This window comes from Halococcus thailandensis JCM 13552 (genome assembly GCF_000336715.1).
Lineage (GTDB): Archaea > Halobacteriota > Halobacteria > Halobacteriales > Halococcaceae > Halococcus > Halococcus thailandensis.
In genome coordinates this window covers 1-55,905 of sequence record NZ_AOMF01000162.1, presented here as the reverse complement: position 1 = coordinate 55,905, position 55,905 = coordinate 1, and the positions used below count along the sequence as shown (strand labels likewise).

Genomic DNA, 55,905 nt, shown 5'->3' with positions numbered 1-55,905 from the left:
GTACACAGAGGAGTACTGGGACGAGCGCACGCTCGCACCGTCCGCCTTCCTGCTCTATCTTGGCGTCGAGGGCGACGTCGACCCGCTCGCCCACCACACGCTCGTCCTGCCGACCGACTGGGACGGCCACTTCGCACAGATCTTCGACGAACCGGCGTGGCCCGACGACCCGGCCTACTACCTCTGTGTACCCTCGCAGACCGACGACACCGTCGCGCCGGAGGGCCACTCGAACCTCTTCGCGCTCGTGCCGATCGCGCCGGGGCTCGACGACACACCCGAGATCCGCGAGCGCTACCGCGACTCGATCCTCGACGACATCGCCGCCAACACCGGCGTGGATCTCGCCGATCGGATCGTCCTGGAGAGGACGTTCTCGATCGACGACTTCGCCGAGCGCTACAACAGTCTGCAGGGGACGGCACTCGGACTCGCCCACACGCTCCGCCAGACCGCCCTCTTCCGACCGCCCCACCGCTCCGAGGCCGTTCCCGACCTCTACTTCACGGGCTCGTACACCACACCAGGTATCGGCGTGCCGATGTGTCTCATCAGTGGTGAACACGCCGCGAGCGCCGTCGTCGAAGACCACGGATGAGTCGCGAGCGCGTTCGTCGCGGCGTGAACCGACTGCAGGGAACGATCCCGCCCGAAACGACCACGACGGGCTATCTCCTGCGGCTCTCACGGCCCCGGTTCTGGTTCTACCTCGCCGGGCCGGTCGTCGTCGGCGTGGCCTACGGCGCCGAATCGCCCGCCGACCTGTTCGCGCCGATCGCGCTCGCACTGTTCGCCTACTTCCTGGTACCGGCGAACGTCTTCCTCTACGGCGTGAACGACGTCTTCGACGCCGATATCGACGAAACCAATCCGAAGAAGGACGACCGCGAGGTGCGGTACACGGGCGACAAAGCCACTCTCGCCGCCGTTATCGTGAGCGGGCTGCTCGCGCTTGGCTTCGTCCCGGTGCTCACGCCGGCGGCGCTCGCGGTTCTCGCGCTCTTCGTCTTTCTCGCGGTCGAATACAGCGCGCCACCGCTTCGGTTCAAGACCACGCCGCTGCTCGACTCGATCTCGAACGGACTCTACGTACTGCCTGGCGTGATCGCCTACACCGCCGTCGCGGGCGAGCTGCCCCCGATCGCGGCCGTTCTCGGTGGCTGGCTCTGGACGATGGGGATGCACACCTTCTCGGCCATTCCCGACATCGACCCCGATCGGGCCGCGGGCATCCGGACGACGGCGACGGCGCTCGGCGAGCGACGGACCTACGGCTACTGTGCACTCTGCTGGCTCGCCGCGGCCGTCTCGTTCGCGTTCGTCCACGTCCTCCTCGCCGTGTTGCTGCTCGCCTACCCCGTTCTCGTCTTCGCCATCGCGCGCTCGTCGATCGACGTCGACCGTGCCTATTGGTGGTATCCGGCGGTGAACACGCTCGTCGGGATGGTGTTCACCCTCGGCGGGCTCTGGAGGCTGATCTATGGCGGCTGAGCGCGCGACCCGTCAGCGAATCGAGGCACGCCTCGACGAACTCGTCGCCGAGAACCGCTTCACGATCGCCGTGGTCTTCCCGCTTGTCGGCGCAGCCATGCTGCTCGCGAGCGCCGCTGGCCTCGTCGGCCCGCCGCTCAGATACAACCCGTATCTCATCCTCTTCGGGACGGCGGTGATGCGCCTCCCGCTCGTGGCCGGGCTCGCGCCGCTGTTCGACCGCCGGGCGGCGGTCGCGACCGGACTGCTCGTCGCCTACTCGTTCGGGATCGAGCTCGTTGGCGTCCTGACCGGGTGGCCCTACGGCGATTTCTCCTACACGATCGAGCTCGGCCCGATGTTGTTCGGGGCCGTCCCGCTCGGCTTGCCCGTCTTCTTCCTCCCGCTAGTGTTCAACAGCTACTTGCTCTGCCAGCTCGTGCTCGGCGAGCTCGCCCGGCGGCGCGCGGTACGCCTCGTCGCGGTGATCTGTACGGTGTTGCTCGTCGACGTCGTGCTCGATCCCGGCACGGTCGCGATCGGTTTCTGGAGCTACTCGGGCGGGGCCTTCTACGGCGTTCCCGTCTCGAACTACGTCGGCTGGGTGCTCTCGGCCACCGTGACGGTCTTTCTACTGGACTACGGCTTCGATCGCGCACGATTGCTGAACCGGCTCGAAAACTGCGAGTTCATGCTCGACGATCTGGTGAGCTTCGTCGTGCTCTGGGGCTCGATCAACGCCGTCTTCGGCAACTGGATCCCGGTCGGCGTCGCGCTGGTGCTGGCCGGCGGGCTCGTCAAAACCGATCGGTTCGACGTGGCGGGTCTCGGAAGCGGTGATCCAGGCTCGACCGAGGGCTAGCGCGTCGGCGTCACGCCCTCCGGCTCGTGGACGTACTGCGGACTGTCGGAGATCGTGCTCACCGCCGCGAAGACCGCTTCGGGATCCTTGTTCCAGAGCCAGTGCCAGCGGGTGCGCACGAGCAGCGAGAGTTTTCGCGTCGAGGGGAGCTCGGGTGTCGTCGAGAGGGTGTCGTGGCCGCGATCCCTGATGAGTCGGTGGTGATCGGCGTAGAGCACGGCCGCGAGCAGGACGGGGAGCTGGCAGTCCTCGGGGAGGTATTTGATGCCGGCGACGCCCTCACGATACCGTTTCTCCGTCCGTTCGAGTTCGGATCGCATCAGCACGGCGAAATCGTCGTCCATCTCGAAGCGCTCTATCTGTCGCTCGGTGACGTCGTGCTCGTCCAGGACTTCCTGGGGGAGGTAGATCCGATCGCGCTCGACGACGTCCTCGCGCACGTCGCGCAGGAAGTTGGTGAGCTGGAACGCCTCGCCGAGCGCGCGAGCGTGTGGCCGGGCGATTTCGGGATTTTCGGGCTGCATGACGACGGTCATCATCTCGCCGACGGCGGCCGCCGACCCGCCCATGTATTCGTCGAGCTCGTCGTGAGTCTCGTAGCTGTCCGTGTCGATGTCGGTGACCATCGCGTCGACGAACTCCTCGACGGCGGTGTCGGGAATTCCGTACTGTTCGCGGAGATCGCTGAACGCCGCCACGACCGAATCGTCGGTCGGGCCGCCGAGCGCACCCTCGCGGAGGTCGGCGAGCTGTGCGCGCTGCTCGGCCGGCGGTGGGCCGTTCGGGTCGTCGACGATCTCGTCGGCGACGCGGAAGAACGCGTAGAGAACGTACGTCGCGTGGCGAACGCGCTCCGGGAGCAATCGTGTCGCGACATAAAAGGTGGTCCCCGTTCGCCGATGGATAGCCTTGCTCTCGGCGAGCTGCGTATCGTCGACCATGTCAGTGTGTTCCGTTGGGGCGAGAGCGACTTATGTGTTTGTACGCTGTGAAGTTTAAGAACGAATTATAATAGAACTAACTATTTTATCCCAACCGGCCATTTCGCCGATATCCCGCCGCTTTCCGGGTCGTCATACGGATATCCGATCCGCCGATTCTCGATGATCGATCGGTACTGTGGGTGGCCGAGGCGACGGTCAGTCGAATGCCATTCATGCCGAACCCGTGATCGGCGTGACACCGCTATCGCTTTTGGTCGTGACTGCCATGGATCGAACAGGCACGGGCGTCCCGGCAACGCGCTCGTCCATCCATCCATGACAGACCACATCGTCATCATCGGCGCGTACGGAAGCGCGGGCATCGCCGCCGCCGAGCGTCTCGTCGACGAACCGGACGTCGAACTGACGCTCGTCGACGACGGTCAGCCCGGCGGCGGGCTCTGCCTTCTCCGCGGCTGCATGCCCTCGAAGGAGCTGCTCTCGGCCGGCGCACACCGCTTTCAGGCACGCCACGACGACCGCCTTGCAGGCGCGCCGACCGTCGATCTCGACGACGTCGTCGCCACGAAGGACCGCCACGTCCAGGGGTTCGCCGAACACCGGCGCGAGTCGCTCCACGAACTGACCGAGCGCGAGAACGTCGAGTTCGTTCACCGAACGGCGACGTTCGTCGACGACCACACGATCGCCGTCGGCGAGCGGACGCTCGACGCGGACTACGTCGTCGTCGCCACCGGCTCGACGCAGAACGTCCCACCGATCGACGGCATCGAGGACGTCGATTATCTCACGAGCGACGACGTGCTCGACGCGACCGAGTTCCCCGAATCGGGGGTCGTCCTCGGATTCGGCTACATCGGGATGGAGCTGGTTCCGTATCTCACCGAAGTCGGCGGGATGGAGCTCACCGTGCTCGAACGCAGCGAGCGAGTGCTCGACGAGGGCGATCCGGCGCTCGACGACGCGCTGACGGCGCTCTATCGCGACGAGTTCCCCATCGACCTCCGCACCGAGACGCAGGCCACGAGCGTCGAGGAAACCGAGGACGGCGGCGTCCGTCTCCACACCGAACACGACGGGGATGAGGGTGTCGTCGAGGCCGATCAGCTGTTCCTCTTCACCGGTCGGCGGCCCGCCCTGGATGGGTTGGAACTCAATCGATCGGCGCTCGATCCCGATCCCGATTCCGAGTGGGTCGAAGCCACGATGCAGGCCCGCGACGACGAGCGTGTGTTCGTCGTCGGCGACGCGAACGGCCGCGAGCCGATCCTCCACATCGCCAAGGAACAGGGGATCACGGCCGCCGAGAACGTCCTCGCCCACCGGGATAGCGAGGAGCTCGCGGTCTACGACCCGATCCATCACCACGTCATCTTTGCGGCCCTCGGCGTCTACCCGTTCGTCCGCGTCGGTCACTCCGAGTCCTCAATCCAGGAGACCGATCACGAGTACGTCGCGGTCACGCGTGAAGCACGCGACGACGGCGTGTTCAAGACGAAGGCCGTCCCCGAGGGGCTCGCGACGCTCGTCGTCGACAGCGACGACGGCACCGTGCTCGGCTATCAGGGGTTCCACCACGACGCGGACGTAATGGCGAAGACGATGCAGGTCGTCGTCGAGACCGGGATGGACGTCCGCGACGTGCCCGATCGTGCCTATCACCCGACGACGCCCGAACTGATCGACGGGCTCGTTCGGGAGGCGCGCTCGGCTATCGAGGAGTGAGCATTCCGTTCGCTCGCGTCGAGCCCACGCGTGCGAGCATCCCGCGCGTCGATCGGGGATCGGAAATGCTTATTCTCCACAATACCGTACGTGCGGGCAACGATGTTCGGAACGATCACCGCGCGTGATCTCGCGGCGCGCCTCGATAGCGGTGTCGAGAACTACGTCCTCGTCGACACGCGCCCGGCCGAGAGCTACGACTCGTGGCGCGTGACGGGTGCGGAGAACGTCCCGTTCGGGCCGGCCGAAGAGTTGGACGACGAACAGCGCGACCGGATCACGGAACTGGCAAACGGCGATGAGATACTCACCATCTGTGGGAAGGGCGCGACGTCGACACGGCTCGCCTCGGAACTCGACGCCGACGGGTTCAGCGACGTCTCGGTCGTCACCGGTGGGATGCGCGCCTGGAACGAACTCTACGAGACCGCCACTGTCGAGACCGCATCCGAGAACCTCCTCGTCGAACAGTTTCAGCGCCGCGCGAAGGGCTGTCTCTCCTACCTCGTCGGCTCGGAGCGCGCCGGCGAAGCCATCGTCGTCGATCCGACCCGTCATACCGACCAGTACATCACGACGGCCGCCGAGCACGGCCTGGAGATCACGGGCGTGCTCGACACGCACGTCCACGCTGATCACATCTCTGGCGGTCGCGATCTTGCAAATCGGCTCGGCGTTCCGTACTACCTCGGGGAGAAGGCGACCGAGCGCGATCTCGCCGTCGATTTCGAACCGCTCGCCGACGGCGAGACCCTCTCGATCGGCGACGGCGAGATCGAGACGCTCGCCGCACCCGGCCACACGACCGAGATGGTCGCCTACCGCGTCGACGACGTCGTTCTGACCGGCGACAGCCTCTTCCTGGATTCGGTCGGTCGCACGGAGCTCGAATTCGGCGACGAAGGGGCCGAGACGGGTGCGCGCATGCAGTACGACACCCTCCACGACACGCTGCTCGAACTCCCCGACGAGCTCACCGTTTTGCCGGGACACGTCACGGTGCACGACGACGGCACCTACGCAAACGCTTCTCCGGGCGAGCTCGTGGGTACCACGCTCGGCGACGTGCGCGACCGGCTCGATCTCGTGGATCTCGACGAGGAGACCTTCGTCGAGCGGATGGTCGACAATGTCCCCGCGAAGCCGGACAACTACGAGACGATCATCGCGATCAATCGTGGCGTCGAGAACACGAGAAACGCCACCGAGGCGACGACGCTCGAGACGGGTGCGAACAACTGCGCGGCCTGAATAGTTCGATCAGATCGTGTCGTCGGGCTCGTGTTCGTCGGCCATGCGCTCGACTTCGTTCGCGTAGCGCTCCCGCAGATCGGAGTCGTCGATGCGTTCGAGATCGTCCGTCGAGACGTCTTTCGCGGCGGTCACGGTGTCGACGCCGATGGCCTGGGCGGCGAGTTCCCGGCGGAAGAGCCGCTCGCCATCGGGCGTCGCGTACTTGAGGATGATGAGATCGCGGTTGTTGTATCCGCGCTCGACGAGCCAGACGCGGACGGTGTCGCTTTCGTCGGCCATGCCACGAGAAGGGCGACCATCAGGTTAGGCGGTTCGGTTGTAGGGTGAACGAGATCGCGCTCGTCCGCGTAGTCAGAGAGCATCGATATCGAGCGGCCGACCCGACTAAGACGATGGCCCCCTTCCTACTAGCTCGCCATGTCGCGCTACGAGTGCACCGAGTGCGATTGGACGGGCGAGAAGCTTTTCGACGCACTCGACCACGCCGAAATCCACGAAGTCAGGCGAACCAACCGGGGCTGAGAGCACGGCTATCGCACGTCTTTTCGGGACAACCGACCCGTACTCCCCGTGTGAGGGGCTACTCGGATTTGGACGTCTCGAACTCGTGCTCGCAGTCGAGACACTCGTAGTGTGACTCGTCGGCGTCGGCGGTGGAGTCCGCTATCTGGACGTTGTTGGAGCCACATTCGGGACAGGTCACGTCGCTCGTCGTCGGTGTTTGACTCATGCCACTCCGTAACCCGCACCGGTGCATAATCGCTCTGGTACGCCCATATTTCGTCGCAGCGTCACACATCCTCTACGGGGCACTCTCTCCACCGATTTTCCAGGATGGAGCGAAGCGCACGTCGGATGGACTACCTGCCGGATTAGAAGGCACCTACCCGACAGAACCTCCGGGATATCTCCGAACGTGCTCGACGAGAATGAGATACGGACCGATCGCCGATTGCTGACATCGATGAGTTCGATAGATGATGAGAGGACACGCCGGACTCGATCGCTCGATCGGCCACCCGTCCGATCGAGCGGTCGCTTTCGTTTCAGAATTTTCTCAGCATTTTCGCTTTGGATCGGCAAACGACGATGGGTACCGAGCCGAAGAACGTTGCCCGGAACGGCAAAAAACGAGCGGTTCCTCGGTGAGAGCGCAATGGCAGTGCAACAGATCGGTCTGAGCGACGAGATGGAAGCGTGCGTCGACAACTGTACCGAGGCCGCCGAGGTCTGTGAGTGGTGTGCCGACGAGTGTGCGGGCCACGGCGAGGAGATGGCCGAGTGTATCCGACTCTGCCGGGACGTCGCGGATCTCGCGTCGCTCTGTGCGCGACTGTGCGTCCGCGATTCGGCGTTCAACTCACAGGTCGCTCAGGCGTGCGCCGACGCCTGCGAGGCGTGTGCCGAGGAGTGTGAACAGCACGATCACGATCACTGTCAGGCCTGTGCCGAAATCCTGCCCCAATGTGCCGAGAGCTGTCGGGCCATGGCCTGAACCAGATCACGGTTTTTCATTACACGAGCAGAGCGGTCCCGTCGAGAACGCGCCGGATGGCCCGTTCGGCGAGCAGCATCGTCGACCCGTTCCCACAGGCACAGCCGCTGAGAACCGTCACCGTTCCGGCGGCCGCTGCGCCGACCAGCACGGCGGCCGGAACGCTCCACCAGCGGTCGATCAGACCGACGGTGACGCCGACGAGCGCGACCAGCAGCGATCCGAGCGTGAGATACAGCCGTTCGATCCCGACCCCGAAGTAGCCGACGACGGGAAGTCGGTTCGCGCCGGCGACCTCCAGTGCAACCGACCCGACCGCCGGTTCGGGTGACAGTACTGGTCCCCGAGTTCCGAGCCACACGAACAGCCCGCCGGCGGCGAGCGCGCCGACGATCACCGCCAGCACGGCCAGGCCGAAGGTCGTTCCCGACGGTCGACCGAGCCGCGACCGTACGGATGTCATATCGACGAGAACGGCTTTCGCGCCTTTTTATCTGGCGGCGAATCGGTCGCCGACAAGCGAGGACTATTCGTCGAGCAGCTGCTCGACGAGCATCGGCACGAAGGTACCGATATCGGTGACCATGCCGACCGCCTGTGCACTCCCGCGATCGAGCAGTTGCGTGACGGTCGCGGGATTGATGTCGACGCAGACGACCCGCGTCGAGGAGGGCAGGCAGTTGCCGACCGCGACCGAGTGGAGCAGCGTCGAGAGCATGAGCACCATGTCGGCCTCGTGGGCCTGCTCGCGGATGGCGTTCTGCGCGTCGACCGAGTCCGTGATCGTGTCGGGCAGCGGACCGTCGTCGCGGATCGATCCCGCGAGCACGAACGGGCGATCGTTGTCGACGCACTCGTACATCACGCCGGATTCGACCAGTCCCTCGTCGACCGCCTGCTCGATGGACCCTGCACGGATGATCTCGCTGATCGTGTAGATGTGGTGTTTGTGGCCCTTTCGGGGATGATCGAGCGTCTCGGTGTTCATCCCGAGCGAGGTGCCGTAGAGATCGCGTTCGAGGTCGTGAACCGCGAACCCGTTGCCGGCCGAGAGCATGTCGACGTAGCCCTCGCGGACCAGGCGGGCGAGCGATTCGCGCGCGCCGGAGTGGATGAGCGCCGGGCCACAGACGGCGAGCACCGAGCCGCCCTCGCGTTTGGTCTCGGCGATCGCCTCGGCGACCTTCGCGATCGTCGATTCCGAGGGGCGCTCGGAGGAGACACCGCCCTGCATGAAGCCGAACGCGCCCTCGCGGTTCCGGGGGCGCTCGGGCGGACGGACACGGATCCCCGTCTCACCAGTGACGACCAACTCGCCCTCCTCGATGGCGTTGAGAACCTTCGTGAAGGCGCGTGGTTCGTCATCCTCGTCTTTCTCGACGACCACCGCACAGTCCATCTCGATGCGCTCGACGGGGATCCACTCACCGTCGTGGCGGATCTCGGTGTGGTGGTTCGTCGTCGAGTAGAAACCCGACGGCACGACCTGATCGTCGGGTGCGGGTTCGAGCGTCGCGTCGACGGGATGGGAGGGCGTCGCGCCGTTCTGATGGAGTTCGTGGACGATCGACTGGAGCTCGTCTTCGGTGTCGGCCAGGACGGTGAGGCGGGCGTAGGACTCCTCGACTTCGCTCCGGCCGATGTCGAACTCGTCGACCTCGAAGGAGCCGCCGAGATCCATGATGACGCCGAAACACGACTGCATCATCCCCGAGTCGATGATATGTCCCGAGAGCTCGACTTCGCGCGAGACGGTCATATGGTTGCGTTTTCGTCGGTAGATAAGTCCGTTGTGGCTCTCAGGCGTCGGTGGTCGATTCGACGATCCACTCCCGTTCGCTCCGCGCGGCGAGCCGGCGGTAGAGCGCACGCAGGCCGTCGGGATCGGTTTCCGGCAGCACGTGGAACTCGATGCGGCCGTCGCGGACCGACACCCGGAAGACGTCGCCGGTTTCGGTGTCGTGGACGAGATAGAGCGCCATCGGCAGGTCGAACCAGTCGCCGTAGGTGTACGGGTCGCCGTCGAGCACGTCCCGGAGGAGTTCGTCGAGCGCTTCGTTCTCGTGATCGCCGGGGTCGGCAGCGGGTGACAGCGAGAAGACGGTCGAGCCCTCGTATTCGAGTCCCGCGTGGCGCGAGTAGCGCCGTTCCGGACGACGGGGGATCGCGAACGAGGGCTCCTCGGGCATGGCTATCACGGGCTACGACGTGATATCGTTTATATGTACGGACCACATCGATCGTCAGCCCAACGCGCAGGGTCGATGGCGTTATTCCCGCCCATGCCCTCGTCGAACCATGTGCGGACGTTACACCCTCTTCACCCCGCCAGCGGACATCGAGGAGCGTTTCGACGCGAGTTTCGAGGGCTCGCCACGGCCGCGGTACAACGCTGCGCCGAGCCAGTCGCTGCCGGTGATCACGAACGACGCGCCCGACACCATCGATACGCTCGAATGGGGCCTGATCCCGCACTGGGCCGACGACCGATCGGACGCGAACCGGCCGATCAACGCCCGTGCCGAGACCGTCGCCGAAAAGCGGAGCTTTCGGGACGCCTACCAGAACCGGCGCTGTCTCGTGCTCGCCGACGGGTTCTACGAGTGGCAGGGGACTGGTGGGGACAAACAGCCCTACCGGGTGACGCTCGATAGCGGGGAGCCGTTCGCGATGGCCGGGCTCTGGGAGCGCTGGCAGCCGCCGCAGAAACAGACCGGACTGGGCGAGTTCGGCGATGGTCGGCCCGCCGGCGACGCCGATCCCGTCGAGACGTTCACGATCGTCACGACCGAGCCGAACGAGGTCGTCAGCGAGCTGCATCATCGGATGGCGGTCGTTCTGCAGGAGGGCGACGAACGGCGCTGGCTCGACGACGGCGACGGCGAGCTACTGCGACCATACCCCGACGAGATGACGGCCTACCCGGTCTCGACGGCCGTCAACGATCCCTCGAACGACTCGCCGGAACTCGTCGAGGAGGTCGATGCGGCCGCCTGAGGTCGATTCGCAGGGAACTCTATGAGATGGCTCAGGGATGACCGGTTGCGGTGCGGTCCTCGGTGGATGAAGGGCGAGGGCGCGAGTGGAACGAGCGCCCGAGGGCTTCGGCGGTGCTGTGCAGTGCGGTTTGTGGAGGGTGGTAGCGTCCGCGCGAACGCAGCGAGGTTCGACCGAAGAGAGAACCTCGGAAGCGAACGGTGAACGGAATGAACCGTGAGCAGCGAGCGCGGTTCGCCGTGAACGAGCGCCGTAGGCGCAAGTGAGCGGGAGTTTTTAGCGTAGCTTTTTGCAAGCCGAGCGGGACCGAAGGTCCCGCTGGCCGTGCAAACGGGCGGCTTCGCCGCCCGCGAGCAGAGAGTGGTGGCCGACCGCGAGGAGGCCACCCGACGCGGTAAAAAGGTCCTACTCGAAGAGGTCGTCGTGGCGCGCGGCGAGATCGGTGTAAGATCCCGAGGAGTGGGCGTCGAAGACGGTTGCCGGGTCGAGCGTCGTCTCGGCCAGCGGCGTGACGGTTGCGGGGACGCCACGGACGAACGACTCCGGCGGGATGTCGTACCCTTCCGGCACCGTGGTGCCGCTCGCGACGACGCTGCCGGCTCCGACCGTGACGTCGGAGTTGATCGTCGCGTTGAACCCCACGAGCGCGCCGTCGTCGACGGTGGCATCGTTGAGTATCGCACCGTGGCCGACCATCACGCGGTCGCCAGTCTGTGAGGCGTGGAGAACGGCGTTGTCGCCGACGTGTGACTGCGCGCCGATCGTGACCGGTGCGACGTCGCCGCGGAGCACGGCACCCGGCCAGACACTGGCGTTCGCTCCGACGCTGACGTCGCCGACGAGCGTCGCATCGCGGCTCACCGCGGCCTCGGCGTCGATCTCGGGTTCGACTCCCTCGAAGGCGTACTGGTTGCTCGCCATACATGACGAACGCAACCCATCGACAAATCTCTATGGGACGAATGGGGTAGGCGAACGGAAGCGATATGCCCGCGCCGTGTCGCGGATGGATATGCAACTGGCGCGCATCCGCACACCCGATGGGATCGTCACCGGCGAGCACCGCGACGGGGTCGTCCACACCGATCACGAGACGTACCGCCTCGACGACGGTGACGTCGAACTGCTCGCACCCTGTGCGCCGTCGGCGCTCTACTGTGTGGGGCGAAACTTCGCGACGACGCTCGACCAGATGGACTACGAGCGCCCGGAGCGCCCGGACTTCTTCATCAAACCGCCCGTCTCCGTGCTCGCACCCGAGCACGAGATCGCGTATCCGGGCTTCACCGAGGAGTTTACGTACGCCGGCGAACTCGCGGCTGTCATCGACGAGCCCTGTAGCGATCTCGCGCCCGCGGAGGTGCCCGACGTGGTGCGCGGCTACACGATTCTGAACGATCTCGACGCGCTCGATCAGGACGGTCGCACGGCACGGAAGGCGTTCGACGGTTCCGCGCCGCTCGGCCCCTGGATCGAGACCGACGTCGATCCCGGCAGCATCGACATGGAGACGCGCATCAACGACGAGGTCCGTCAGGAGGCCAACACCGAACGGATGCTGTTCGACCCACACGAGGTGGTCGCCTTCCTCTCCGAACGGTTCAGCTTCGGCGCGGGCGACGTGATCTCCTTCGGCAGTCCGGCGAACCCCGGGCTACTCGAACCCGGCGACGACATCGTCATCACCTACGAGGGCGTCGGAACGCTCCGGAACACCGTCGCAACCGGTGAATGAGGATCGGCTCGGTCACGCGCCGGCAGCAATCCATAACTGGATGGCACCGTATCGGTCGATATGTCGCATGGACACGTGTTGTAACGCGCAGACGGGAATGGAACGCTGAATGGCCGATACTTGCTATCTGATCAGCGATCTCCACATCGGGGGCGACGAACAGCTCACACAGGTCGACTTCCTCGACGAACTGCTCGGCTTTCTCCGTGAGCTCGAAGCGAGCGACGAGGACGCCGAACTCATTATTAATGGCGACGCGTTCGGCCTCTGGGAGTTCACGGAGATCGAGGGGCCGGCGAAGTTCGACGCGCTGCTCGATCGCTACCCCGAACTGTTCGAACAGCTCCGGGCGACGGGGGAGGAGGTGCCGATCACGCTCATCCCGGGCAACCACGATTACGAGCTCGCGGCACACGACGAATACGTCGATCGACTGGCGGCGTACAACGTCACTCTCGAACAGGAGATCGCCATCACCCGTGAGATCGGCGATCACACGATCCACATCGAACACGGCATGCAGGAGGACCCGAGCAACCGAATTCCGGACTTCGGAAATCCGTACGCGAACCCACCCGGCTACTTCGTGAACCGTCATATCACGAGTCGGGCCGGCCGTCTCTCGGGCCGAGGGAAGTACAACTGGCTCAAGGACATCCAGGCCGTGACGCCGATGACGCGCATTCCCGACTGGTTGCTCTCGAACTACTTCTACCGCGAGATGAGCGGCTGGCTCAGATACGCCTCGGTTCCCTTCTTCCTCCTGTTCAATCTGAGCGTGCTCTATCTCGGTGTCTACGCGTTGGACGCCGTCGGCGTCTGGTCGCGCCCGATGAGCATCGTGGAGAGTGTTCTGGACGTGTTCGGGCCGGTCGGGACGCTGATCGACGTCGTCCTCGTCGCCAACGTCGTGTTCATCGTGCTGCTGCTCCTCATCTCGATCCCGTTGTACGTCCTCGCGAGGGACGTCCGCAAGACGCTTCGACGATTCGGACTCGCACAGGGCGACGATGACGACCGCGATCCCACGGCGAAATACAACGATCGAGCACGGGAGGTCTTCGCCGAGACCCCCGATACCGCCGTGTTTCTCTACGGCCACACCCATCGAGCCTCGGTCACGGAGATCGAGGATCGGCTCGTGATCAACACGGGGACGTGGCTGAAACGCCTCCGACGGGTCGAGCCGGTTCTCGGCATCCTCCCGCCGGTGTTCTACGCGTCCTATCGGCTCAACTACGTTCGACTGACGGGGGCGGACGACGGGAGCGTCGTCGTGGACTGCGACGTCGTCGACAAGCCGGATCCGGGCGAAGAGACGTTGCTCCAACGGCTGCTCACTCCCGCACCGAACCCGCGCGAGGAGTTTCCGGTTCACAGACGCGTCGATCCGAGTGACGGTACCGATACCGAATCGAGTGCTCGGTCCGCGAACGGTCGCCGAGAGCAATAACGGCTGGTTCCGTCGTGAGTTCGCTCGGCATACCGATCGAGTGTAATCGATCGCTTTCCCCATCGTGCGGACGTTCTTTATGTCGGCCACCCGAACAGCGAAACGGATGAGCGACGCACACGTTCGTTCGATTCAGGTCGGGACGCCCGAACCGCACGGCACGGCCGACGCCACCGATCCGATGGAGCAGCCGTGGTGGACGTCGTTCTACAAGCATCCCGTCGACGGAGAGCTATATCTCGACGAAACGAACCTCGCTGGCGACGAACAGGCGGATCTGAAACATCACGGCGGGCCGGAGAAGGCCGTCTGTGTCTATCCGGCCGAACACTACTCCCACTGGGACGACGAACTCGATCTCGAACTCGGCCCGGCGGCGTTCGGCGAGAACTTCACGATCACCGGGCTCACCGAGCGCGAGGCCTGTATCGGCGATAGCTACGATATCGGGGCGGCAACGGTACAGATCACGCAGCCACGGTCGCCGTGTTGGAAGCTCGCTCGTCGCTGGCGGACGAAAGACCTCGCCACACAGTTCGAGGAAACCGGCTATACCGGCTGGTATCTCCGCGTGCTGGAGACGGGGACGGTCGCTCCCGACCAGTCGATGACGCTGGTCGATCGGCCGAACCCCGACTGGTCGGTCGCCCGGGCGACGAAGGTGCGCTATCGAATGCCGGACGATCGCGAGCTGGCCGGCGAGCTCGCCGCCATCGACGCGCTCGGGGAGAGCTGGACGGACAAGCTCAGCCACCGGGCCGAAACGGGCGAACAGGTGTACTCGACGGCACGCGTCATCGGGCCGAATGCGGATGCCGATGCCGACGCGGATTCCTCGAACGAGTGAAACAGGTGGCTCGTCAGCAGCTGCGGTACGGATCGGTCACACGTGGGAACAACGGATTCATCGGATCGACTTTGTCGATACCGTTGTCACCGTTGGCATCCGCCCGCGCGTGTTTCGTCGATCCGATCGTGCATTCGATCGGCCGTTTCCGTGGACAGGATACCGGCGACGTCATCGGGATGTGGGCCGCCAACGAGCCGACGAAGCGTCTCCTCCATCGTCTCGTCGTCCGCCCTGTGGGCCGTGATGAACTCGTGAAACTCCTCGGAGATACGGACTGATTTGCTCATCCGCGTCTGTATACTCCAATAAACACGAATGTCGACGTTCGGGTCGATCAGCAAAGCCCACCGATGACAGTACCGTCGTGCAAGCATGGCCTCGGAACTCATAGGGATCGTCATCGCCGGGTGCCGAGTCCGGCTCCGGACGATGGCTCGTCATCGGCCATCGGTCCTTACCCATCCAGTCGAAAAAGCATACCCTTAGCCGATGGTGAACTCGTTGCCACACTCGCTGCAGGTGAACACGAAGGCTCCCTGATCGGTGAGGTCGGTGTCGTGGGCGGTCTCCTCGTCACATTCGCGGCAGTGGACGACCGATTCCATCTCGTCGAAATCGTGGCGGGCCTTCGGCGCGCCGAGGGCGAACCCTACCACGCGCTCGTCGGAGTCGTTCTTGCCCATCTGGAACTCGCCGGGCGCAAAGCGGATGAGCTCGCCCGCGGCCACCTCGTGTTCCTCGCGGTCGCGACCCACCTCGAAGGTCGCCGTCCCCTCCTGGACGTGGAACACCTCCTCCTGGTCGTGGTGGGTGTGGAGCCCGCCCGAGAAGGACTCGCCGGGTTCGAGCTCGAAATAGTTCATCGCGAACGAGTCGGTACCGAGATCGCGCGAGACGGGCTTGCGGACCGAGTGCACGCCGAGCGGGTTGTTGACGATATCTACATCCTCGATGCTGACCTTCTCCATAGCGGACCCACCGCGGCGACCGGCAAAAAAGTTCGTCCACCCACCTTTTGCTGCACTCCGACCTTTTTCCGCCTCGGGTGCGCTCGCTTCGCTCGCGCACCGCTCGGCGCAAAAACGTCGATGAAAAATCCCGAGCCTCACTGGCGTTCGGCTCGGTGAACCGCTCGCTCCCTACGGTCGCTCGCGGACACTACTCCTCGACGGCCTCCTCCACGATCTCGATTTCTTCGTCGGTCAGCCCGTACAGTTCGTACACGATTTCGTCGATCAACGCATCCGTCTTTTCGATTTTCTCATCGAGCTCCGCGGCGCGCTCTCTGGCATCCGTGTAGCGCTCGATGCCACCCGCCACGTCGTCGAGTTTCGGCAGGGTCAGCCCCTCCAGCCGATCGAGCGGCGAGATCGTCGCGGTGGCGTTGTCCCGATAGCCCGCGAAGCCGTCGGCCTCGTCGACCGCGTGGGGCACGAACGCCGCGACGAGATCGGCCTCGGGCTCGCTCAACCCGACGAACTCCATCGCCGGCACGGGATCGAGCGTGGCGTAGCCGTGACTGTTCGTCTCGTACTCGTCGGGATTTGCGGGCTTCACGTAGGGCACCGCCAGCACCCGCAGGCGGTCGTCATCGCGCTCGACCTGCGCGCCCGTCACCCGCAATTTCTCGAACTCGCTGTCGGCTTCGGTGTCGGTCAGCACCGACTCGGCCAGCCCGCTCGCCGGCTGGTAACGCTCCCCGAGGGTCGGGCCATCCTCGTAGTTTCCGAGGTAGTCGAGAAGATCGAGATTGATCTTGTTTTGATTCTCGATATAGTTGGTAATATCTTTAGCCTTCTTTTCCAAAGTAGAATCGGTCAAATCGGGAATAGGAAACCCAGAGAGATGGGTGGTTCGATATTCTAGATATCCTCCTCGGACGGTCGATAGGCGCTTCCGAGCCCAAAATTCGCCTATCTTTGAATTCAATACTGCTAGTAGTGGATAGTCCTCTTCAGGTAGCATGAAGCATTTGTTGTTTATATACCGTGAGTCTTTATCTAGACTAAACTGAGGCCCATCAGAGATTTCTGGATAGACAATTTTGGTGCTCTCAAATTTGTCGTAGTAATCGCAAGGTCTGAGTTCCCACCAGCATTCACCTTGATCATATCTCGACGAAGCATCCTCAGAATATCTCTGTAGATAATCAGACAATTTTGGATATCTCGAACAAAACCATTCCCAAGCTTCCTTTTCGGTTTTAGCATCACAGTGCGAAATAGTCCAGCCAGAAGGTATTCTAATAAGGTAGTTATCTGAAAAATAAGGGGCATAGCGTTTGGCATCATTTCCACGCATCAATTCAAAAATAAATTGATCTGAGCCAGAATCAGCGCTAATGATGTCTTCTTTCGTACTTCTGTCTACGATGAATGCTTCATTCAATCCAGTTTTCACTCCCCAGTATATATCATCCTCTTTGTAATCTTCTAGTGTATCATTCTCAGTCTCAATCTTATTGCACAACTTGGTTGAATGTGGGTCAGACATTGACCATGCTGAATTTTTCAGATATTTTTGTTCAATCGGTGTGCCATTGCTGCTGATTGTCTTTTGTAAGTCGGAGAACTCTAGGGAATCCATCTCCGAAAGCACAACTGAATCTCCGTCATCTGGGAATGTTTTTTGAGCAATCAAAATCATTGGATACGCTGATACAGTTGGTCCGAAGACAGGAAGATCACGAAAATCACACAACAGTTTGAGTTGCGTCTCCTCCGATAAAAAATTTCTCAGCGGCTCACCATATTCTGCTTTCGTGAATTTGTTCGATACAATATGACCGATATTAGATTCATCTGAAAGGAGGTTATAACCTTGCTCTATGAAATATGTGTAGAGGTCCGAAGCCGGAGAATATACATCGTACTCTTTCGAAATGTAGTCGATTAGCTGTCTGATCTGTTCCTGTCGCACATATGGAGGATTCCCCACAACGGCATCGAAACCCGCACTCGCCAGTCGTTCGCCGTCCATGTCGAAGAAGACCGCGGGGAATTCGAGTTCCCAGTGGAAGAAGCCCTCCTCGTCGGCCATCGCCTGCGCCGCGCGGAACCAGTCGGTGTCTTCGAGGGCGGCCCACTCGCTCTCGTCCTCGATGGCGCGGGCCATGCGCTCGATGGCGTCCTCGGGCACGTCGAGTCCGAACTCGCCGGCCGTGTGGACCGTCGCCATCGCCTGGAGATGCTCGTACAGCGGGTCCTCGCGGATCTCGTCGTAGAGGGCCTCCATCGAGTGCACGTCGTCCAGGGTCTCGTTGTCGATGACGAGCAGCTCGCTCATGTGGTCCATCACCTTTCCGAGCGCGCGCCGGCGGGTCTGTGCGAAGTCGTACGCCAGCGTCACTTGCCCCGGCTCCTCGCTCTCGTCGGCGAGCACCGCCGAGATGTCCGACCCCACTAAGGAATTCCCGGATTTGAGGTGGTGGTCCAAAAATGCGAGCGGCTGGTCGGCGGCGAGCGTTTCGAGCCACATCGAGAGCTTCGCCAGCTCGACGGCCATCCCGTTGACGTCCACACCATAGATGCACTCCCGGGAGATCGTCCGCCGGACCAGCTCCTCGTCGAACAGCGATCCCGATTCGAGCTCCCGCACGCGCTCCATCATCGCGTCGGCGAGATAGCCCGTCGCCTTCGTGAGGAAGTGCCCGCTGCCCATCGCCGGATCGAGGATTTTGAGATCGGTCACGCGCTCCCAGAACGCGATCACGTACTCCTGGGTGCCCGGTTCCGCCTCCAGTTCGGCAAGTTCGTCCTCGATCTCCTCCAGGAGCGGTCCGACGGTCTCCTCGACGATGTACGTCACCACGTAGTCGGGCGTGTAGTACGCCCCCGTGGCCTTGCGCTCACCGTCGTCGTTCACCACGTAGAGCTCGCCCTGTTCGACCGTTTCGACCGCCTCGGCCACGCTCACCTCGTCGGCTGGCTTCCAGACCTGTCCGCCGTCGCCGGAAACGGCGGCCTGCGCTTCGGGCGCGACGGCGAACTCGTGTTCGAGCAGCCCCTCGTAGATCGTTCCCAGATGCCGCGTATCGAGATCGGCGTAGTCCGCGGCGACGTGGCCCTCGTCGGTCTCGGTGGTCGACAGCCGATAGATCACCTCCGCGAGATGGCGGTCCGACACCTCGTTTTCCGCGAGAAACTCGTGACTTCCCTCGTCGAACAGCCCACCGTTGTACGCGGGGATTCCCAGGTCGTCGTTGCCCGAATCGACGAGCGCGAAGAGGTCCTCCAGCCGGCTCCATAGCCCGGTCGAGTGGGAGGAAAACTCCCGCTCGAAGTCTGTCTCGTCGGCGCGCTCGCCCACCTCGTCGATGACCTCGTACCGGAGTTCGTCGAGACTGAAGTTCTCCTCGTACTCCGACGCTGCATGCGGATCGTCGGGATCGATCAGGCCGCGCGATTCCGCGTAGAGCACGAACATCAGCCGATAGAGCAACACCAGCGACTGTTCCTTCAGGTCCGCGAGGCGCTCTTCGTTCGCGGGATCGATATCCAGTGTGTTGGTCTCGACGAACCCCTCGCCGAGCACCCGCAGCGCCGTGAACACGTTGTCCTGGAGATCCTCGCCGAGTTCCTGCGCGGCGGTCTCGCTCTCGGACCACACCCTGTCGAGAAACGTCGTCCCACCCGATTCCCGGAACGCGGCCGGCCGGAAGAAGACGTAGAAATACTTGAACACCTCGACGCTGCCGGTTTCGAGCAGATCGACCAGATCGACCTCGTAGTAGGTCTCGGTCTCGTAGTCCTTCGTCCCGTAGAGCCGCCACTTCTTCCCGTTCGTCAGGATCCCCCACGAGACCGATTCCGGCGTGTGTTCGAGGTAGTATTTGATCTGATGGGAGGCGTCCCGATAGGAGCGCTGCTCGCTGAAGCGCGTGGTGAAATCGGCGTCCCACTGCTTGGCTTCGAGTACCGACAGCGATTGCCCGTAGATTCCGGCGTACTCTCCGTCGGCTTTCATCGCCGCGGCGGCACGCCGATCGTCAGCGGAATCGTATAGCGCCCGGTCGATCGACCCGCGTGCGTCGAGGATCGGCGTCTCGGGGAGCGACTCGTAGCCCAGAACCGAGAGCACCTCGTCGATCCAGTGTCGCCGGAGCGGGTCCTCGTCGTAGCTTTCGAGCGTCCCCCGTTCGGCCTCGTAGAGCGCCTGCAGCTCCTCGAAGGCCTGTTCGGCCGCCTCGTCGCAGTCCCACTCGTCCAGCCCGAAGACGCGCTCGTCGAGGTAGTAGCCCGAAAAGAGGTTCGAGTTCCGATACCGACCCGGAAGCGTCGCCTGACTCATTATCCCTCCATCCAGCATCGGCATGCATGAAACCAGGTGATCCGCGCCGGCCCGATCGCCGGACGGTATATACCCCTCCGCGACGAACGCTAACTATGCCCGTCCCAGGCTACGACCCGGAGGACCTCGACGCCCAGCTCGAAGCGAGCGCCGGCAAGGATGAGCTTCGCGCACGGATGACCGACGAGGAGTTCCGGCGATACGAGGAGGGCGAACATCTGATCGACCTGCTCGACGAGGACGAGATCGACGAACTCCTGCAATCGTAGCCGACCCATCCGAACGGTTTTGTCGCCGACCGTCCATCAAACTCCGTGGACTACACGACACTCGGCGCGACCGGCCTCACGGTCTCGGAACTCTGCTTCGGCACGTGGCGCTTCGGCAAGCGCACCGGCGACGTGCTCGAAACCGACGAGGAACAGGCCCACGAGCTGCTCGATCGCGCGGCCGATCACGGCATCAACTTCATCGACACCGCGAACGTCTACGGCGATCCCTCGGGCACCGCCGAGGAGTACATCGGCAACTGGCTCGACGACCGCGATCGCAACGACTACGTGCTCGCCTCGAAGGTCTACTTCGACTACGGCGACGGTCCGAACGAGAGCGGGCTCGGTCGCAAACACATCCGCACGCAGATCGAGGGCACCCTTGACAGGCTCGGCACCGACTACCTCGATCTCTACTACATCCACCGCTTCGACGAGGACACACCGATCCGCGAGACGCTCAGAACCCTGAACGACCTCGTGCGCAAGGGGAAGGTCAACTACCTCGGAGCCTCGACGATGGCCGGCTGGCAGCTCACGAAGGCGCTCTGGCAGTCCGACGTCGAGAACCTCGAACGGTTCGACGTCACCCAGCCGCTCTTTCACGCCGCCTACTACGAGGACGTCGAGGAGTACCTGGACGTCTGCGCCGACCAGGACCTCGCCGTCTGCCCGTACTCGCCGCTCGCCGGTGGCTTCCTCACCGGAAAGTACGAACGCGCCGGTGAGGGCGTCCACGACGTCGAGTCGCCCGACGGCTCGCGGGGCACCTTCGACGAGTTCTTCGACGACTACTACGTCTCCGAGCGCGGCTGGGACGTACTCGATACGGTCCGCGAGATCGCCGACGAGCTCGACGCCAGCCCGCCACAGGTCGCGCTGCGCTGGCTGATCGAGCGAGAGGAATTCACCTGCGTGCCGATCGTCGGTGCGCGCACGACCGACCAGCTCGACGAGAACGTCGGTGCGGTCGATATTGCCCTCAGCGACGACCAGCGCGGGCGCATCGACGCCGCACGCGAAGGCGAACAGTAACTCAGCTGTCGGTCGCGTTCGGCGCTTGCCCGGTTTCGAGACCCTCCTCCTCGGGCAGGGTTTCCGTCTCGTCGAATGGCGTCGCCGTCTCTTCGGGCGGTTCCTGACCAGTTTCGAGTGCCTCGCCCTCGGTCGCCCCGGTGTCAGCACCCGATCCGGCGGCCGCGTCCGTTCCGGGGTCGCCGCTACCGCTGTCGGTGCCCTCGCCATTGCCGCTTCCGTTACCGCCATCGGTGCCCGAACAGCCTGCGAGCACGGCGAATCCGGTGGTGCTCGCCGTGGCAAGTCCCGCGAGGTACGATCGTCGATCCATATCGTTCATCCAGATCAGGAGAACGAACAAAAGCGTTCTGCGATCGCGATGATCCGGCCGTGGCGTTTAGTGCGCACGTCGCCAACCGCCGTCGATGGCGTCCGACGACTACCGCGACATCCGCTCGATCGCCGTCCATCGGGAGGACGTCGTGACGGCCCTCGAAGCGAACCAACAGGGAGATTCGGGGGCGGTGCTGCGGGTGACGCCGCCGTTCAGCGGACGGATGCGTGCTCGTCTCCACGTCGAGCACACGGACGAGTACGACGCGACGCCGGCACCGATCCACGTCCCACCGTCGCGACTCGTCGCCGATCCGCCCACGTATCCGACACCCGATGCGACCGAGGAACGACTGCGGAGCGATGATGACATCGACTACACCGTCGATCGCCACCACGAGCGCCACGCGGCAGCGGTGGCGAGCTGGCGCGAGAGCGTCGCGGACGCCATCGCCGAGTCGGTGACGCTCGACGGCGCGTTCGGTTCCCAACGGGTCGCCGTCACGGTGCTCGGCTAGTCGCCACGTTTTATCCGTCGGCCCGCGGAGGACGGAGCATGACCGACGAACCGTCGATACTCAGCCACGAGGAGCGCGCGGTCGCGGCCGCGCTCGCGGCGGGCACCGACCCGGTGACGATCGCCGACGAGCGCGACAGTTCCGTCACGGAGATCGAGGCCGCCGTCGATCGCATCCGCGAGAAGACCGAGCGCGCGTTCGCCACGCTCGCCGAGAGTCCGTTCACGGACGATCTCGCCGCCGATCTCGATGCCGACCGCCGTGCCGAACTCCGTGCCGCGCTCGACGACGCCTGACTGCACTCGTCGGCGATTTTCACTCGCTGGAGAAAACACCGCGGAGCCGTGGGAGCTCGTTGGCGATGGCACGGCGCTTCAGGAGGACGAACCCGGTGAAGATGATCACGAAGCCGACGACGGTGACGGCGTCGATGACCTCGCCGAGGAAGAGCGCACCGGAGATCGCCGCGAACACCGGTGCGACGTAGGAGACGAGGTTGATCTCGACCGGGCCGAGCCGGGAGAGCAGATCGAAGTAGATGAGGAAGCCGATCGCGCTCGAGGCGACCGAGAGGTAGACGAGCGCCGTGATTCCGGGCACCGCGATCTCGACGCCCGCGAGCGATTCGGCCGAGAGCGCGCTCGCGGCGTGTAACACGACAGCGCCGATCACCATCGACCAGGCCTCCATCGTCGGTGCGGGCAGCGACGCGGAGACCCGTTCCGTGAAGACGCTGCCGAGCGCGAAGGAGACGGCCGCCGCGAAGACGAACGCCTTCGGGACGAGATCGCCGCCGAGGAGGCTCTCGGGCGTCGGCCGCGTCAGGACGGCGACGCCGACCAGTCCGAGGAGGATACCGACGACACCGACCGCCGAGAGGCGCTCACTCGGGAGGAACGCACGGGCGAACGCCGGCGTCAACACCGGCGAGAGGCTGACGATGACCGCCGCGACCGCACTCGTGGTGTTCTGCTCGCCGATAAATAGTAGGGCGTGATAGCCCGCGATGATGAAGACGCCGCCGACGGCGACGAGCAGCCACTCCTTCGTCCCCTGTGGTCGCAGGCGATCGGTCACGACGGCCGCGTAGCCGAGCATGATGACGGCAGCGAGATCGAAGCGAAACGCCGCGAACAGAACCGGCGGGAAATAGGATAGTCCGGCCTTGATAGCCATGAACGCGGTGCCCCACAGCCCTGCGAGAACGACGAACGCGACGAAATTGCGATAGCGCATGACCGATTTCCGATTGGCCATCGTCTGAACGTTTCGCTCTCGGCACGTGCCGCCATATCATTTAAGTCACGAGGGTGCCAAATCGGTGCATGGCCGCCTACGGTCGGCCGACATTACGTGATCTCTTCGATGACTCGCCCACCCCGCACATCGCCCACCCGCCGCGAACCCACCACCGTGGGTTCTACGTTGCCACCGACGGCTCCTTTCGCGCCACGGGCGGCGGTCTCGGCGTCGTCATCGAAACTCGCGACGGCGAGCGCGTCGCCCGAATCGCCCTGCCGGATCGTGCGCCGGACAACAACGTCGCCGAATACCGCGCGCTCCACCTCGGCCTCGACGTACTCGCCGCCAGAGCGCCGCGTGACGCCCGCATCGGCGTCCTCGTCGATCACGACGTGCTCGCGGCCAACGCTAACCGAGCGCTGCTCGCGACCGACGACGGCTGGCGTCCCGACGAACCGCTCTCAGTGCCCGAAGATTCCCGCCACCACTGGCGCGGTATCCAGGCACGCCTCCACGGGTTCGCCGACTGCCGAGTCGCACGCATCCGGAGCGCGGAAAACCCCGCCCATCCGCTCGCGAACGCCCCACAGCAGTACAGCCACGTCAACGACGAAGCGAACCGCTGCGTGCTTCCAACCGCCGTCGACACCGACGAGCTGATACCGCCACCCTCGCGCGCCGATCGCCCCGCGAGCGACTGAAACCCACTTTTTTACTCCTCGGGTGCGCTCGCCTGCGGCTCGCGCACCACTCGTCGCAAAAACCTGGACTAAAAAGCCCTGCTCACTCGTTTCGCTCGTTCGCAGTGAACCGCGCTCGCTCCACTCGCGCGGACACTCTACCAGCACAGCAGAAGCCCTCGGCTCCTCGCTACGCTCGGAGCCTCGCCCTTCATCCACCAGGACAGCACTGCAACCGCGCCGCGGCTGGCGACCGCGTGCTTCGGCAATCGCCATCGGCCCTCATTTATCCGTCGGCGATCGTAGCCGATCCATGAACGAAACGCGCCGCGCGGTGCTCGCTGCCATCGCCGACGAGGCGGTGTCCGGGCCCGACCTCGCGGCCCGCCTCGACGTCTCGCGCGCAGCGGTCTGGAAACACATCGAGGCGCTGCGCGAGGCGGGCTTCACGATCGAGAGCGACGGCGGCTACCGGTTGGTCGCGGTCCCCGACTACGGCGGCCCGGCGATCGAGTTCGGTCTCGATGCCCCGTTCACGATCGACTATCACGACAGTCTCCCGAGCACGAACGCTCGAGCGCGCGAACTCGCCGCCGAAGACGAAACGGACGTCGCGGTGGTCGCGAACGAACAGACCGGCGGCCGGGGGCGACTCGATCGGGCGTGGCGCTCGCCGCCCGGTGGCATCTGGCTGAGCGTGCTCTGTCGGCCCGATCTGCCGCCGGCCCACGCACCCGTGCTGACGCTCGCGGCGGCGGTCGCGGTCACGGAAATCGCCCGAGAGCACGGCGTCGAGGCGGGTATCAAATGGCCGAACGACGTGCTCGTCGGGGACGAAGAAACGAAGCTCGCGGGCATCCTCACCGAGATGGAGGGCGAGGCCGATCGCGTCTCGTGGGTCGTCGTCGGTATCGGCATCAACGTCGATCCGGCGGGGCTCCCCGAGGATGCGACCGGGTTGCGCGCCCACGCGACGGACGTCGACCGGCGCGCGTTCGTCCAGGATCTCCTCGAACGGTTCGCTGCGCTCCGTGCGGACCCGGAGGAAGCGCTCGCGGCGTGGCGCGAGCACGCGCTCACGCTCGGCCAACGAGTGCGCGTGAGCACTGGCGACGGGACGATCGTCGGGACGGCACGCGACGTGGAGTTCCCCGGTACACTAGTCGTGGCGACCGACAATGGACCAGTGCGCGTTCATGCCGGCGACTGCGAACACCTGCGCCCCGCTTAGGTGTCGTTCTCGATATCGGCTTCGGCGTCGACGTCCGAGCGCTTCGGCACGCGGACGGTGAGAACGGGGACTTCCGAGGTGCGGACGACGCGCTCGGCGACGCTGCCCAGGAGGAGGCGGTCGATACCGCCGCGGCCGTGTGTCCCCATCACGATGAGATCACAGCCGCCCTCGTCGGCGTAATCGACGATCTCGGCGCTCGGGCGGCCATCGAGCAGGACGCGTTCGGTGAGGCGACCGTCCGCGTGCTCCGCGGCTCGATCGAGCGCCGCCTCGCCCTGCTCGTTCATCATCGCGTCCAGCCCGCCGACCGTCGTATCGCCCGGCAGTCCGCTGTAACCCGCCGTGTTAATGACGTACAGCGCGTGAAGCTCGGCGTCGTGTGCGGCGGCGAGGGCGGTGGCATGCTCCAGGACGGTGTCGACCTCCGGTGAGCCGTCGGTCGGCACGAGAATGCGCTCGTACATACGTCAGCGTTCGCACCAGTTGGTGTTAACTGTTGGCACCATCGTCGGGGAGCACTACCCGCTCGACATCGCCGACACCGGCCCGACGGACCACCGCCCGCACCGGATCGCGCGCGCCGGCGAGATTATGAGAGTCACTATCAAGTACGCACAGCCGCGCCGTGTTGCCCGTCTCGATAGCCACGTCCACATCGAGCAGTTCCGCACCGTTGATCGTCGCCATCCGCAGGATCTCGTGGGCCGAGAGGTCGGTGAGTTTCGCGGTGAATTCCATCTCGCGGAACATGGAGGCGCTGTTGAGCATCGCGTTGTCGGTCCCGAGCGCCACGGTCGTGTGCTCGGCGAGCTCCGCGATCGGCGGGAGACCGACACCGGTCACGAGGTTCGAGCGGGGACAGACGACGACCGGCCAGCCCTCCTCGTCGAGCCGGTCGAGATGGTTCGACTGGACGTAGACCATGTGGACGAGGAAGTCGGGATCGAGTTCGAACGCCGCGTCGATGTCGTCGGCATCGCGCTCGCCGGCGTGGATGCCGAACAGTTTTCCTGCTTCGCGGGTCGCTTCGCGCTCGTCGGCGAAATCGGCGTCGCGCGCGCCACTTGCACCGAACCCGTCGCTGGCCTCCATCGCCGCGATCGACTCACGGCCGAGTACTGTCGCGTCGACGGGCAGGTCGGTGAGTGCGTCCTCGATCGCGCGCACGCCCTCGACGCCACCTTCGCGGAACTCGCAGAAGGCGGCCGTCCCACCGTCGTGCATGAACTGGATCGTTCGCTCCATCGCGGCGACGAGTTCCTCGTGGCTCGCTTCCCGGAGCAGCCGGTGTTTCAGGCCGTCGGGAGGTGCGACGAGTTCGTCGAGGCTCAGCCCGCCGCCGGCCTCCTTGGCGATCGAATCGCCGATGTGGGTGTGCGCGTTGACGAACGCCGGCGAGACGATCCGGTCGGCGTCGGTCGTGGTCTCCTCGATGGCTTCGATGCGGCCGTCCTCGACGACGATGCGCCCCTCGATCGGCTCGAACTCGTGGCCCCTGAGAATCGTGCCCTCGATTTCCATGCCCGCGTTCGGTCGGCGTTCGCCTTGAATCGCACTGTCGTTAGCGCTCACATTCTCACCACTGTGGTCGGCGCGCGCTCGTGCTCGTGTGCGAACGAAGTGAGCACCGAGCGCGAACATTGCGCGAGGGATGAGCGAACGAGCAACGCGAGTGAGCGAATCGGTTGGGGAGGTATGTGGGCTGTGGCGGTGTGGTCGTATCCGCGCGAACGGAGTGAGCGGGATTCGCCGCTCGCGCGGTTTGCGAGCGGTTCTTTTTAGTCCAGGTTTTTGCGAGTAGTGAGGGACCTTCGGTCCCTCGTACCATGCGAGCGGGCCTTCGGCCCGCGAGCAGAGAGCGGTGCGCGCTCCGCGCGCACCCGACGAGTAAAAAAGTGGGTCGAAAGCCATTAACGGTCCCCGCGTACATCTGGGTGCGATGGCCGGTGGTCAGCGTCGTGCGTCGTTGTTTTCAGTGCGCAAGATCCTCGCCATCGGCTGGGTGACGGTCGCGACGGTGGTGTTCTTCAACGTCTTTCTCAAGTACGTCAACGGTCAGTTGCTCGGCAACGCCCGTGGCGTGCCGGAGTTCTGGCCGGTCAGCATCTTTTCGTTTCGAATCGGTCAGTTGCGTCCCGGGTGGGCGATCCCAACCCTGATCGCCGCAATCGTCGTGTTCGCGCTGACCGTGGCGTATCTCCGTCGCGGTGGCACCAGCATCGTGCCGATCGTGGTCGCCGGGGTCGTGCTGGTGGTGCTCTCGAACCTGCTGCACGGGATCAATCACGGGTTCGTCGCGCCGCTGGCCACGCGCGAGGGCTACTATCAGCTCGCGCCGCAGGTCGTCGATCCGCTCGCGTTCGTCGGGAACTACGAGGCGAACCAGCTGTCCTACGTCGTCCACGCGAAGACCCATCCGCCGGGGGCGGTGCTCACGTTCACGTTTCTCGCTCGGTTGTTCGGCTCGCGTGCGGCCGTCGCGCTCGCCGTCGCGCTCGTCTCGGTCCCGACCTCTGCGTACCTGTTCTACCGACTGGTCGGGACGTACTACCGACGGAGCGTCGCCCGGTACACCACGCTGCTGTTCGTGCTCCTCCCGGCGGTACAGATCTACTATCTGGCCTCGCTCGACGCGCTCATTACGACGCTCGTGCTCGCCACGATCTACCTGTTCACCCGCGAGTCGCGGTGGACGACCCTCTGTGCGTTCGTCCCGCTGCTCGTCGTCTCCTTTCAACTATTCTTGTTCGTCTTCGTGCTCCCCGTGCTCGCAGGGGTCGCGTTCTTCCGGCGGGAGAAGATCGCACCGCTGGTCGGGATCGTCCTCGGGATCGGTGGGTTCTACCTGCTCGTCGACGCGACGCTCGGCTACAACTACCTTGAGAGTTTTCTCATCGCCTCGAACCAGCAGAACCCCGGCGGGTTCATGCTGCTGGCCGAGCCGGCGCGCTACGTCCTCACCCGGTTCGAGGACGTCGCCGAACTCGCGCTGTTCCTCACGCCGTTTCTGTGTCTGCTCGCCGTGCGCGGACTGGGCGCGCTCTGGCGGGACGTGGGTGGTCGACGGCTCGCGACGAACACCCGCGAGCGCGAGCCGCTCGTGATGGCCGGGGTCGCCCTCGTCGGGTTCGCCGCGCTGCTCGCGGCGGGCGTCTATCACACTGGCGAGACCGCCCGCGGCGCGATGTTCATGTATCCCTTCCTCCTGCTCCCGGTCGCGGCCGCCATCGATCGCCTCGACGCGATGTGGCGGGCGAAGGGGTTGCTCGCGGCGGCGGTGTTCGGTCAGTCGCTCGTGATGCAGCTGATCGGCAACTATCTCTGGTGATCCTTCGCGCCGGTCAGGGGTTGCCGGGCGACGAGCGCGCAGTCGAACACGGGCTGCTCGGCGAGGTGGCGCACCACGAGATGGCGGCGACTGCCGGTGAGCCCCGGCCGTTCGATGTCGCCGGCGGTGAACCGTTCGGGTAGCGACTCGTACAGTTCCCACAGATCGTCGAAGCGATCGAAGACCTTGCGGTGGCCGGACGAATCGGCACCGCGCCGTGCGACGACGTACGAGCCATCGGGGCGGTGCGTGCCGACAGTGTGGACGAACGCGCAACGCTCGGTCAGCGCCCCGTCGAGCGCGCGGCGCAGCGAGGCAGCGGTACCTCTATCGAGTTCGTGCGAGCGCCCACCGAACGAGACGACGACCGTTTCGTCCGTCGTTCGAACCGTTACCTCATCGCCGGAGAATTTCTCGACCAGGAGCGTGCTGACTCCGTGCCATACGCACTCTGGACCCCACAGCGACTTAAATCCCATCGACGGTTTCGACGGTGGTTCGCCAGCGCCTATCTCAGCACGCCGATCGCGGACCATCAGGGGTGGTCCGGCGGATACCCGCGCTTTTGAGGCCGGCCGCTCTACCACGCTCATGCGCATCCGTGGCGAGCGCGAGTGCAAGGACTGCGGGACGCGGTGGTCGTACTACGAGACCGGGACGCCGGACTGCCCGAACTGCGGTAGCCTGCACAGCGTCGGCGTCGGCGATCGTGCACAGCACACCGCGGGCACGGCCACGCTCGATCTCTCGCCGGCGCGCAACCTGCTCGATGGCGGGGATGGGGACGTGCGCGCCGCGGCCGAACGCGCCGCCGAGGACTGCCGGACGTTCGCCCGCCAGCACGGCTTCATCGACGCGGGCGAACTCGCGCCGCTCGACGAGACCTACGTCGGCGCGCTCGAACTCCGCACGGTCGCCGACGAACTCGCACGCACGATGCGGACGAGCGATGCGGAGGAAGCGTACTTTCTCGCACTACTGGGCGGCGTCGACGACGGCGAGCGCCCCGCCCCCGCCGAGGTTCCCGAATCGCTCCGGGCGGCCCGCGGACTGGCTGCAGCGAAAGCCGTCAAGGAGTACCGCAGCGACGTGAGTTCGTATCTCGACGACCAGCCCGACGAGGCAGCGCGAGCGGCGTTCGGCACGCTCGGCGAACACCGAAAACGCATCGAGGCGCTCGACGGCGACGTGCCGCCCGCAACCGCCGATCGGCTCGTTCGGGTCGCACGCGAACTGGGAGCCTATCTCCGGGAGGGCGACGAGAGCGCGCTCGTGACCGCCCGCGACCGTCTTTCACGGCTCGGCTGACCCGGCACGTGTCGGCAGCGCCGTTTAGTCACGGGTCCACGAAACGGGGACCGATGACCGACATCGGCTACACCCTCTCGACCGAGGAGTTCGGCCCGAACGAACTCGTCTCGCAGGCGAAACGCGCGGAGGCGGCCGGCTTCGACTTCCTGTCGAGCTCCGATCACTACCATCCCTGGGTGAGCGCTCAGGGTGAGGCCCCGTTCGTCTGGAGCGTGCTCGGCGGTGTCGCCGAGGCCACCGACGAGATCGACGTGGGGATCGGCGTCAACTGTCCGATCATGCGGATCCACCCCGCCGTGGTGGCCCACGCGGCCGCCACGGCTGGCGCGATGCTCGACGGGCGCTTTTTCTTCGGCGTCGGCACCGGCGAGCGCCTGAACGAACACGTCACCGGCGAGCACTGGCCGCCCCATCGCGTCCGTCTCGAGATGCTCGACGAGGCGATCACGGTCATCCGAAAGCTCTGGGAGGGCGGCCAGACGAGCCACTACGGCGAGCACTACACCGTCGAGAACGCGCGCCTGTTCACCCTGCCCGACGAGCTCCCGCCGATCGTGGTCTCGGCGTTCGGCGAGCGTGCGGCGAGCGCCGCCGGCGACCTCGGCGACGGGTTCTGGTCGGTCGGTCCGCGCGGGAACCTGGTCGACCGGTACGAGTCCGCGGGCGGTTCGGGCCCGACCTACTGCCAGCTCCACGCCTGTCACGCCGACAGCGAGCAGGAAGCCGTCGAGACCGTTCACGAGGTGTGGCCGAACTCCGGGCTGCCTGGCGAGCTCGGTTCGCAGCTCCCCACACCCGCCCACTTCGAGCAGGCAACGCAGATGGTGTCGAAAGAAGACATTCGCGAGGGCTCGATCGTCACCGCGCCCGATCCCGACGAGCATATCGACAGCATCCAGCAGGCCATCGACGCGGGTTACGATCACGTCTACACCCACCAGATCGGCGACGACCAGCAGGCGCTCATCGATCTCTACGAGGAGGAGATCCTCCCGAGTTTCGAGTGATCCTCCGATTTCCATTGCCGGCGCTCGGACACATCCGTTGCGTGATTAGACAGCTTTTTCGGGGTTTCGGCCCTATCTATTCGTATGTCTGATAGCACGGATAGGGTCGGTAGACGTACGTTTTTGTACGGTGCAGGAAGCATCGCGCTCACGAGCGTGCTCGCCGGCTGTAGCGGCGGTTCGGGCGGCGACAACGGCTCCGGAAACGGAACGGGAACGAAGGGTGGAACCGCCACCGAGGCCGCAACTGACACCGCAGCAAACACCGAGAGCGGGACCGAACTGACGGACAGCGATACCGACACCGACACTGATACCGAAACGAAAACCGACAGCGCTACAGAAACCGACGACGAGACGGAAACGGACGCCGATACCGAAACTGGAACTGAGACGGAGGAGCCGGAGACGGACGACGATGACGATGATGACGATGACGACGAAAACTACGACGGACGCGATTCCGAGCGTCTGACGTACGGCGAGATCCGGCAGCAGCCGCCGAGTACGCTGGACAATCTCAACCAGGAATACGTCGAACTCATCAACGCGAGCGGATCGACGATCGATCTCTCGGGCTACACCATCACCTACGGCGACGGCGCGACGTACACCTTCGACGACGGTTTCGAACTCGCCGTCGATCAGCCCGTCACCGTTCACACCGGCAGCGGCGACGACAGCGACACCGACGTCTACGTCGGTCGCGACGAGGTCGCTCTGGACTACCAGGGCCCCGACAAGGTCACAGTGAAGAACGCGGACGGTACCGTCGTGCTCGAAGCGACCGCCTGAGAAACGGATTTTTCACGGCAGGGAGACATCGACGTCCTCCTGCTGGCTCGCGGCTTTCACGGTGTTGTAGAGCAGCATTGCGCGCGTCATCGGGCCGACACCGCCCGGCACAGGAGTGATCGCACTCGCCTTCTCCTTCGCCGAGTCGAACTCGACGTCGCCGACGAGCTCGTACCCCTTCTCGGTGTCGGCATCGACGCGGTTGACGCCGACGTCGATCACCGTCGTGTCGTCCGAGAGCATCGAGCCGTCGACGAGTTCGGGTGCGCCGACCGCCGCGACGACGATATCAGCTCGCCGGGTCTTGTCGGCGAGGTCCTCTGTTCGGGAGTGACAGACGGTGACGGTGGCGTTGCCGCCGTCGGTCTTCTGGACGAGGAGGTTCGCGAGCGGCTTGCCGACGATGCGCGAGCGCCCGACGATGGTGACGTCCTTCCCTTCGGGATCGACGTCGGCCGCGTCGAGCAGTTTCTGCACGCCGTGGGGCGTACAGGGTTTGAACCGGGCGTCGCCGGCGACGAGCCGGCCGACGTTCTCGGGATGGAACCCGTCGACGTCCTTTGCCGGACTGATCCGCCGGATGACCTCCCGGTAGTCGATCTGGTCCGGTACTGGGTCCTGGACGAGATAGCCGTGAACACTCGAATCGTCGTTGAGGTCGGCGATCGTGTCGTACAGCTCGTCGGGTGCGGCGTCGCCATCGAGCTCGACGTGGATGCCGTTCATCCCGATCTCCTCGCAGTCGCGCTGTTTCATCGAGACGTAGGTCTCGCTCGCGGGGTCGTCGCCGACCAGCACCGTCGCGAGCCCGGGCGTGACGCCCGCGTCGCCGAGCGTGTCGACGCAGTCCTCGAGATCGGCGCGAATCCCGTCGGCGACGGCGTTGCCGTCGATGACGTTCGTCATAGAGGGCAGCGGATTGCCGCACTAATCAACACTCGGGTCCAGTGATCCACACGCCTAACCGACTCGGCGTGCTCGACCCGATGGAACGAAAGTATGATATATACTGAACGCCTATTCAGTATCGATGGCAGACAGTACCAGTTTGAGCGGATTCGAGGACGCAGTCGCGATCGTCACCGGCGCGAGCTCGGGCATCGGCCGTGCGTCGGCCGAGCGCATCGCCGCCGAGGGCGCGAGTGTGGTCATCGCCGACGTCGACCGTGAGGGCGGCGAGGAGACCGTCGAGCGGATCGAGAACGACGGCGGTGAGGCGATGTTCGTCGACGTCGACGTCTCCGACGAGTCGTCGGTCGAGGCGATGGTCGAGGAGACCGTCGACACCTACGGCGGACTCGACATCGCGCACAACAACGCCGGCATCAGCCCGTCGTACGCGCCGACGGCCGACGTCTCGGTCGAGGATTGGGAGCAGGTGATCGACATCAACCTCACGGGTGTCTGGCAATGTCTCAAGGCCGAACTCCCCGCGATGGTCGAGAGCGGCGGCGGTGCGATCGTCAACACCGCCTCGATCGGCGGGCTCGTCGCCAGCGGCAGCGCGCCCTACACCGGCAGCAAACACGGTGTCGTCGGGCTCACGAAGACCGCCGCAGTCGAGTACGGTGGCCAGGGCGTTCGGGTCAATGCGATTTGCCCGGGCGTCGTCGAGACGCCGATGCAGCAGCAGGCGAGCGAGGACTCCACCGAGGCCGTCGACGCAGTCACCGAGGCGCAGGCGCTCGACTGGATGGCCGATCCCGCGGAGATCGCCAACGCCGCCGCGTGGCTCTGCTCTGACGAAGCCTCGTTCGTGACGGGCCACCCCCTCGCGGTCGACGGCGGACTGGTCGCCCAGTAACTCTCACGGACCGGGCCGTACAGCACCGAACGGGTGAACACGAGTTCGCTATTATTTTGCGTCGCCCGAGCTCCCTGTTGGTCACGGGTATCGTTCCGACGAGGACTGCATCGCCGGCAGATGATGCTGGTTGGAATAGGGGTTCTCCCTCGTTTCGATATCCGGGACAACAGCACCGCCGACGCGAAAACGAGTAGCCGAACGTGTCAGTACAGAGGATGACGGTCGACGAGTGCGTCCACGTCGGCCGAGACTTCCTCGCGGACGCCCTCGTCGTCGGGGGCATCGATGACGCGCGCGATGCAGTCGGCGACCTCCCGGCAGGCCTCGGCGTCGAAGCCACGGGTGGTGAGCGCGGGCGTGCCCGCACGAATCCCGCTGGCGACGAACGGGCTGCGGGTCTCGCCGGGCACCGTGTTGGCGTTGAGGATAATTCCTACGTCCTCCAGGGCTTCCTCGACCTCCTTTCCTGTGGTATCGGGATGAGAATCGCGCAGATCACAGAGCACGAGGTGGGTGTCGGTTCCACCCGAGACCAGCGAGAGCCCGTGCTCCTGCATGCGGTCGCCGAGCGCCCGAGCGTTCTCGACGACCTGATCGATGTAGTCGTCGAATCCGGGATCGAGCGCTTCGCCGAAGCCGACGGCCTTGCCCGCGACGTTGTGCATCAGCGGCCCGCCCTGCATGCCGGGAATGATCGCTGAATCGATGTCGTCGCCGTACTCCTCGCGGGCCATCACGATGCCGCCGCGGCCCGCACGGATCGTCTTGTGCGTGCTGCCGGTGACGAAGTCCACGGTGCCAACGGGCGAGGGATGGGCACCCGTCGCGACGAGACCGGTGATGTGGGCGATGTCGGCGAGATGGTAGGCGTCGACCGCGTCGGCGATCGCCTGAAAGCTCTCCCAGTCGATCTCGCGGGGGTAGGCCGAAAAGCCCGTGACGAGCATGTCGGGTTCGAACTCGTGGGCGTGGTCTTCGATCTCGTCGAAGTCGAAGCGTCCCGTATCGGGGTCGATTTCGTAATGTTCGACGTCGTAGACCTTCCCGGCGAAGTTCATCGGGTGGCCGTGTGAGAGATGGCCGCCGTGTGAGAGATCGAGCGAGAGGATCTTGTCGCCGGGTTCGAGCGCGGCGTGGTAGACGGCCATGTTCGCCTGCGAGCCGGCGTGGGGCTGGACGTTGACGTACTCGGCCCCCCAGAGTTCCTTCGCGCGGTCGATGGCCAGCTGTTCGACCTCGTCGGCGTACTCGCAGCCGCCGTAGTAGCGCGAGCCGGGGTAGCCCTCGGCGTACTTGTTGGTGAGCGCGCTGCTCTGGGCCTCCATCACCGCCTCGCTGACGTGATTCTCGCTCGCGATCATCGTCAGCGTCTCGCGCTGGCGGTCGACCTCGCCGGCGAGCGCGTCGGCGACTGCCGGATCCGTCTCGCGCACGTGCTCGTACTCCATACCCCGGTTCCCGGCCCCATCGTCAATACAGTATCGGTACGGCAACGCTCAGCACGACCGCCGGCCGCCGCAAAACCGCCGCCACCGCAAACGCCGGGTCTTTTCCGACGGGGTGCGTGGCTCGGCCATGAACGTCGGCATCGTCGGCTCCGGTCCTGCCGTCGAAGGCATCGAGACAGCACTCGGTGACACCGAAACGAACCGAATCGACCCGGCCGCTATCCCCGAACCGAACCTCGCGATCGTCGTCGACGCCGCGGGTGCACCGGTCTTCGAGGAAGCGAACGAGCTCGCCCGTGAGAGCTCGACACCGTGGCTCGCGGTCGAACTCGGCGGTGTCGGCGGCCGCGCGGTCTGTGAGGCTGCCATCACCGGGTTCGGTCCCGAGACGGCCTGCTATAACTGTCTGCGTACGCGTGTCGCGGCGAGTGGTGACAGCACGGATAGCACGAACGGCGCGGACGAGGACGAAGCAGATGAGCCGAGCACCGACCCCGCGACCGCCCGGCTGGCCGGCGCACGCGCGGGCTACGAGGCCGGCCGACTGCTTGCGGGCGAGCGGTCGCCTGTCATGGGTGGGGTCGTCGAACTTCCACACGCCGAGCGGGGACTCCTCCCGGTGCCAGACTGCGACTGTACCGACGAGCGCGATCGGGAGCTTCGACGCGGAGACGAGGATCGTGGTCTCGACGATGCACTCGGACGGGCCGAGGCCGCCCTCGACGAGCGCGTCGGCATCGTCACCGAGGTCGGCGAGATCGCCTCCTTCCCTGCACCGTACTACCTCGCACGAGTGGGCGAGACGGCGGGTTTCAGTGATGCGAGCGCAGCGAGCGAGGCCGCAGGCGTCGCCGCCGATTGGGACCGCGCGTTCATGAAGGCGCTCGGCGAGGCGCTCGAACGGTACAGCGCCGGCGTCTATCGCACCGGGGCGTTCGAGCACGGTGCGTCGGCGGAGATCGAGGGAGCCGTTCCGCCGTCATTGTTCGTACTGCCGGAGAGTACGGAGACGGATGCGACGGCGTCGATCCCGTGGATTCCCGGCGAGAACCTCGCGACCGGCGATTCGGTCCGTCTGCCGGCGGAGTTCGTGCAGTTCCCGCCGCCGGAGCACCGTCACGGGCCGTCGATCACCACGGGGTTGGGACTCGGAAATTCGGGTACCGAGGCACTCCTCTCGGGGCTCACGGAGGTCGTCGAGCGCGATGCGGCGATGCTCTCGTGGTACTCGACGTACGAGCCGCTCGGGCTGGCGGTCGACGACGAGGGGTTCGAGACGCTCGCCCGACGCGCGCGATCGGAGGGACTGACCGTGACGCCCGTGTTACTCACCCAAGACGTCGACGTTCCAGTGGTCGCCGTCGCCGTCGAGCGCGACGAGTGGCCGCGGTTCGCGGTCGGGTCGGCGGCGGGGTTCGATCCCGACGAGGCGGCGCGGTCGGCGCTCGCGGAGGCGCTCCAGAGCTGGATGGAACTGCGCGCGATGGGTCCGGAGGAGGCCGCCGAGGCCGAGGGTGAAATCGGACAGTACGCCGATACGCCCGGCCCGGCGGCGGACTTTTTCGCCGTCGAGAGCCGCGTTCCGGCGGCGAGCGTCGGGCCGGAGACGGTGCCGACGGGCCGGGACGCGCTGGATACGCTGATCGATCGCGTGATCGAGGTAGATCTCGATGTCTATGGCGTGCGACTCACGCCTCGAGACGTCGAATCGGTCGGCTTCGAGGCCGTGCGCGTGCTCGTGCCCGGCGCGCAGCCGCTGTTCACCGACGAGGCTTTCTTCGGCGAGCGCGCCAGTGAGGTGCCGGACGCGCTCGGGTTCGAGCCGCGACTCGACCGTGCGTTCCATCCGTATCCCTGAGCTGGCTGGCGGTTTTGGCAGCGGTGCGGTCCTGGTGGATGAAGGGCGAGGCTCCCGAGCGAAGTCGTTCGAAAGGCGCTTCGCGCCTTTCGTGATCTCGAAGTGCCGAAGGCACTTCGAAGAGTCATCGGAAGACCGCAGGTCTTCCAAGATGACGAGAGAGCGAAGCTCTCTCGAACCACGAGGGGCCGAGGGCTTCTGCGGTGGCGGTGCAGAGGCGGTGATGTTGCGTCCGCGCGAGTGGAGCGAGCGCGGTTCACTGCGAACGAGCGAAGCGAGTGAGCAGGGCTTTTTAGTCCAGGTTTTTGCGACGAGTGGTGCGCGAGCCGCAGGCGAGCGCACCCGAGGAGTAAAAAAGTGGGTCTTAGATACCAAACGTCGCCCGGAGCATGTCACGGGTTCCTGGCCCGAGACCGACGACGAGCACCGCGAGCATCAGCAGGTAGGAGTAGCGCGGGCTCTCCTCGAAGATCGTCTCGTCGAACAGCCAGATGACGCCGGTCGCGAGAACGAGCTTCACGAGCAGGAACGGCCACGAGTCGCCGATGACGTCGATGATCGACGGCGGAAAGACCGTCGTGGTAGCGCCGACGATGATGGCGTTGATCGGGTGTTTCGCGCTGTACTGGAAGGGGAGCCCGATGGCCTGCGCCCAGTCCGAAGCCAGCACGTTCGCCACGCCGTCGACGGCCTGGGCCCAGAGGATCGCCAGCCCGATGAACCCGGTGCCGGCGTTGAGCGCCGGTGCGAGCCGATCGATGGCGTAGAAGATGCCGACGGCGAGCCCCGAGGCGATAGCGAGCGTGAGCACGAGCATCTGCGGGTAGAAGGCGACGAACTCGGTCGAGTAGGAGAGAAAGGCGAGATAGGCGAGCGTCACGACGAGCGCGACCGTGCCCATCCCGGCGAGCGCTGGCTCGAACTCGGAGACGACGTCGCGACGGGCGAGCCGGAGGCTGAGGAGGATGGCCACGAGCGTGACGACGAAGACGGTGAGATAGATGACGGGGCTGATGATGAGCGCGTTCGCGGGATAGGTGATGGCGGCGGTCGCGTCGGCGGGGACGGCGTCGTTGGCGTCCTCGACCACGCGAAGCGCGCCGCCGAACAGCGCAAACGGGATCAGCGCGAAGAAGAGCCGCCTGTCGGTGCCGATGCCGAGTCGGCGCACCAGGAGGAGCACGCCAGCGAGCATGAACAACAGGACGACGGCGTACCCGGCCTCGGAGACGAGCGTGTAGCCCGGTTCGGCGACGGTGAGGCCCTGCGCTGCGGCCGCACGGCAGGTCTCGCTTTCGGCGAAGCGGCGGACCACTCCATCGGCGCGGACCGCACAGAGGGCGTTGTGGGCGTCGGCGTCGATCGGTCCCCAGAAATATTTCCAGAGAAAGTTCGTATAGACCGTCCGGGGGAAGGCGAGCGCCCCGGCGGCGATGGCGAGGACGCCCGCGACGGCCGCCGCGAGCCACGCCCGCACGGGGTCGACCCGGTCCGCTATCGAAGCCATGTTCGGGTGGGTACACGCCCGCCGTTTGACGGTTCCGATTGGGCGCGTCGCTCCCGACAATGGATGGCTTTACGGCCACACCCCGCCTCCCTCCGACGATGAACACACTCGCGAAGCGGATCCACAACATCGCACCCGATCCCGTCAACGTGACCTTCGCCGACGACTCGACGGCGACCTTCGAGATGCAGAGCGCCGAGTTCTTCCAGGACGACTTTCAGGGGGTCGCCACGCCGATCGACGGGGAGCGCGAACACCGCATCGTCGCTGGCGGCTCCGACACCGACGAGGTCGTCGTCGGCCGCGAGCGCGACGACGGCGGTTTCGAGGAAGTCGGTGAGATCGTCGCAGTCGACCCTGCCGAGTGATTCTTAGACAGTAGTTGCGAGGGCAAGACGCTCCATCTTGCCCGCACTTTTCGCGCCAGCAGGCGCGCACGTGCCACACGATACGGCACGCAGTGCGAGGGACAGGATTTGAACCCGTGGACCACGGGAAGACGACCGGCTCGCTTCGCTCGCCGGCTGCGACTTCCCTGCCTCCGCTCGTTTCACTCGCGGAGACTCTACAGGAGCGGAGCTTGAATCCGCGTCGCTACCGAATCTGACCAAATGAAGGATTGCGAGGGCAAGACGCTCCATCTTGCCCGCACTTTTCGTGCCGCACGATGCGACACGCAGTGCGAGGGACAGGATTTGAACCCGTGGACCTCTACAGGAGCGGAGCTTGAATCCGCCGCCGTTTCCAGACTTGGCTACCCTCGCACGCAGTCTTCCTTGGCTGTGGCGAGCGTTAAAGCGTTGCGGACGGCGGCGCAAGCGTTAGGCGGCCGCTCGCCGGAGGACGAGTATGGACGATCACACCCGCGATCCCTCCGTGGGGCCGCCACGCGGCAACCCGACCGGCTGGCATCCGGCCGGCACGATCGCTGGCGACGACGATCGGAACGGTATCGCGGGCGGACAATGGGAACACGCCACCCTCCGGCGGGCACTCGATCACGGCGTGCGCCTCTACAATGCGAGCGAGTTCCACGACTCGCACGACTGTTTCGAGGCGGAGTGGTACAACTACGGGAGCGGCACCGCCGAATCGAAATTTCTCCACGGGATGGTTCAGGTCGCGGCGGGCGCGCACAAACAGTTCGACTTCGAGGACGAGGCCGGGATGCGCTCGCTCTTCCGGACGGCGCTCGATTACTTCGTCGGCGTGCCGAACGATTTCTACGGGGTGGATCTGCTCGACGTTCGCACGACCCTGACGAACGCGCTGGAGGAGCCGAGTGCGCTGGCGGGCTGGACGATCCGTCTCGACGGCAACTCGCCCATGGCGCGCCCGGCGGATCGCGAGTACGTGGCGGCGCTCGACTGACCGCCCATCCGGGTACCGCGGCACTCAAAAAGGGTGGGTGAGTAGTGTGGGTAGATGCGAATCGAGCAGTTGGGCGACGGCGAGCCGGAGATCGCCGTCGTCGGTGGCATTCACGGCGACGAGCCGTGTGGCGTGCGCGCGGTCGAACAGCTCATCGAGCGGGATCCCGACGTCGAGCGCCCCGTCAAATGTATCGTCGCCAACGAGGAGGCGCTCGACCGTGACGTGCGCTACACCGACGCCGACCTCAACCGAGTGTTTCCGGGCGATCCCGACGGCGACACTCACGAGGAACGGCTCGCTGCGGCCCTGTTGGCGGAGCTCAAGGGCTGTACGACCCTCTCGATGCACTCGACCCAGTCCTACACGGGCACCTTCGCCGTTCTCGCCGACGAGACGATGGCGCTCGCCCAGTCGATCTGTCCGTATCTCACCCTCGATGCGGCCGTCGACACGAGCGCGTTCACGGAGGGGCGACTGATCGAGTACGCGCCTGTCGTCGAGGTCGAGTGTGGCTATCAGGGCTCCGCGGAGGCCACCGAGCACGCCAGCACGATCGCCGAGGAGTTCCTCGCGGCGCTCGGCGCGCTCCCCGGTGGCGAGCCACACGACGAGGGCGTGCCACTGTACCGACTTACCCACCTCATCCCGAAGGGCGCAGCCGAGGCCTACGACGTGCCGGCGACGAACTTCGAGCGCGTCGCCGTCGGCGAGACCTACGCGACGATCGACGGCGAGGAGCTCGTCGCCGACGAGCCGTTCTATCCCGTGTTGATGTCGCCCTACGGCTACGAAAACGAGTTCGGCTACGCCGCGGAGCTCGACGGACGGCTGGGCGGGTCGGCCGCCGGCGACGAGCGCGACCGGTCGGAAACGCCGCGGTAACTACTCCTCGGCGGGTGCGAACTCGACGAGCGAGAGCTCGCGATCGAGATGGCAGTAGTCGTGTGGCGGGTCGCCGATGACTTCTTGGATGCGGTATTCGGTGTCGAACTCCGCGCCGGCCGGCTCGCAGTACTCGTGGCTCGGACAGCCGGTGTGTGGACAGGGACCGTCGAGTTTCGCCTTGCTGCCCGCGTAGGCGCTTTTCGGCGAGACGTTCGCCATCACGGGCGCGGGTTCGACCTCGACGGCGCGCACCCCTGTATCGTGGACGCCACATTCGAGCGTCTGGGTGTTCTCGCGAACGCTCGTGACGCGATATTTCGTTCCCTCAGAAAGGTTGAGACACTGCTCGCGGTAGGGACAGCCCTCACAGGCGCTGGCCTCACCCTGATAGACGAACTCGGTGCCGACATCGGCGAGGCGCGTGCCGACGAGCGTGACCTGTGACATGGTCCGTGCTACGCTGCGAACGTGAATAAGAAACACGTCTCGGCAGCATCACTCCCCCGTGAGTTCGTCGAGTTTTTCGAAGTACTCCTCGCGAGGCACCTGATAGAGTTCCCGATAGTCGATCTCGCCGTCGGCGAACCGTTCGGCGAGCCCGATGGTCCCCTCGACGGCGTCCGTCCTAGCGTCGTAGTGGTCGGCATCGCGGTTGACCTCCGGTTCCAGAAACAGCGTGACGACCCACGGGTCGGTCGGGTCGGGATCGAGTTCGCTACCGGGGCGGCGCGAGCGCTGGCCGTGGGTCAGATAGAGCGTCGGAAGGCAGGGTGCGGGGAACTCGTGGCTATCGAAGACGTCGGGGCGGAAGACGAGGATGCACTGGTCGGGGCTCTCGTTCCAGATCGTCCACGAATCGGGCAGCGCGTCGAACTCGCTCATGGGCGCTCTCGGTGGCGAGCGCCCAAATCCTCGGCGGTCGGTGCGGGCGTCGCACACGGAGGCTTCGGGAGGAATATGGCATAAGTAGGGGCAACAGTTATATGTGTTAATCCTTTTTCTCCTACTAGTATTGGTGGGTCATGCTACCGCGGTACGCTGCCGCGAACCTCCGGTACGGCTCGCCGATCTCGACGCGCCGCCCACGACCGACACGGACGACTACCGCGGTGAGTCCGCGCGTGGCTCCCGCGAGAGAGATACAACAATGTCAGGCGACACCAACACGCTCGAAGCGCTCAGCGAGGAGTACCGTGCATCGATCCCGACCGACCTCCGCACGGCGCGCACGTTCCAGTGGTATCTGGACGAACTCCGCGAGGAGCCAGCGATCGCCCGCAACGCCCACCAACGCGTCGCGGACATGTTCGACTTCTACGGCAGCGAGTACGACGAGGAGACGGGCGTCGTCGAGTACCATCTCGCTTCCGAGGATCCGCTCGGCGAGGGCGAGAACACCTTCTACGGCCGCGAGATCCACGAGGCCATCCACGAGTTCGTCAACAAGGCCAAATCCGGCGCGCGCGGGCTCGGGCCGGAACCTGTCTCTTATACACATNCGCTACTTCGAGGACTACACGATGCGCGAGGACGGCCGGATGTACACCTTCCGCTGGACGAACCTGGCCGACGTGATCGCCGACCAGGATCCCGCCGACGACGTCGTTCGTTCGCCGATGAACCAGGATCCGCTGGTGCTCCTCCCGCTCGATCAGCGCAAACGCGTCGTCGAAGAACTGAACGAGCGTCTCGATGCGCCCTACACGATCCAGAACGAGCAATCGCTCGACCCCGCGAGCGAGTTCTACATGGACTCCCTACTCGGCTACTACGACGACGACCTCCAGCAGGTGCTCGAAAACCACGTCGAGGTGATGCGGCTCACCGCCGACGAGAACAAGCGTCAGGCGATCGAGACCTTCGAGCCGAAGGACAAGAAAAATCAGGACGAGACCGAGCTGACGGGCGACGTCAACTACTCGAAGATCGCGGTCTACGGGGAGAGCGATCCGAGAGCCTTCGACTACTCGGGTGCGTTCTGTAACGCCAATCGGGGCATCTTCTCCGGTGAGGAGCTCCTCAAACTCCAGCGGGAGTTCCTCTACGACTTCCTCCACGCCACCCAGGAGATGACCATCAAACCGAAGAGCAACCCGCGAATGGACATCGACCAGGTGATCGTCGGGCGGACGAACATGCCCGAGTACAAGGAAAAGAAGGGCGACGAGAAGATGGAGGCGTTCAACGACCGGACGAAGCGGATCGACTTCCCCTACGTGCTCCAGTACGACGAGGAGGCGAACATCTACCGGAAGATGCTCGCGAACGCCGACGTGCCCGACATCCACGTCGAGCCCCACACCCTGGAGATGGCCGGTCTGTTCGGCGTGCTCACCCGGATCGAGGAACCCGATTCGGGGACTGTCGATCTGCTCCAGAAAGCCAAAGCCTACAACGGCGAGATCGACGAGGCCGAGGATATCGACGTCAAGAAACTGCGCGAGGAGGCGACCGACACCGCCGAGATCGGTGAGGGGATGGAGGGGGTGAGCCCGCGGTTCATCGGCGACGAGATATCCGAGGCGATCATGGACTCGATGCACCGGGAGCGAGGGTTCCTCTCGCCGCTGACGACGTTCAACCACCTGGAGGGCAACCTCGAAAACCACGGCTCGATCGCCGAGGATCTCTTCGACACCTACTACCGCTACCTCGAACTCGTCCGCGAGGAGTACCGCGAGCGCGCGATCGAGGACGTCCGCCACGCGCTCGCCTACGATCTCGACGAGATCCAGCGCCAGGGCGAGAAGTACATGGATCACGTGATGGCCTACATCGACGACGACACCGTCGAGGACGAGCTCACCGGGCGCGAACAGGGGCCCGACGAGACCTTTCTCAGATCCGTCGAGGAGAAACTCGACGTGCCGGAGGACAGAAAAGACGACTTCCGTCAGGAGGTCTCGAACTGGGTGTCGCGGCGCGCTCGCGAGGGCGATACGTTCAACCCGCAGGACAACGACCGCCTGCGGCGGGCCCTGGAGCGCAAGCTCTGGGAGGACAAGAAACACAACATCAACTTCTCGGCGCTGGTGTCGTCGGGGGAGATGGACGACGAGGAGCGCAGCGCGTGGATCGACGCGCTGATCGAACAGGGCTACACCCGTGGTGGGGCCAAGGAGGTGCTCGAATTCGCCGGTGCCGAAGTCGCCAAAACCGAACTGGAAGACGAGTGATGACTGACCGAGAGAGCGGCGAGAGCTACGTCACCGCGGCCGACCGCGCGCTCCAGGAGACCTACGAGGAGCCGATGAGCCTCGCCGAATACGTCGATGCGGCGCTCTCCCAGCCCCGGATCGCCGCCCACGCCGCGAAATATCTCGTCGCCGCCATCGAGGCTGCCGGGACCCGCACCGTGATCGAGGAGGGCGAGGAGACCGAGCGCTACCGGTTCTTCGACGACCCGCACAACGACGGCGAGCACGCGATCCTCGGCAACACCGCGGTGCTCAACGCGTTCGTCGACGATCTGCGCTCGATCGCCGCCGGCCGGGGGAAAGACGAGAAGATCATCTGGCTCGCCGGCCCCACGGCGACGGGCAAGTCCGAACTGAAGCGCTGTCTCATCAACGGGTTGCGCGAGTTCTCGAAGACCGACGCCGGCCGGCGCTACACCGTCGAGTGGAACGTCGCGGGTCTCGGCGAGTCGGCCGGGCTGACCTACGGCGGCGAGTACCGCGACGACGAGGACGACTGGTACGAGAGCCCCGTCCAGTCGCATCCACTCACCGTCTTCCCGCCGGAGGTGCGCGCTGAGATCGTCGACGCGCTCAACGAGCGCAGCGACGATCACGTTCCGATCGCCGTCGAGGGTCGCCTCGATCCGTTCTGTCGCGAGGCCTACGACTACCTCGAGGAGCGCTATCGTCGCGATGGGGTGCGAGACCTGTTCTCGGCCGTGACGGATCGACGCCATCTCCGGGTGAAGAACTACGTCGTCGACGTCGGGCAGGGGATCGGCGTGCTCCACTCCGAGGACGACGGCTCGCCCAAAGAGCGGCTCGTCGGCTCGTGGATGGCAGGGATGGTGCGCGAGCTCGACTCGCGCGGGCGAAAGAACCCGCAGGCGTTCTCCTACGACGGCGTGCTCTCGCAGGGCAACGGACTGTTGACGATCGTCGAGGACGCCGCCCAGCACGCGGATCTGCTCCGCAAGCTGCTCAACGTGCCCGACGAGGGGTCGGTGAAGCTCGACAAAGGGATCGGGATGGACGTCGACACGCAGATGATCATTATCTCGAACCCCGACCTCGAAGCACAGCTGAACCAGCACGCGGAGCGCAACGCCGACGATCCGCTGAAGGCGCTCAAGCGCCGCCTCGACAGGCGCGAGTTCGACTATCTCACGAACATTTCGCTCGAAGCCGAGCTCATCCGACGCGAACTCGCGAACGAGACCACGATCTGGCGTGCAGAGAGCTACGAGGCGCTCGAACGGACGATCGCCGAGCCGGTCACGGTGTCGGTCGGCGGTGACGACGACGTCTCCGAGATCGAACTCGCCCCACACGCGGTCGGGGCGGCCGCGCTCTACAGCGTCGTCACGCGCCTCGACGACGATGACCTCCCGGCGGGGATGGAGCTCGTCGACAAGGCGCTGCTGTTCGACCGCGGCTATCTCCAGCACGGCGACGAGCGTACCGAGCGCGAGACGTTCGATTTCGACGAGGACAGCGCCGACGGCGAGAGTGGGATCCCCGTCACCTACACGCGCGACGTCATCGCCGATCTGCTGTACGCCGAGCGCGAGCGCCACCATGCCGATCTCCCCGTCGAGGACGTCGTCATGCCACAGGACGTCCTGGACGCGATGGCGGCCGAACTGGCCGAGGCACCGGTGTTCTCGACGACCGAGCGCGGCGAGTTCGAGAGCCGCGTGGTCCAGGTGAAAAACCAGGTGTTCGAGCGCCAGCGCGAGGACGTGCTCGAAGCGCTGCTGCACGACAAGCGCGTCGACGAGGCAACCGTCGCCGAGTACGTCGAACACGTCTACGCGTGGGCGGCGGACGAACAGGTCGAGAACGACCGCGGCGAGCGCGAGGAGCCCGACCCGCTCGTGATGAAGGTCTTCGAGACCGAGCATCTCGGGCGGTTCGGCTCCGAGAGCTACGACGGCAGTCAGCCCTCGCCGGCAGTCAGGGAGTTCCGCATGGAGAAGATCATCACCGCGCTCAACCGGCACGCGTGGCACAGCCGCGACGACGAGTTCCGGGCGAGTGACGTCGCACTCACCGAGATCCCGGTGATCGACACCGTGCTCGGGAGCCACGACTGGGACGACGTCCGGCGGGCCTACGAGGACTTCGACCCGCGCCAGTGGGAGGACCCGCCCAGCGGAACCGAGACGGCGCGACTGAAGGAACAGACGATCGAAAAGATGGTCGAGCTGTTCGACTACAGCGCGGCGAGCGCCGAGTTGACCAGCCGGCACGTCATGGGACAGGTGAGCTACCGATGGGACTGAGGGAGGATCTCGAACGCTACCGTGAGGTCGGCGAGGAGCGCCGCGAGGACCTCGCGGAGTTCATTCAGTACGGCGACCTCGGCGGGAGCGGCCCGGAGTCGGTGCGGGTGCCCGTGAAGATCATCGACCTGCCGGGCTTCGAGTACGACAAGCGCGATCAGGGCGGTGTCGGACAGGGCGACGGCGACACGCCACAGCCGGGCCAGCCGGTCGGCCAGCCCGAGCCGGGTGACGAGGAGGGCGAGGCCGGCGAAGAGGGCGGCGAGCACGAATACTACGAGATGGATCCCGAGGAGTTCGCACAGGAACTCGACGAGCGGCTGGGGCTCGATCTCGAACCGAAGGGCAAGCGCGTCGTCGAGGAGACCGAGGGCGATTACACCGACGTCAGCAGGACGGGACCGAACAGCACGCTCGATTTCGAGCGGATGTTCAAGGAGGGGCTGAAGCGCAAGCTCGCGATGGATTTCGACCGCGAGTACGTCCGCGAGGCGCTCAGAGTCGATGGAATGGGCCCCGACAGTGTCTTCGAGTGGGCGCGCGGCAAGCATCTGCCCGTCTCGCGAGCGTGGCTCGACGACGAGTACACCAAACTCGCGGCCAGCGAGCGCACGCGCTGGTCGTCGATCGAGACGATGGAGCGCAACGTCGACGAAGAGGACACTGCCACCCGCATCCGCAAGGAGGGGGTCGATCACGTGCCCTTCCGTCGCGAGGACGAGCGCTATCGTTACCCCGAGATCGTCGAGGAGCACGAGAAGAACGTCGTCGTCGTGAACATCCGCGACGTGTCGGGCTCGATGCGCGAACAGAAGCGCGAGCTCGTCGAGCGGACGTTCACGCCGCTCGACTGGTACTTGACTGGGAAATACGATCGCGCCGAGTTCGTCTACATCGCCCACGACGCCGAGGCGTGGCGCGTCGAGCGCGAGGAGTTCTTCGGCATCCGATCTGGAGGAGGGACCAAGATTTCGAGTGCGTACGAGCTCGCGGCGGCGATCCTCGACGAGGAGTACCCGTGGAACGACTGGAACAGATACGTGTTCGCGGCGGGCGACTCCGAGAACTCCTCGAACGACACCGAGGAGCACGTGATCCCGCAGATGGAGGCGATTCCGGCCAATCTCCACGCCTACGTCGAGACACAGCCCTCGGGGAACGCGATCAACGCGACGCACGCCGAAGAGGTCGAACGACACTTCCACGGCAGCGACAACGTCGCCGTCGCGTACGTCAACGGGCCGGGCGACGTCGTCGACGCGATCGAGACCATCCTGAACACCGAGGACGACAATGAATGACCGCATCACCGCACAGCGAACGGCCGACAGCCTCGAAGAGCCGGTGAGCGAGGCTGCGAACCTCGCCCACAAGCTGGGACTCGATCCCTATCGGGTGAACTACTGGATCGTCGACTACGACGAGATGAACGAGCTCATCGCCTACGACGGGTTCCAGACCAGATATCCGCACTGGCGCTGGGGGATGAAATACGACCGCCAGCAGAAACAGAACCAGTTCCTCGGCGGGAAGGCCTTCGAGATCGTCAACAACGACGACCCCGCCCACGCGTTCCTCCAGGAATCGAACAGCCTCGCCGACCAGAAGGCCGTCATCACCCACGTCGAGGCACACGCCGATTTCTTCGCGCACAACCAGTGGTTCGGTCTGTTCACCGGCGGCGGAACGCCGGACGCGGCGGCAATGCTCGCGCGACACGCCGACGCGATCGCCGCGTTCATGCGCGATCCCGACATCGAGCGCGAGGCCGTCGAAAGCTGGATCGACACGATCCAGTGTCTGGAGACGAACATCGACCGCCACCGGGCGTTCGAGAGCGCGAGCGCGGAGGAGGTGCCGGGGATCGAGGACGACGACATCGCCGACCGCCTCGACGAGCTCGATCTCGGGGCCGACGTCGTCAGCGAGGTGTTCGACGACGACTGGCTCGAAGCACAGCGCGAGGAGGAGCCATCGGGAGCGATCCCGCCCGAGCCCGAACCCGATCTGCTCGCCTTCCTCTTCCGACACGGAATGGCCTACGACGAGGAGAGCGAGAAGGCCGTCGAGATGGAGGAGTGGCAGCGGACGGTTTTGGAACTGCTTCGCCGGGAGGCCTACTACTTCGCCGCCCAGCGGATGACGAAGGTGATGAACGAGGGCTGGGCGGCCTACTGGGAGTCGATGATGATGGGCGAGGAGAACTTCGCCGGCACCGACGAGTTCCTGAGCTACGCCGACCATCAGGCGCGCGTGCTCGCCTCACCGGGGCTCAATCCGTACAAACTCGGCAAGGAGCTCTGGGAGTACATCGAGAACTCGGTCAATCGTCGCGAGGTCTGCGAGCGCCTGCTCCGGGTGGAGGGGATCACGTGGCGCAACTTCCACGACGTGGTCGATTTCGAGACCGTCGCGGCGGCGCTCGCGCCCGATCCCGTCATCGACCGGATCGCGGACGATGGGCTCGCGGCGTTCGATCCTGACGACCCACGAATCGACAGCAAGGCGCTCGCAGCGGCGAAAGACGGTGAGATCGACGTCGATCGCTACCCCTGGAAACTCCTCACCTACGAGGGAATGGCCGAGCGCCACTACTCGCTCGCCAAACCGCAGAACAGCGGCTTCCTCCAGCGGACGAGTCGCGAGGAACTCGAACGGATCTCGCGATATCTGTTCGACGATTCGCGCTACGGCGACGTCGACGAGGCGCTCGCCGACGTCGAGTACACTGCGGGCTGGGATCGCCTCTTCGAGATCCGCGAGAGCCACAACGACGTGACCTTCCTCGACGAGTTCCTCTCCCAGGAGTTCGTCGACGACAACGACTACTTCACCTACGAGTACACGCAGGCCACAGGTGATTATCGGGCGACCTCGACGGACTACGAGGACGTGAAGAAGAAGCTCCTGCTCCAGTTCACCAACTTCGGCAAACCCACGATTACTGTTCAGGACGGCAACTACAACAACCGCAACGAACTGCTGCTCGCTCACCACTACAACGGCGTGATGCTCGACGTCGAACAGGCACGACAGACCCTCGAACGCGTGTTCGATCTCTGGGGACGGCCGGTCAACCTCAAGACGATCGTCAAGGAACTCGACGAGCACGACCTCGAAGTCGCCAAGCGCCGCGAGCGCGAACCCGATCCCGACGAGCGCGGCAAGCTCATCCGCTACGACGGCGAATCGTTCACCGTCGAGGATCTCCCGTGGAGCGAGGTCGAGGGGATCGCCGCGACGGACGTCGATTACGACACGAAACCCGACGAGTGGCTCGCGTGAACCCCCGACCGACGACGATACTGTCACATCCGAAAGGGCTATCGTTCGGACCGGTATCAGTACGCACGATGGGGCGAGCGCCATGAGGTATTTCGAGTTCACGATCAAACCCGACGACGGGGCGATCCATCCCGTCGATAGCGTCATCATCGAGACGCCCGGCGTCACGCGCGAGGCGCTCGTCCACGTCAACGCGCTCGCCAACGGGACGGGCGTGATGCTCTATCGGCTCCGTGGCGATCCCGAGAGGCTCCAAACACGTCTCGACGGTCATCCGGAGCTGCTCTCGTGTTCGTCGATCGCCGTCGAGGGCGAGACGTTCCACTTCTACGTCCACGTTAAGCCGGGCCAGCCCGCCGGCCGGCTGATGTCCGTCGCCCAGAAGTACGCACTGATGATCGTCCCGCCGCTGGCGTTCGTCGAAGGTGGACTGCGTATTACCGTCGTCGGTACCCACGAGATGCTCCAGCAGGCGCTCGAAGAGCTCCCCGAAGAGACGCGCATCACCGTCGAACAGGTCGGCGAGTATTCACCCGACGAGCGGAACGTGCTCTCGCTGCTGACCGACCGTCAGCTCGAAGTGTTCGAGACCGCCGTCGAGAACGGCTACTACGAGGTGCCGCGACAGGCGACCCACGAGGACATCGCCGGTACGCTCGACTGCGCGCCGAGCACGGTCGACGAACATCTCCGAAAGGCCGAATCGCGGATCCTCACGTCGCTCGTCTGAAACTCGAAGACCGGATCGGTCCTACTCGATTCAGCCCTGTCCGACGAGTCGTTCCTCGTCCTCCCAGTAATCCTCGCGGAGTTCGTATTTCTGGACCTTTCCGGTGGCGGTCTCGGGCAGATCGTCGACGAACTCGACGGTCTTCGGGATCTTGTAGCGCGCGAGGTGTTCGCCAGCGAACTCGCGGACGGCTTCGCCCGTGAGGTCGGCGTCGGGTTTCTCGACGACGAGCGCCGTCACCGCCTCGCCCCACTCGTCGCTCGGTGTGGGGATGACGGCCGCCTTGGCGATGTCGGGGTGATCGTAGAGGACGTCCTCGACGGCGATCGAGGAGACGTTCTCGCCGCCGGAGATGATGATGTCTTTTTCCCTGTCTTGGATCGCCACCATCCCGTCCTCGTCCATCGTCGCGAGATCGCCGGTGTGGAAGTAGCCGGGGAGTTTGGCGGTGAACGCCTCCTCGGTCGCCTCGGGCTTGTTGAGATAGCGATCCATCACCTGGTTGCCCTTGACGACGATCTCGCCGAGCGTCGCGCCGTCGCGCGGCACGTCGTTGCCGTCGTCGTCGACGACCCTGACGTCGGTGGCGAGCACCTCGCTACCCTGCTTCACCTTGAGGTCGCGCCCGTGTTCGGCGAGTCGCCGTGGCGAGTTCGAGGAGGTGATCAGCGGTGCGGTCTCGGTCAGTCCGTAGAGATGGATGATCCGCCAGCCGATGTCGTCCTCGATGCTCGAGAGAGTGGCGGTCGCGGGCGCGCTGCCGGCGGTGGCGATGCGCACGTCGCGGTCGCCGGTCGTCACAACCTCTGGATTCTCGTCGTAGTGGGCGATGAGCCGGTTGAGAACTGTGGGCGCGCCACAGAGGTAGGAGACGTCGTACTCGCGCACCCGTTCGAGAGTCCCCTCGGGCTCGAACGTGCGCTGGCAGACGTGGGTCGCGCCCGTCCCGGTGATGGCGTAGGTGTGGCCCCAGCCGTTGCAGTGGAACATCGGCAGCGTCCAGAGATAGGTGTCGTCGTCGCGGATCTCCTTGTGGTGGTTGAGGACGAGCGCGTGCCAGTGCTCGGTCCGATGGGTCCGGACGACGCCCTTCGGATCGCCGGTCGTCCCCGACGTGTAGTTGATCGAGGCGTCGTCGTCCTCCGCGATCTCTGGTCGGTCGGGTCGCTCGCTCGGCTGAGCCGCGAGCCACTCCTCGTAGTCCACCCAGTCGCCGTCGATGGCATCGGCCTCGTAGCCGACGAACGACTCGGCGGGCACCGAGTCGCGCACCGCCTCGACGTTCTCGGCGTACTCGTGATCGGCGATGACGACGTCGGCCCCGCAGTCGTTCAGGATATACTCGAAATCGTCGGGCACCAGCAGGTAGTTCATCGGGACGAACACGGCTCCGAGCTGGTTCACGCCGTAGAGCGTCTCGAGGAAGTAGTGCGTGTTCGGCGAGAGCAACGCCACCCGATCGCCCTGCTCGACACCCATCTCGCGCAGGGCGTGCGAAACCTGATTCACCCGCTCGGCGAACTCGCCGTACGTGTATTCGGTGCCGTCGTGAGCGATCACGCCGACGACGTCCGAATAGAGATCGACCGCCCGATCCAGGAAGTCGGTCGTCAACATATCCACCTTCATGAACTATCCAACACTCTTCGTGGGCGACGACTAATGCCTTTCGCCCACTTTTTTACTGCGGAGGGTCGCCTACGGCGACCCCCGCTTGCAAAAACCTGGACTAAAAACTCCCGCTCACTCGGCCTTCGGCCTCGTTCGCGGCGAACCGCGCTCGCTCCGCTCGCGCGGACACGATCACTCTCCACAACCCGCACAGCACCGCCGAAGCCCTCGACCGCTTCGCGGTCTCGCCCTTCATCCACCAGGAGAGCAAACTCTCCTGAGCCTCGGCTCGCGTCGCTCGCCGAGACGCCAGGCACCGCTGCCGCCGGTCAGCGGGACCGCATCGGCGGCACCCACCGAATCAGGGGAAGACGAGCACCGTCGCACCGTCGGCATCGAGCACTTCGACGGTCTCGCCCGCCGCGCGCTGCTCGTGGCGAACGTCGACCGCGTCGCCGTCGAGCACCACGACCTCGCCGTTGGCGTCGAGTTCGATCTCACCCTGCTCGCGTTTCTGTGTCGCGATATCCTCCGGATCGGCGTCTTCGAGCGCGCCGACGACCGCACCTGCCTGATCGCGGAATTTTGGGCCGATCGTACTGTGGTCCGGATCGACTTCGACGGGCACCATCTCGATGTCCGGCTCGCCCGCCGCGACTTCGATCGGGGCGTTGACCGTCGCACGCAGATCGTCGGTATCGAACTCGTCGATGCCGTCGTCGGGATAGATCTCGACGCGATCGAGATCGGCGTTGAGCGCCATCCCGGTCTCCGATTTCCAGGCCCGGACCGCGCTCGCCACTGCCGCGATGCGCTCGCCACGGGCCTCCACGCTCTCGTCTTCGGCGTCGAGTTCGGGCCACCCGGCCGCATGGACGCTGCCCGACGTTCCGGGGAGATGACGGTAGGTCTCCTCGGCGAGGAACGGCGAGAAGGGTGCGAGCATGCGGATCGAGGCCGACAGAACTGTGGAGAGCGTTTGCCGAGCGGCGGCTTGCTCCTCGGGACTCCCCTCGTAGAGCCGCCCCTTGATCAGTTCGAGGTAATCGTCGGCGAGATCGTGCCAGACGAACTCCCTGACCGTCCGGAGCGCGCGATCGAACCGATGCTCGTCCATGTCGGCGGCCACGTCGTCGGCGATGCGCGCGCACTTCGAGTGAATCCAGCGGTCGGCGTCGGTATATGCTGGCTCCGCTTCGTCAGTATCGTCGAGATGGTCGCTCGCGAAGCGCGTGATGTTCCAGAGTTTCGTCAGGAACCGCGAGGCACTCGTCACCTCCTTGTGCTGGAACTGGATGTCCGAACCGGGCTGGCCGCCGAGCGCGATCGCCTGCCGGAAGGCGTCGGCCGACTGCTCCTCGACGACGTCGATCGGTGCGACCGAGTTGTCCTTCGACTTGCTCATCTTGTTGCCGTCCGTCCCCAGGACCATCCCGTTGATCAGCGCTTCCTCCCACGGCTTCTCGTCTTCGAGCGCCGCCGTCCGGAGGATCGTGTAGAACGCCCACGTCCGGATGATGTCGTGGCCCTGCTCACGGAGCTGGACGGGCTCGAAGGACTCTTCGGGCCAGCCCGCCGCGTGGAGCGCCGAGATCGACGAGTCCATCCACGTGTCCATCACGTCGGTCTCGCCCGTCCACTCGCTCGCGCCACACTCCGGACAGTCGATAGCGGGGTCGTCCTCGGTCGGTTTCGCGGGCAGATCGTCCAGCGTGGCGATATGCCAGTGGCCACAGTCGTCGCACGACCACGCCGGGATCGGGGTGGCGAACACGCGCTGGCGGGAGATCACCCAGTCCCAGTCCATCCCCTCGGTCCACTCCTCCAGGCGACCGTACATGTGCTCGGGGATCCAGTCGATCTCGCGGGCTTTCGAGAGGATTTCCTCCTGATCGACGCGGACGAACCACTGCTCCTTCGAGAGGATCTCGATCGGTGTATCACACCGCCAGCACGCACCCACCGACTGCTCGATCGGCTCCTCGTCTTCGAGATATCCCTCCCGCTGGAGCGCAGCGGTGATCTCTTCCTTCGCCTCGTCGAGATCGAGCCCGCCGAACTCCGGGACGCTCTCGTCGAGACGACCGTCCTCTGTGACGACAGGTCGGAGATCGAGATCGTACTCGGCCCACCAGTCGACGTCCTGTTTGTCGCCGAAAGTACAGATCATCACCGCTCCCGTCCCGAAGTCGCCGTCGACGGCCTCGTCGGCGATCAGTTCGACCTCTTGGCCAAAGAGTGGCACCTCGAAACGGTCGCCGATGCGGTCGGCGTAGCGCTCGTCGTCGGGATCGACCGCCATGCCGACACAGGCCGCGAGCAACTCCGGACGCGTGGTGGCGATGTCTATGTCGTCGTTGTCGATGCCGGAGAATTGGACGGTCGCGAGCGTCCCCTGACTGTCGACGTTCTCGACCTCGGCGTCGGCGATGGCCGTCTCACAGCGCGGACACCAGTTGACGGGATGTTCGTCACGATGGACGTAGCCCTCGTCGGCCATCTCGACGAACGAGCGCTGGGTCTTCGCCCAGTAGTCGGGGTCCATCGTCCGGAACTCCTGCTCCCAGTCCTGCGAGAAGCCCAGACGCTGCATCGTCTCCTTCATCGCATCGATCTGGCCCTCCGTGTGCTCGATGCAAAGCTCCCGGAACTCCTCGCGAGAGACGTCCGTCCGGCGAATCCCCTGGTTCTCCTCGACCTTCACCTCGGTGGGCAGCCCGTGGCAGTCCCAGCCCTGCGGGAAGGAGACGTTCTCGCCCTGAAGACGGTGATACCGGGCGGCGAAGTCCATGTAACACCAGCCGAGCGCGTTTCCGATGTGGAAATCGCCCGTCGGGTACGGCGGTGGTGTATCGATGACGTACTGCGTGTCAGTATCGGTGGTTTCGTCGGCATCGTAGCGATACAGCTCGGAATCGGCCCACTCCTCGCGCCATTTGGCTTCGAGGGTGGTCGGGTCGTAGCTCTCTGCTAGCTCTGTCATGGTGAGAATGCCTGCGGCCGGTCAAGTAACGGTGTCGAAACGGCGGTTCGGTCAGCGACGTACTACCGCTGCCATCGCGTCCATAGCCCATCCACGCGAGTCGGTCGGATAAACGTTCGCGTTCTGCAGGTCACGAGTATACCCACGACCATCTCGCCGGAGCCGTCAGCGACTTGTTCGTGAAACGGTATCAATAGACATGAACCTGCTCCTTCGCGTGCTCGTCGGCGCGTTCGTCTGTGTCGCGCCGTCGCTGTTGTTCCTCGGGCTCTGGCACGGCCTCCAGCGCATGCAGGACGGCGAGTTCGTCGAGCAGGTCGCCGGCAACCACGGAACGACCGTCGAGGACCTGTTGCCGACCACCTCCAGCGAGCACGATCTCGACTCGACCGAACGCCGCCGGTTGCGACGCATGGCCGTCGAGGGCGACGGAACGTCCGGATTCGACGACTCGATCACAACGGACGAGGAGCCACCCGGATAGCGGAACCACAACCCCTACCTGCGCGCCCGCGGAGGGAGGGGTATGCAACTGGGCGTCGTCGGACTCGGGCGGATGGGACGGATCGTCGCCGGGCGCGCACTCGATGGCGGCCATCGCGTGGTCGCCTTCGACACGGACGAACAGGCGGTCGCGGCCGCCGCCGAGGTCGGTGCCGAACCGGCCGACTCCGTCCCGGAACTCGCCGAAAAACTCGGCGAGAACAAGCGAATCTGGCTGATGGTGCCCGCCGGCGAGGCCATCGACGCCGTGCTCGCCGATCTCGAACCCCACCTCGACGGCGACGATGTCGTCGTCGACGGCGGCAACTCTCACTTCGAAGCGTCGGTCCGCCGGGCCGAATCGATCCCGGCGGCGTATCTCGACTGCGGGACCTCGGGCGGACCGGCGGGTGCGGAAGTCGGCTTTTCGTTGATGATCGGCGGACCAGAGTGGGCCTACGAGGAACTCTCGCCGGTGTTCGACGCCGTCGCCACCGGTCCGGAAGGTCACGACAGGATGGGGCCGGCGGGTGCGGGCCACTACGTGAAGATGATCCACAACGGCGTCGAGTACGCGCTGATGGAGGCCTATGGTGAGGGGTTCGAACTGCTTCACAATGGTCGGTACCTGTCTCTTATACACATCTCTGAGCGGGCTG

General features: G+C 65.0%; 53 protein-coding genes, 1 tRNA gene and 1 pseudogene (1 of these 55 only partly in view). 32 read left to right on the top strand and 23 right to left on the bottom strand.

From position 1 onward, the window contains the following. The 3 genes in view from C451_RS12870 to cruF are tightly spaced (each overlapping or abutting the next) and all read left to right on the top strand, a layout consistent with a single transcriptional unit that may run on beyond the window. On the top strand, positions 1-598 hold the 3' end of the coding sequence (locus C451_RS12870; protein ID WP_007741204.1) for a phytoene desaturase family protein. Its footprint begins 914 nt before the window's first position; only the last 598 of its 1,512 coding nucleotides appear in the window; its start codon lies off the left edge, out of view; it ends in the stop codon at positions 596-598. Further along, a complete protein-coding gene (locus tag C451_RS12865) occupies positions 595-1,491 on the top strand; it encodes a prenyltransferase (RefSeq protein ID WP_007741203.1) in 897 nt (298 codons plus the stop codon). Before C451_RS12870 ends, C451_RS12865 begins: the two co-directional genes overlap by 4 nt. After that, entirely contained in the window at positions 1,481-2,332 is an 852-nt protein-coding gene (cruF, locus tag C451_RS12860) for a bisanhydrobacterioruberin hydratase (protein ID WP_007741202.1), read from the top strand. The genes C451_RS12865 and cruF overlap by 11 nt, the downstream gene beginning before the upstream one ends. Here cruF and C451_RS12855 read toward each other — a convergent pair. Next, entirely contained in the window at positions 2,329-3,273 is a 945-nt protein-coding gene (locus C451_RS12855) for a phytoene/squalene synthase family protein (RefSeq protein WP_007741201.1), read from the bottom strand. The genes cruF and C451_RS12855 overlap by 4 nt on opposite strands. A 318-nt stretch (positions 3,274-3,591) precedes the next feature. On the opposite strand from C451_RS12855, the gene C451_RS12850 reads away from it, so the two are divergent. Together C451_RS12850 and C451_RS12845 are read left to right on the top strand one after the other, a co-directional pair. Then, positions 3,592-5,001 (top strand): dihydrolipoyl dehydrogenase family protein, encoded by a 1,410-nt coding sequence (locus tag C451_RS12850; RefSeq protein ID WP_007741199.1) that lies wholly within the window; start codon positions 3,592-3,594, stop codon positions 4,999-5,001. A gap of 102 nt (positions 5,002-5,103) precedes the next feature. Next, positions 5,104-6,252, top strand: coding sequence for an MBL fold metallo-hydrolase (locus C451_RS12845; protein WP_007741198.1), 1,149 nt, complete (start codon positions 5,104-5,106; stop codon positions 6,250-6,252). A gap of 9 nt (positions 6,253-6,261) precedes the next feature. On the opposite strand, the gene C451_RS12840 is transcribed toward C451_RS12845, so the two are convergent. Then, the gene (locus C451_RS12840) at positions 6,262-6,534 is read right to left on the bottom strand and encodes a hypothetical protein (protein ID WP_007741191.1); all 273 of its coding nucleotides are present in this window, start codon (positions 6,532-6,534) and stop codon (positions 6,262-6,264) included. Between the two features lie 301 nt (positions 6,535-6,835). Continuing rightward, positions 6,836-6,985 carry a hypothetical protein gene (locus C451_RS22645; RefSeq protein ID WP_007741190.1) on the bottom strand — a complete coding sequence of 50 codons (150 nt, stop codon included), beginning with the start codon at positions 6,983-6,985 and terminating at the stop codon, positions 6,836-6,838. A gap of 426 nt (positions 6,986-7,411) precedes the next feature. On the opposite strand from C451_RS22645, the gene C451_RS12835 reads away from it, so the two are divergent. Beyond that, positions 7,412-7,750: a hypothetical protein gene (locus C451_RS12835; protein WP_007741188.1), complete on the top strand. Its 339-nt coding sequence runs from the start codon at positions 7,412-7,414 to the stop codon at positions 7,748-7,750. A 19-nt stretch (positions 7,751-7,769) separates the two neighbouring features. Here C451_RS12835 and C451_RS12830 read toward each other — a convergent pair whose 3' ends face one another. The 3 genes from C451_RS12830 to C451_RS12820 form a co-directional block, all read right to left on the bottom strand. Next, a complete protein-coding gene (locus C451_RS12830; protein WP_007741185.1) occupies positions 7,770-8,213 on the bottom strand; it encodes a hypothetical protein in 444 nt (147 codons plus the stop codon). A 63-nt stretch (positions 8,214-8,276) separates the two neighbouring features. Next, entirely contained in the window at positions 8,277-9,509 is a 1,233-nt protein-coding gene (locus C451_RS12825; RefSeq protein ID WP_007741184.1) for an ornithine cyclodeaminase, read from the bottom strand. Between the two features lie 40 nt (positions 9,510-9,549). Continuing rightward, positions 9,550-9,939 (bottom strand): hypothetical protein, encoded by a 390-nt coding sequence (locus tag C451_RS12820; RefSeq protein ID WP_007741183.1) that lies wholly within the window; start codon positions 9,937-9,939, stop codon positions 9,550-9,552. Positions 9,940-10,048: 109 nt separating this feature from the next. Here C451_RS12820 and C451_RS12815 point away from each other — a divergent pair, with 109 nt between their 5' ends. After that, on the top strand, positions 10,049-10,747 hold the full coding sequence (locus C451_RS12815; RefSeq protein ID WP_007741182.1) for an SOS response-associated peptidase: 699 nt from the start codon (positions 10,049-10,051) through the stop codon (positions 10,745-10,747). A gap of 405 nt (positions 10,748-11,152) precedes the next feature. Here C451_RS12815 and C451_RS12810 read toward each other — a convergent pair whose 3' ends face one another. Beyond that, entirely contained in the window at positions 11,153-11,668 is a 516-nt protein-coding gene (locus C451_RS12810) for a gamma carbonic anhydrase family protein (protein ID WP_007741181.1), read from the bottom strand. Between the two features lie 91 nt (positions 11,669-11,759). Between C451_RS12810 and C451_RS12805 the strand changes: the two genes are divergently transcribed. From C451_RS12805 to C451_RS12795, 3 genes are all read left to right on the top strand, one after another. After that, positions 11,760-12,482, top strand: coding sequence for a fumarylacetoacetate hydrolase family protein (locus C451_RS12805; RefSeq protein ID WP_007741180.1), 723 nt, complete (start codon positions 11,760-11,762; stop codon positions 12,480-12,482). 109 nt (positions 12,483-12,591) lie between these two features. Then, positions 12,592-13,935, top strand: a complete 1,344-nt coding sequence (locus tag C451_RS12800; RefSeq protein WP_007741179.1) for a metallophosphoesterase — start codon at positions 12,592-12,594, stop codon at positions 13,933-13,935. 106 nt (positions 13,936-14,041) lie between these two features. After that, positions 14,042-14,782, top strand: coding sequence for an MOSC domain-containing protein (locus C451_RS12795; RefSeq protein WP_049913112.1), 741 nt, complete (start codon positions 14,042-14,044; stop codon positions 14,780-14,782). Positions 14,783-14,868: 86 nt separating this feature from the next. On the opposite strand, the gene C451_RS12790 is transcribed toward C451_RS12795, so the two are convergent. The 3 genes from C451_RS12790 to C451_RS12780 form a co-directional block, all read right to left on the bottom strand. After that, positions 14,869-15,072: a hypothetical protein gene (locus C451_RS12790; RefSeq protein ID WP_049913109.1), complete on the bottom strand. Its 204-nt coding sequence runs from the start codon at positions 15,070-15,072 to the stop codon at positions 14,869-14,871. A 195-nt stretch (positions 15,073-15,267) separates the two neighbouring features. Further along, positions 15,268-15,753 carry a cupin domain-containing protein gene (locus tag C451_RS12785; RefSeq protein WP_007741176.1) on the bottom strand — a complete coding sequence of 162 codons (486 nt, stop codon included), beginning with the start codon at positions 15,751-15,753 and terminating at the stop codon, positions 15,268-15,270. Between the two features lie 190 nt (positions 15,754-15,943). Then, positions 15,944-20,074 (bottom strand): Eco57I restriction-modification methylase domain-containing protein, encoded by a 4,131-nt coding sequence (locus C451_RS12780; RefSeq protein ID WP_007741175.1) that lies wholly within the window; start codon positions 20,072-20,074, stop codon positions 15,944-15,946. Between the two features lie 95 nt (positions 20,075-20,169). Here C451_RS12780 and C451_RS22940 point away from each other — a divergent pair, with 95 nt between their 5' ends. Both C451_RS22940 and C451_RS12775 read left to right on the top strand, forming a co-directional pair. Then, entirely contained in the window at positions 20,170-20,343 is a 174-nt protein-coding gene (locus tag C451_RS22940; protein WP_007741174.1) for a hypothetical protein, read from the top strand. Between the two features lie 45 nt (positions 20,344-20,388). Then, positions 20,389-21,381 (top strand): aldo/keto reductase, encoded by a 993-nt coding sequence (locus C451_RS12775; RefSeq protein WP_007741173.1) that lies wholly within the window; start codon positions 20,389-20,391, stop codon positions 21,379-21,381. A 1-nt stretch (position 21,382) separates the two neighbouring features. Here the strand turns inward: C451_RS12775 and C451_RS12770 are convergent, their stop codons facing one another. Continuing rightward, positions 21,383-21,694, bottom strand: coding sequence for a hypothetical protein (locus tag C451_RS12770; RefSeq protein ID WP_080503541.1), 312 nt, complete (start codon positions 21,692-21,694; stop codon positions 21,383-21,385). 94 nt (positions 21,695-21,788) lie between these two features. On the opposite strand from C451_RS12770, the gene C451_RS12765 reads away from it, so the two are divergent. Together C451_RS12765 and C451_RS12760 are read left to right on the top strand one after the other, a co-directional pair. Then, complete coding sequence (locus tag C451_RS12765) at positions 21,789-22,214, top strand: hypothetical protein (protein ID WP_007741171.1); 426 nt, start codon at positions 21,789-21,791, stop codon at positions 22,212-22,214. 38 nt (positions 22,215-22,252) lie between these two features. Continuing rightward, positions 22,253-22,510, top strand: coding sequence for a hypothetical protein (locus C451_RS12760; protein WP_007741170.1), 258 nt, complete (start codon positions 22,253-22,255; stop codon positions 22,508-22,510). 19 nt (positions 22,511-22,529) lie between these two features. Here C451_RS12760 and C451_RS12755 read toward each other — a convergent pair whose 3' ends face one another. Further along, positions 22,530-23,450 carry a DMT family transporter gene (locus C451_RS12755; RefSeq protein WP_193788312.1) on the bottom strand — a complete coding sequence of 307 codons (921 nt, stop codon included), beginning with the start codon at positions 23,448-23,450 and terminating at the stop codon, positions 22,530-22,532. A gap of 89 nt (positions 23,451-23,539) precedes the next feature. Here C451_RS12755 and C451_RS12750 point away from each other — a divergent pair, with 89 nt between their 5' ends. Both C451_RS12750 and C451_RS12745 read left to right on the top strand, forming a co-directional pair. Further along, the gene (locus tag C451_RS12750; RefSeq protein ID WP_007741168.1) at positions 23,540-24,157 is read left to right on the top strand and encodes a hypothetical protein; all 618 of its coding nucleotides are present in this window, start codon (positions 23,540-23,542) and stop codon (positions 24,155-24,157) included. Positions 24,158-24,449: 292 nt separating this feature from the next. Beyond that, on the top strand, positions 24,450-25,367 hold the full coding sequence (locus tag C451_RS12745; protein ID WP_007741167.1) for a biotin--[acetyl-CoA-carboxylase] ligase: 918 nt from the start codon (positions 24,450-24,452) through the stop codon (positions 25,365-25,367). On the opposite strand, the gene C451_RS12740 is transcribed toward C451_RS12745, so the two are convergent. Beyond that, on the bottom strand, positions 25,364-25,834 hold the full coding sequence (locus C451_RS12740; protein ID WP_007741165.1) for a universal stress protein: 471 nt from the start codon (positions 25,832-25,834) through the stop codon (positions 25,364-25,366). The two genes, C451_RS12745 and C451_RS12740, sit on opposite strands and share 4 nt — an antisense overlap. A 25-nt stretch (positions 25,835-25,859) precedes the next feature. Further along, on the bottom strand, positions 25,860-26,891 hold the full coding sequence (locus C451_RS12735) for an amidohydrolase family protein (protein ID WP_049913111.1): 1,032 nt from the start codon (positions 26,889-26,891) through the stop codon (positions 25,860-25,862). Positions 26,892-27,309: 418 nt separating this feature from the next. Between C451_RS12735 and C451_RS12730 the strand changes: the two genes are divergently transcribed. Further along, positions 27,310-28,698, top strand: a complete 1,389-nt coding sequence (locus C451_RS12730) for a hypothetical protein (protein ID WP_049913108.1) — start codon at positions 27,310-27,312, stop codon at positions 28,696-28,698. Here the strand turns inward: C451_RS12730 and C451_RS23825 are convergent. Further along, the gene (locus C451_RS23825; protein ID WP_007741162.1) at positions 28,686-29,177 is read right to left on the bottom strand and encodes a DUF7528 family protein; all 492 of its coding nucleotides are present in this window, start codon (positions 29,175-29,177) and stop codon (positions 28,686-28,688) included. The genes C451_RS12730 and C451_RS23825 overlap by 13 nt on opposite strands. A 112-nt stretch (positions 29,178-29,289) precedes the next feature. Between C451_RS23825 and C451_RS12720 the strand changes: the two genes are divergently transcribed. The 3 genes from C451_RS12720 (at position 29,290) to C451_RS12710 (ending at position 31,811) form a co-directional block, all read left to right on the top strand. Continuing rightward, on the top strand, positions 29,290-30,006 hold the full coding sequence (locus C451_RS12720; RefSeq protein WP_007741160.1) for a DUF7117 family protein: 717 nt from the start codon (positions 29,290-29,292) through the stop codon (positions 30,004-30,006). A gap of 53 nt (positions 30,007-30,059) precedes the next feature. Continuing rightward, positions 30,060-31,016 (top strand): TIGR03557 family F420-dependent LLM class oxidoreductase, encoded by a 957-nt coding sequence (locus C451_RS12715; protein WP_007741159.1) that lies wholly within the window; start codon positions 30,060-30,062, stop codon positions 31,014-31,016. Between the two features lie 84 nt (positions 31,017-31,100). Then, positions 31,101-31,811: a lamin tail domain-containing protein gene (locus tag C451_RS12710; RefSeq protein ID WP_049913107.1), complete on the top strand. Its 711-nt coding sequence runs from the start codon at positions 31,101-31,103 to the stop codon at positions 31,809-31,811. A 12-nt stretch (positions 31,812-31,823) separates the two neighbouring features. Here the strand turns inward: C451_RS12710 and C451_RS12705 are convergent, their stop codons facing one another. Continuing rightward, complete coding sequence (locus C451_RS12705; RefSeq protein ID WP_007741157.1) at positions 31,824-32,717, bottom strand: bifunctional methylenetetrahydrofolate dehydrogenase/methenyltetrahydrofolate cyclohydrolase; 894 nt, start codon at positions 32,715-32,717, stop codon at positions 31,824-31,826. A 124-nt stretch (positions 32,718-32,841) separates the two neighbouring features. Here C451_RS12705 and C451_RS12700 point away from each other — a divergent pair, with 124 nt between their 5' ends. Continuing rightward, positions 32,842-33,615, top strand: a complete 774-nt coding sequence (locus C451_RS12700) for an SDR family NAD(P)-dependent oxidoreductase (RefSeq protein ID WP_193788311.1) — start codon at positions 32,842-32,844, stop codon at positions 33,613-33,615. 206 nt (positions 33,616-33,821) lie between these two features. Here the strand turns inward: C451_RS12700 and glyA are convergent, their stop codons facing one another. Next, positions 33,822-35,066, bottom strand: a complete 1,245-nt coding sequence (gene glyA, locus C451_RS12695; protein WP_007741153.1) for a serine hydroxymethyltransferase — start codon at positions 35,064-35,066, stop codon at positions 33,822-33,824. Between the two features lie 127 nt (positions 35,067-35,193). On the opposite strand from glyA, the gene C451_RS12690 reads away from it, so the two are divergent. Beyond that, the gene (locus C451_RS12690) at positions 35,194-36,924 is read left to right on the top strand and encodes a YcaO-like family protein (protein WP_007741151.1); all 1,731 of its coding nucleotides are present in this window, start codon (positions 35,194-35,196) and stop codon (positions 36,922-36,924) included. A gap of 364 nt (positions 36,925-37,288) precedes the next feature. Here C451_RS12690 and C451_RS12685 read toward each other — a convergent pair whose 3' ends face one another. Further along, complete coding sequence (locus C451_RS12685; RefSeq protein ID WP_049913106.1) at positions 37,289-38,431, bottom strand: DUF63 family protein; 1,143 nt, start codon at positions 38,429-38,431, stop codon at positions 37,289-37,291. Positions 38,432-38,529: 98 nt separating this feature from the next. Here C451_RS12685 and C451_RS12680 point away from each other — a divergent pair, with 98 nt between their 5' ends. Continuing rightward, entirely contained in the window at positions 38,530-38,799 is a 270-nt protein-coding gene (locus C451_RS12680) for a hypothetical protein (protein ID WP_007741148.1), read from the top strand. Positions 38,800-39,111: 312 nt separating this feature from the next. On the opposite strand, the gene C451_RS12675 is transcribed toward C451_RS12680, so the two are convergent. After that, positions 39,112-39,195, bottom strand: a tRNA-Leu gene (locus C451_RS12675). 85 nt (positions 39,196-39,280) lie between these two features. Between C451_RS12675 and C451_RS12670 the strand changes: the two genes are divergently transcribed. Continuing rightward, positions 39,281-39,802, top strand: a complete 522-nt coding sequence (locus tag C451_RS12670; protein WP_007741147.1) for a DUF309 domain-containing protein — start codon at positions 39,281-39,283, stop codon at positions 39,800-39,802. A 54-nt stretch (positions 39,803-39,856) separates the two neighbouring features. Continuing rightward, complete coding sequence (locus C451_RS12665) at positions 39,857-40,687, top strand: succinylglutamate desuccinylase/aspartoacylase domain-containing protein (protein WP_007741145.1); 831 nt, start codon at positions 39,857-39,859, stop codon at positions 40,685-40,687. Here the strand turns inward: C451_RS12665 and C451_RS12660 are convergent, their stop codons facing one another. Both C451_RS12660 and C451_RS12655 read right to left on the bottom strand, forming a co-directional pair. After that, positions 40,688-41,137: a UPF0179 family protein gene (locus tag C451_RS12660; protein ID WP_007741142.1), complete on the bottom strand. Its 450-nt coding sequence runs from the start codon at positions 41,135-41,137 to the stop codon at positions 40,688-40,690. It abuts the gene before it with no gap. A gap of 48 nt (positions 41,138-41,185) precedes the next feature. Continuing rightward, positions 41,186-41,572, bottom strand: coding sequence for a DUF5820 family protein (locus C451_RS12655; protein WP_007741140.1), 387 nt, complete (start codon positions 41,570-41,572; stop codon positions 41,186-41,188). 265 nt (positions 41,573-41,837) lie between these two features. On the opposite strand from C451_RS12655, the pseudogene C451_RS12650 reads away from it, so the two are divergent. The 5 genes and pseudogenes from C451_RS12650 to C451_RS12630 all read left to right on the top strand — a co-directional run bounded on the left by C451_RS12650 (position 41,838) and on the right by C451_RS12630 (position 50,169). Continuing rightward, positions 41,838-43,866, top strand: a pseudogene (locus C451_RS12650) (PrkA family serine protein kinase). Continuing rightward, positions 43,866-46,154 (top strand): PrkA family serine protein kinase, encoded by a 2,289-nt coding sequence (locus C451_RS12645; RefSeq protein WP_007741137.1) that lies wholly within the window; start codon positions 43,866-43,868, stop codon positions 46,152-46,154. The pseudogene C451_RS12650 and the gene C451_RS12645 overlap by 1 nt, the downstream one beginning before the upstream one ends. Beyond that, entirely contained in the window at positions 46,145-47,455 is a 1,311-nt protein-coding gene (locus tag C451_RS12640) for a YeaH/YhbH family protein (protein WP_007741136.1), read from the top strand. The genes C451_RS12645 and C451_RS12640 overlap by 10 nt, the downstream gene beginning before the upstream one ends. After that, positions 47,448-49,439: a SpoVR family protein gene (locus tag C451_RS12635; protein ID WP_007741135.1), complete on the top strand. Its 1,992-nt coding sequence runs from the start codon at positions 47,448-47,450 to the stop codon at positions 49,437-49,439. The genes C451_RS12640 and C451_RS12635 overlap by 8 nt, the downstream gene beginning before the upstream one ends. A gap of 82 nt (positions 49,440-49,521) precedes the next feature. Beyond that, positions 49,522-50,169 carry a helix-turn-helix domain-containing protein gene (locus C451_RS12630; protein WP_007741134.1) on the top strand — a complete coding sequence of 216 codons (648 nt, stop codon included), beginning with the start codon at positions 49,522-49,524 and terminating at the stop codon, positions 50,167-50,169. A gap of 30 nt (positions 50,170-50,199) precedes the next feature. On the opposite strand, the gene C451_RS12625 is transcribed toward C451_RS12630, so the two are convergent. Next, positions 50,200-51,798: a long-chain-fatty-acid--CoA ligase gene (locus C451_RS12625; protein ID WP_007741131.1), complete on the bottom strand. Its 1,599-nt coding sequence runs from the start codon at positions 51,796-51,798 to the stop codon at positions 50,200-50,202. A 343-nt stretch (positions 51,799-52,141) separates the two neighbouring features. Continuing rightward, the gene (locus C451_RS12620; RefSeq protein ID WP_007741129.1) at positions 52,142-54,763 is read right to left on the bottom strand and encodes a valine--tRNA ligase; all 2,622 of its coding nucleotides are present in this window, start codon (positions 54,761-54,763) and stop codon (positions 52,142-52,144) included. 199 nt (positions 54,764-54,962) lie between these two features. On the opposite strand from C451_RS12620, the gene C451_RS12615 reads away from it, so the two are divergent. Beyond that, positions 54,963-55,247, top strand: coding sequence for a hypothetical protein (locus C451_RS12615; RefSeq protein ID WP_007741127.1), 285 nt, complete (start codon positions 54,963-54,965; stop codon positions 55,245-55,247). A 42-nt stretch (positions 55,248-55,289) separates the two neighbouring features. Beyond that, positions 55,290-55,905, top strand: a 616-nt coding sequence (locus C451_RS12610; protein ID WP_007741125.1) for an NAD(P)-binding domain-containing protein, incomplete at its 3' end; no start/stop codon positions are given.

Excerpts from the sequence above, each read along its gene's own strand:
- C451_RS12865 (WP_007741203.1), top strand. The coding sequence starts at position 595 with ATGAGTCGCGAGCGCGTTCGTCGCGGCGTGAACCGACTGCAGGGAACG.
- cruF (WP_007741202.1), top strand. The coding sequence starts at position 1,481 with ATGGCGGCTGAGCGCGCGACCCGTCAGCGAATCGAGGCACGCCTCGAC.
- C451_RS12855 (WP_007741201.1), bottom strand. The coding sequence starts at position 3,273 with ATGGTCGACGATACGCAGCTCGCCGAGAGCAAGGCTATCCATCGGCGA.
- C451_RS12850 (WP_007741199.1), top strand. The coding sequence starts at position 3,592 with ATGACAGACCACATCGTCATCATCGGCGCGTACGGAAGCGCGGGCATC.
- C451_RS12845 (WP_007741198.1), top strand. The coding sequence starts at position 5,104 with ATGTTCGGAACGATCACCGCGCGTGATCTCGCGGCGCGCCTCGATAGC.
- C451_RS12840 (WP_007741191.1), bottom strand. The coding sequence starts at position 6,534 with ATGGCCGACGAAAGCGACACCGTCCGCGTCTGGCTCGTCGAGCGCGGA.
- C451_RS22645 (WP_007741190.1), bottom strand. The coding sequence starts at position 6,985 with ATGAGTCAAACACCGACGACGAGCGACGTGACCTGTCCCGAATGTGGC.
- C451_RS12835 (WP_007741188.1), top strand. The coding sequence starts at position 7,412 with ATGGCAGTGCAACAGATCGGTCTGAGCGACGAGATGGAAGCGTGCGTC.
- C451_RS12830 (WP_007741185.1), bottom strand. The coding sequence starts at position 8,213 with ATGACATCCGTACGGTCGCGGCTCGGTCGACCGTCGGGAACGACCTTC.
- C451_RS12825 (WP_007741184.1), bottom strand. The coding sequence starts at position 9,509 with ATGACCGTCTCGCGCGAAGTCGAGCTCTCGGGACATATCATCGACTCG.
- C451_RS12820 (WP_007741183.1), bottom strand. The coding sequence starts at position 9,939 with ATGCCCGAGGAGCCCTCGTTCGCGATCCCCCGTCGTCCGGAACGGCGC.
- C451_RS12815 (WP_007741182.1), top strand. The coding sequence starts at position 10,049 with ATGTGCGGACGTTACACCCTCTTCACCCCGCCAGCGGACATCGAGGAG.
- C451_RS12810 (WP_007741181.1), bottom strand. The coding sequence starts at position 11,668 with ATGGCGAGCAACCAGTACGCCTTCGAGGGAGTCGAACCCGAGATCGAC.
- C451_RS12805 (WP_007741180.1), top strand. The coding sequence starts at position 11,760 with ATGCAACTGGCGCGCATCCGCACACCCGATGGGATCGTCACCGGCGAG.
- C451_RS12800 (WP_007741179.1), top strand. The coding sequence starts at position 12,592 with ATGGCCGATACTTGCTATCTGATCAGCGATCTCCACATCGGGGGCGAC.
- C451_RS12795 (WP_049913112.1), top strand. The coding sequence starts at position 14,042 with ATGAGCGACGCACACGTTCGTTCGATTCAGGTCGGGACGCCCGAACCG.
- C451_RS12790 (WP_049913109.1), bottom strand. The coding sequence starts at position 15,072 with ATGAGCAAATCAGTCCGTATCTCCGAGGAGTTTCACGAGTTCATCACG.
- C451_RS12785 (WP_007741176.1), bottom strand. The coding sequence starts at position 15,753 with ATGGAGAAGGTCAGCATCGAGGATGTAGATATCGTCAACAACCCGCTC.
- C451_RS12780 (WP_007741175.1), bottom strand. The coding sequence starts at position 20,074 with ATGAGTCAGGCGACGCTTCCGGGTCGGTATCGGAACTCGAACCTCTTT.
- C451_RS22940 (WP_007741174.1), top strand. The coding sequence starts at position 20,170 with ATGCCCGTCCCAGGCTACGACCCGGAGGACCTCGACGCCCAGCTCGAA.
- C451_RS12770 (WP_080503541.1), bottom strand. The coding sequence starts at position 21,694 with ATGGATCGACGATCGTACCTCGCGGGACTTGCCACGGCGAGCACCACC.
- C451_RS12765 (WP_007741171.1), top strand. The coding sequence starts at position 21,789 with ATGGCGTCCGACGACTACCGCGACATCCGCTCGATCGCCGTCCATCGG.
- C451_RS12760 (WP_007741170.1), top strand. The coding sequence starts at position 22,253 with ATGACCGACGAACCGTCGATACTCAGCCACGAGGAGCGCGCGGTCGCG.
- C451_RS12755 (WP_193788312.1), bottom strand. The coding sequence starts at position 23,450 with ATGCGCTATCGCAATTTCGTCGCGTTCGTCGTTCTCGCAGGGCTGTGG.
- C451_RS12750 (WP_007741168.1), top strand. The coding sequence starts at position 23,540 with ATGGCCGCCTACGGTCGGCCGACATTACGTGATCTCTTCGATGACTCG.
- C451_RS12745 (WP_007741167.1), top strand. The coding sequence starts at position 24,450 with ATGAACGAAACGCGCCGCGCGGTGCTCGCTGCCATCGCCGACGAGGCG.
- C451_RS12740 (WP_007741165.1), bottom strand. The coding sequence starts at position 25,834 with ATGTACGAGCGCATTCTCGTGCCGACCGACGGCTCACCGGAGGTCGAC.
- C451_RS12735 (WP_049913111.1), bottom strand. The coding sequence starts at position 26,891 with ATGGAAATCGAGGGCACGATTCTCAGGGGCCACGAGTTCGAGCCGATC.
- C451_RS12730 (WP_049913108.1), top strand. The coding sequence starts at position 27,310 with ATGGCCGGTGGTCAGCGTCGTGCGTCGTTGTTTTCAGTGCGCAAGATC.
- C451_RS23825 (WP_007741162.1), bottom strand. The coding sequence starts at position 29,177 with ATGGGATTTAAGTCGCTGTGGGGTCCAGAGTGCGTATGGCACGGAGTC.
- C451_RS12720 (WP_007741160.1), top strand. The coding sequence starts at position 29,290 with ATGCGCATCCGTGGCGAGCGCGAGTGCAAGGACTGCGGGACGCGGTGG.
- C451_RS12715 (WP_007741159.1), top strand. The coding sequence starts at position 30,060 with ATGACCGACATCGGCTACACCCTCTCGACCGAGGAGTTCGGCCCGAAC.
- C451_RS12710 (WP_049913107.1), top strand. The coding sequence starts at position 31,101 with ATGTCTGATAGCACGGATAGGGTCGGTAGACGTACGTTTTTGTACGGT.
- C451_RS12705 (WP_007741157.1), bottom strand. The coding sequence starts at position 32,717 with ATGACGAACGTCATCGACGGCAACGCCGTCGCCGACGGGATTCGCGCC.
- C451_RS12700 (WP_193788311.1), top strand. The coding sequence starts at position 32,842 with ATGGCAGACAGTACCAGTTTGAGCGGATTCGAGGACGCAGTCGCGATC.
- glyA (WP_007741153.1), bottom strand. The coding sequence starts at position 35,066 with ATGGAGTACGAGCACGTGCGCGAGACGGATCCGGCAGTCGCCGACGCG.
- C451_RS12690 (WP_007741151.1), top strand. The coding sequence starts at position 35,194 with ATGAACGTCGGCATCGTCGGCTCCGGTCCTGCCGTCGAAGGCATCGAG.
- C451_RS12685 (WP_049913106.1), bottom strand. The coding sequence starts at position 38,431 with ATGGCTTCGATAGCGGACCGGGTCGACCCCGTGCGGGCGTGGCTCGCG.
- C451_RS12680 (WP_007741148.1), top strand. The coding sequence starts at position 38,530 with ATGAACACACTCGCGAAGCGGATCCACAACATCGCACCCGATCCCGTC.
- C451_RS12670 (WP_007741147.1), top strand. The coding sequence starts at position 39,281 with ATGGACGATCACACCCGCGATCCCTCCGTGGGGCCGCCACGCGGCAAC.
- C451_RS12665 (WP_007741145.1), top strand. The coding sequence starts at position 39,857 with ATGCGAATCGAGCAGTTGGGCGACGGCGAGCCGGAGATCGCCGTCGTC.
- C451_RS12660 (WP_007741142.1), bottom strand. The coding sequence starts at position 41,137 with ATGTCACAGGTCACGCTCGTCGGCACGCGCCTCGCCGATGTCGGCACC.
- C451_RS12655 (WP_007741140.1), bottom strand. The coding sequence starts at position 41,572 with ATGAGCGAGTTCGACGCGCTGCCCGATTCGTGGACGATCTGGAACGAG.
- C451_RS12645 (WP_007741137.1), top strand. The coding sequence starts at position 43,866 with ATGACTGACCGAGAGAGCGGCGAGAGCTACGTCACCGCGGCCGACCGC.
- C451_RS12640 (WP_007741136.1), top strand. The coding sequence starts at position 46,145 with ATGGGACTGAGGGAGGATCTCGAACGCTACCGTGAGGTCGGCGAGGAG.
- C451_RS12635 (WP_007741135.1), top strand. The coding sequence starts at position 47,448 with ATGAATGACCGCATCACCGCACAGCGAACGGCCGACAGCCTCGAAGAG.
- C451_RS12630 (WP_007741134.1), top strand. The coding sequence starts at position 49,522 with ATGAGGTATTTCGAGTTCACGATCAAACCCGACGACGGGGCGATCCAT.
- C451_RS12625 (WP_007741131.1), bottom strand. The coding sequence starts at position 51,798 with ATGAAGGTGGATATGTTGACGACCGACTTCCTGGATCGGGCGGTCGAT.
- C451_RS12620 (WP_007741129.1), bottom strand. The coding sequence starts at position 54,763 with ATGACAGAGCTAGCAGAGAGCTACGACCCGACCACCCTCGAAGCCAAA.
- C451_RS12615 (WP_007741127.1), top strand. The coding sequence starts at position 54,963 with ATGAACCTGCTCCTTCGCGTGCTCGTCGGCGCGTTCGTCTGTGTCGCG.